Origin of the sequence: Vreelandella subterranea (genome assembly GCF_900111305.1) — a bacterium.
Lineage (GTDB): Bacteria > Pseudomonadota > Gammaproteobacteria > Pseudomonadales > Halomonadaceae > Vreelandella > Vreelandella subterranea.
In genome coordinates, this window is the sequence record NZ_FOGS01000005.1 from 1 (window position 1) to 57,501 (window position 57,501).

General features: G+C 59.4%; 53 protein-coding genes, 2 tRNA genes and 1 other RNA gene (1 of these 56 only partly in view). 23 read left to right on the forward strand and 33 right to left on the reverse strand.

Annotation, left to right across the window (positions count from 1 at the left end; all coding sequences use genetic code 11):
- A partial coding sequence (locus BMX75_RS18145; RefSeq protein WP_217639870.1) for a hypothetical protein occupies positions 1-226 on the forward strand: 226 nt, incomplete at its 5' end.
- Positions 227-493: 267 nt separating this feature from the next.
- Here the strand turns inward: BMX75_RS18145 and tyrS are convergent.
- Positions 494-1,693, reverse strand: a complete 1,200-nt coding sequence (gene tyrS / locus BMX75_RS08325; protein WP_092827050.1) for a tyrosine--tRNA ligase — start codon at positions 1,691-1,693, stop codon at positions 494-496.
- A 114-nt stretch (positions 1,694-1,807) separates the two neighbouring features.
- On the opposite strand from tyrS, the gene BMX75_RS08330 reads away from it, so the two are divergent.
- Positions 1,808-2,938, forward strand: a complete 1,131-nt coding sequence (locus tag BMX75_RS08330; RefSeq protein WP_092827426.1) for an anhydro-N-acetylmuramic acid kinase — start codon at positions 1,808-1,810, stop codon at positions 2,936-2,938.
- Positions 2,939-2,946: 8 nt separating this feature from the next.
- Here the strand turns inward: BMX75_RS08330 and BMX75_RS08335 are convergent, their stop codons facing one another.
- Positions 2,947-4,116, reverse strand: a complete 1,170-nt coding sequence (locus BMX75_RS08335) for a PilT/PilU family type 4a pilus ATPase (RefSeq protein WP_092827065.1) — start codon at positions 4,114-4,116, stop codon at positions 2,947-2,949.
- Positions 4,117-4,119: 3 nt separating this feature from the next.
- Complete coding sequence (locus BMX75_RS08340; RefSeq protein ID WP_092827068.1) at positions 4,120-5,163, reverse strand: type IV pilus twitching motility protein PilT; 1,044 nt, start codon at positions 5,161-5,163, stop codon at positions 4,120-4,122.
- A 33-nt stretch (positions 5,164-5,196) separates the two neighbouring features.
- Here BMX75_RS08340 and BMX75_RS08345 point away from each other — a divergent pair, with 33 nt between their 5' ends.
- The 5 genes from BMX75_RS08345 (at position 5,197) to metW (ending at position 9,281) form a co-directional block, all read left to right on the forward strand.
- Positions 5,197-5,901, forward strand: a complete 705-nt coding sequence (locus tag BMX75_RS08345; RefSeq protein WP_092827070.1) for a YggS family pyridoxal phosphate-dependent enzyme — start codon at positions 5,197-5,199, stop codon at positions 5,899-5,901.
- Between the two features lie 89 nt (positions 5,902-5,990).
- Complete coding sequence (gene proC, locus BMX75_RS08350; protein ID WP_092827072.1) at positions 5,991-6,815, forward strand: pyrroline-5-carboxylate reductase; 825 nt, start codon at positions 5,991-5,993, stop codon at positions 6,813-6,815.
- A gap of 29 nt (positions 6,816-6,844) precedes the next feature.
- Positions 6,845-7,438, forward strand: a complete 594-nt coding sequence (locus BMX75_RS08355) for a YggT family protein (protein WP_066316083.1) — start codon at positions 6,845-6,847, stop codon at positions 7,436-7,438.
- A 53-nt stretch (positions 7,439-7,491) separates the two neighbouring features.
- Entirely contained in the window at positions 7,492-8,688 is a 1,197-nt protein-coding gene (metX, locus tag BMX75_RS08360; protein ID WP_092827074.1) for a homoserine O-succinyltransferase MetX, read from the forward strand.
- Positions 8,688-9,281, forward strand: a complete 594-nt coding sequence (gene metW, locus BMX75_RS08365) for a methionine biosynthesis protein MetW (protein WP_066316286.1) — start codon at positions 8,688-8,690, stop codon at positions 9,279-9,281. Before metX ends, metW begins: the two co-directional genes overlap by 1 nt.
- On the opposite strand, the gene sfsA is transcribed toward metW, so the two are convergent.
- Both sfsA and BMX75_RS08375 read right to left on the reverse strand, forming a co-directional pair.
- Positions 9,228-10,019 (reverse strand): DNA/RNA nuclease SfsA, encoded by a 792-nt coding sequence (sfsA, locus tag BMX75_RS08370; RefSeq protein WP_092827076.1) that lies wholly within the window; start codon positions 10,017-10,019, stop codon positions 9,228-9,230. The two genes, metW and sfsA, sit on opposite strands and share 54 nt — an antisense overlap.
- Positions 10,016-11,176 (reverse strand): aminotransferase class I/II-fold pyridoxal phosphate-dependent enzyme, encoded by a 1,161-nt coding sequence (locus tag BMX75_RS08375; protein WP_092827078.1) that lies wholly within the window; start codon positions 11,174-11,176, stop codon positions 10,016-10,018. Before BMX75_RS08375 ends, sfsA begins: the two co-directional genes overlap by 4 nt.
- A 185-nt stretch (positions 11,177-11,361) precedes the next feature.
- Between BMX75_RS08375 and dksA the strand changes: the two genes are divergently transcribed.
- From dksA to BMX75_RS08425, 11 genes are all read left to right on the forward strand, one after another.
- Positions 11,362-11,799, forward strand: coding sequence for an RNA polymerase-binding protein DksA (gene dksA, locus BMX75_RS08380; RefSeq protein WP_066316091.1), 438 nt, complete (start codon positions 11,362-11,364; stop codon positions 11,797-11,799).
- Positions 11,800-11,877: 78 nt separating this feature from the next.
- Complete coding sequence (gene gluQRS, locus BMX75_RS08385) at positions 11,878-12,777, forward strand: tRNA glutamyl-Q(34) synthetase GluQRS (protein WP_092827080.1); 900 nt, start codon at positions 11,878-11,880, stop codon at positions 12,775-12,777.
- 1 nt (position 12,778) lies between these two features.
- Positions 12,779-12,955, forward strand: a complete 177-nt coding sequence (locus BMX75_RS18050) for a hypothetical protein (RefSeq protein ID WP_175474715.1) — start codon at positions 12,779-12,781, stop codon at positions 12,953-12,955.
- Positions 12,945-15,878: an ATP-binding protein gene (locus tag BMX75_RS08390; RefSeq protein ID WP_092827082.1), complete on the forward strand. Its 2,934-nt coding sequence runs from the start codon at positions 12,945-12,947 to the stop codon at positions 15,876-15,878. Before BMX75_RS18050 ends, BMX75_RS08390 begins: the two co-directional genes overlap by 11 nt.
- Positions 15,871-17,259, forward strand: coding sequence for a sigma-54-dependent transcriptional regulator (locus BMX75_RS08395; protein WP_092827084.1), 1,389 nt, complete (start codon positions 15,871-15,873; stop codon positions 17,257-17,259). The genes BMX75_RS08390 and BMX75_RS08395 overlap by 8 nt, the downstream gene beginning before the upstream one ends.
- An 820-nt stretch (positions 17,260-18,079) precedes the next feature.
- Positions 18,080-19,465: a polynucleotide adenylyltransferase PcnB gene (gene pcnB / locus BMX75_RS08400; protein WP_092827086.1), complete on the forward strand. Its 1,386-nt coding sequence runs from the start codon at positions 18,080-18,082 to the stop codon at positions 19,463-19,465.
- An 8-nt stretch (positions 19,466-19,473) separates the two neighbouring features.
- A complete protein-coding gene (folK, locus tag BMX75_RS08405) occupies positions 19,474-19,980 on the forward strand; it encodes a 2-amino-4-hydroxy-6-hydroxymethyldihydropteridine diphosphokinase (RefSeq protein WP_092827088.1) in 507 nt (168 codons plus the stop codon).
- Between the two features lie 134 nt (positions 19,981-20,114).
- Positions 20,115-20,906: a 3-methyl-2-oxobutanoate hydroxymethyltransferase gene (panB, locus tag BMX75_RS08410; RefSeq protein WP_092827090.1), complete on the forward strand. Its 792-nt coding sequence runs from the start codon at positions 20,115-20,117 to the stop codon at positions 20,904-20,906.
- A gap of 57 nt (positions 20,907-20,963) precedes the next feature.
- Positions 20,964-21,836 (forward strand): pantoate--beta-alanine ligase, encoded by an 873-nt coding sequence (gene panC, locus BMX75_RS08415; RefSeq protein ID WP_092827428.1) that lies wholly within the window; start codon positions 20,964-20,966, stop codon positions 21,834-21,836.
- A gap of 21 nt (positions 21,837-21,857) precedes the next feature.
- Entirely contained in the window at positions 21,858-22,238 is a 381-nt protein-coding gene (gene panD / locus BMX75_RS08420; RefSeq protein ID WP_066316103.1) for an aspartate 1-decarboxylase, read from the forward strand.
- Between the two features lie 185 nt (positions 22,239-22,423).
- A complete protein-coding gene (locus BMX75_RS08425; RefSeq protein ID WP_092827092.1) occupies positions 22,424-23,602 on the forward strand; it encodes an acetyl-CoA C-acetyltransferase in 1,179 nt (392 codons plus the stop codon).
- A 71-nt stretch (positions 23,603-23,673) separates the two neighbouring features.
- Here BMX75_RS08425 and BMX75_RS08430 read toward each other — a convergent pair whose 3' ends face one another.
- The 16 genes from BMX75_RS08430 to rlmE form a co-directional block, all read right to left on the reverse strand.
- Entirely contained in the window at positions 23,674-24,843 is a 1,170-nt protein-coding gene (locus tag BMX75_RS08430; RefSeq protein ID WP_092827094.1) for an MFS transporter, read from the reverse strand.
- A gap of 93 nt (positions 24,844-24,936) precedes the next feature.
- Entirely contained in the window at positions 24,937-27,099 is a 2,163-nt protein-coding gene (gene pnp, locus BMX75_RS08435) for a polyribonucleotide nucleotidyltransferase (RefSeq protein ID WP_092827096.1), read from the reverse strand.
- A gap of 139 nt (positions 27,100-27,238) precedes the next feature.
- Positions 27,239-27,508, reverse strand: coding sequence for a 30S ribosomal protein S15 (gene rpsO, locus BMX75_RS08440; RefSeq protein ID WP_066316110.1), 270 nt, complete (start codon positions 27,506-27,508; stop codon positions 27,239-27,241).
- Between the two features lie 119 nt (positions 27,509-27,627).
- Positions 27,628-28,551: a tRNA pseudouridine(55) synthase TruB gene (truB, locus tag BMX75_RS08445; protein ID WP_092827098.1), complete on the reverse strand. Its 924-nt coding sequence runs from the start codon at positions 28,549-28,551 to the stop codon at positions 27,628-27,630.
- On the reverse strand, positions 28,551-28,964 hold the full coding sequence (gene rbfA / locus BMX75_RS08450) for a 30S ribosome-binding factor RbfA (RefSeq protein WP_066316112.1): 414 nt from the start codon (positions 28,962-28,964) through the stop codon (positions 28,551-28,553). The genes truB and rbfA overlap by 1 nt, the downstream gene beginning before the upstream one ends.
- A gap of 15 nt (positions 28,965-28,979) precedes the next feature.
- On the reverse strand, positions 28,980-31,535 hold the full coding sequence (infB, locus tag BMX75_RS08455) for a translation initiation factor IF-2 (RefSeq protein WP_092827100.1): 2,556 nt from the start codon (positions 31,533-31,535) through the stop codon (positions 28,980-28,982).
- 27 nt (positions 31,536-31,562) lie between these two features.
- Entirely contained in the window at positions 31,563-33,077 is a 1,515-nt protein-coding gene (gene nusA / locus BMX75_RS08460; RefSeq protein ID WP_092827102.1) for a transcription termination factor NusA, read from the reverse strand.
- A 72-nt stretch (positions 33,078-33,149) separates the two neighbouring features.
- Positions 33,150-33,611, reverse strand: coding sequence for a ribosome maturation factor RimP (gene rimP, locus BMX75_RS08465; protein WP_066316117.1), 462 nt, complete (start codon positions 33,609-33,611; stop codon positions 33,150-33,152).
- Positions 33,612-33,901: 290 nt separating this feature from the next.
- Positions 33,902-33,978 (reverse strand) — tRNA-Met (locus BMX75_RS08470).
- A 122-nt stretch (positions 33,979-34,100) separates the two neighbouring features.
- A tRNA-Leu gene (locus BMX75_RS08475) sits at positions 34,101-34,187 on the reverse strand.
- A gap of 34 nt (positions 34,188-34,221) precedes the next feature.
- Positions 34,222-34,581, reverse strand: a complete 360-nt coding sequence (gene secG / locus BMX75_RS08480) for a preprotein translocase subunit SecG (RefSeq protein ID WP_092827104.1) — start codon at positions 34,579-34,581, stop codon at positions 34,222-34,224.
- A 4-nt stretch (positions 34,582-34,585) separates the two neighbouring features.
- A complete protein-coding gene (gene tpiA / locus BMX75_RS08485) occupies positions 34,586-35,335 on the reverse strand; it encodes a triose-phosphate isomerase (protein WP_092827106.1) in 750 nt (249 codons plus the stop codon).
- 78 nt (positions 35,336-35,413) lie between these two features.
- Positions 35,414-36,763, reverse strand: a complete 1,350-nt coding sequence (gene glmM, locus BMX75_RS08490; protein ID WP_092827108.1) for a phosphoglucosamine mutase — start codon at positions 36,761-36,763, stop codon at positions 35,414-35,416.
- Positions 36,760-37,677 carry a dihydropteroate synthase gene (gene folP / locus BMX75_RS08495; protein WP_422822066.1) on the reverse strand — a complete coding sequence of 306 codons (918 nt, stop codon included), beginning with the start codon at positions 37,675-37,677 and terminating at the stop codon, positions 36,760-36,762. Before folP ends, glmM begins: the two co-directional genes overlap by 4 nt.
- Positions 37,678-37,788: 111 nt before the next feature.
- Positions 37,789-39,792 (reverse strand): ATP-dependent zinc metalloprotease FtsH, encoded by a 2,004-nt coding sequence (gene ftsH, locus BMX75_RS08500; protein WP_092827110.1) that lies wholly within the window; start codon positions 39,790-39,792, stop codon positions 37,789-37,791.
- 202 nt (positions 39,793-39,994) lie between these two features.
- Positions 39,995-40,645 (reverse strand): 23S rRNA (uridine(2552)-2'-O)-methyltransferase RlmE, encoded by a 651-nt coding sequence (gene rlmE / locus BMX75_RS08505; RefSeq protein ID WP_092827112.1) that lies wholly within the window; start codon positions 40,643-40,645, stop codon positions 39,995-39,997.
- Between the two features lie 115 nt (positions 40,646-40,760).
- Between rlmE and yhbY the strand changes: the two genes are divergently transcribed.
- Positions 40,761-41,087 (forward strand): ribosome assembly RNA-binding protein YhbY, encoded by a 327-nt coding sequence (gene yhbY, locus BMX75_RS08510; RefSeq protein WP_092827114.1) that lies wholly within the window; start codon positions 40,761-40,763, stop codon positions 41,085-41,087.
- Positions 41,088-41,189: 102 nt separating this feature from the next.
- Here yhbY and greA read toward each other — a convergent pair whose 3' ends face one another.
- The 9 genes from greA to grpE form a co-directional block, all read right to left on the reverse strand.
- Positions 41,190-41,666 carry a transcription elongation factor GreA gene (gene greA / locus BMX75_RS08515; protein WP_066316139.1) on the reverse strand — a complete coding sequence of 159 codons (477 nt, stop codon included), beginning with the start codon at positions 41,664-41,666 and terminating at the stop codon, positions 41,190-41,192.
- Positions 41,663-44,893 carry a carbamoyl-phosphate synthase large subunit gene (gene carB, locus BMX75_RS08520; RefSeq protein ID WP_092827116.1) on the reverse strand — a complete coding sequence of 1,077 codons (3,231 nt, stop codon included), beginning with the start codon at positions 44,891-44,893 and terminating at the stop codon, positions 41,663-41,665. The genes greA and carB overlap by 4 nt, the downstream gene beginning before the upstream one ends.
- A 72-nt stretch (positions 44,894-44,965) precedes the next feature.
- Positions 44,966-46,111, reverse strand: a complete 1,146-nt coding sequence (gene carA, locus BMX75_RS08525) for a glutamine-hydrolyzing carbamoyl-phosphate synthase small subunit (RefSeq protein ID WP_175474720.1) — start codon at positions 46,109-46,111, stop codon at positions 44,966-44,968.
- Positions 46,112-46,502: 391 nt separating this feature from the next.
- On the reverse strand, positions 46,503-47,309 hold the full coding sequence (dapB, locus tag BMX75_RS08530; RefSeq protein WP_092827120.1) for a 4-hydroxy-tetrahydrodipicolinate reductase: 807 nt from the start codon (positions 47,307-47,309) through the stop codon (positions 46,503-46,505).
- Between the two features lie 98 nt (positions 47,310-47,407).
- Positions 47,408-47,689, reverse strand: coding sequence for a DUF2218 domain-containing protein (locus BMX75_RS08535; protein ID WP_092827122.1), 282 nt, complete (start codon positions 47,687-47,689; stop codon positions 47,408-47,410).
- A 217-nt stretch (positions 47,690-47,906) separates the two neighbouring features.
- A complete protein-coding gene (locus BMX75_RS08540) occupies positions 47,907-48,806 on the reverse strand; it encodes a DMT family transporter (protein ID WP_092827124.1) in 900 nt (299 codons plus the stop codon).
- 86 nt (positions 48,807-48,892) lie between these two features.
- Entirely contained in the window at positions 48,893-50,044 is a 1,152-nt protein-coding gene (gene dnaJ, locus BMX75_RS08545) for a molecular chaperone DnaJ (protein WP_066316155.1), read from the reverse strand.
- 191 nt (positions 50,045-50,235) lie between these two features.
- A complete protein-coding gene (gene dnaK / locus BMX75_RS08550) occupies positions 50,236-52,170 on the reverse strand; it encodes a molecular chaperone DnaK (protein ID WP_092827126.1) in 1,935 nt (644 codons plus the stop codon).
- A gap of 123 nt (positions 52,171-52,293) precedes the next feature.
- Entirely contained in the window at positions 52,294-52,932 is a 639-nt protein-coding gene (gene grpE, locus BMX75_RS08555) for a nucleotide exchange factor GrpE (protein ID WP_092827128.1), read from the reverse strand.
- Positions 52,933-53,129: 197 nt separating this feature from the next.
- Here grpE and recN point away from each other — a divergent pair, with 197 nt between their 5' ends.
- On the forward strand, positions 53,130-54,803 hold the full coding sequence (gene recN, locus BMX75_RS08560; protein ID WP_092827130.1) for a DNA repair protein RecN: 1,674 nt from the start codon (positions 53,130-53,132) through the stop codon (positions 54,801-54,803).
- A gap of 134 nt (positions 54,804-54,937) precedes the next feature.
- Here recN and fur read toward each other — a convergent pair whose 3' ends face one another.
- Positions 54,938-55,390 (reverse strand): ferric iron uptake transcriptional regulator, encoded by a 453-nt coding sequence (gene fur, locus BMX75_RS08565; protein ID WP_066316169.1) that lies wholly within the window; start codon positions 55,388-55,390, stop codon positions 54,938-54,940.
- Positions 55,391-55,462: 72 nt separating this feature from the next.
- Between fur and BMX75_RS08570 the strand changes: the two genes are divergently transcribed.
- Complete coding sequence (locus BMX75_RS08570; protein ID WP_092827132.1) at positions 55,463-55,906, forward strand: outer membrane protein assembly factor BamE; 444 nt, start codon at positions 55,463-55,465, stop codon at positions 55,904-55,906.
- Positions 55,907-55,914: 8 nt separating this feature from the next.
- Here the strand turns inward: BMX75_RS08570 and BMX75_RS08575 are convergent, their stop codons facing one another.
- Together BMX75_RS08575 and BMX75_RS08580 are read right to left on the reverse strand one after the other, a co-directional pair.
- Positions 55,915-56,241 (reverse strand): RnfH family protein, encoded by a 327-nt coding sequence (locus tag BMX75_RS08575; protein ID WP_092827133.1) that lies wholly within the window; start codon positions 56,239-56,241, stop codon positions 55,915-55,917.
- Positions 56,231-56,665: a type II toxin-antitoxin system RatA family toxin gene (locus BMX75_RS08580; protein ID WP_092827135.1), complete on the reverse strand. Its 435-nt coding sequence runs from the start codon at positions 56,663-56,665 to the stop codon at positions 56,231-56,233. The genes BMX75_RS08575 and BMX75_RS08580 overlap by 11 nt, the downstream gene beginning before the upstream one ends.
- 125 nt (positions 56,666-56,790) lie before the next feature.
- On the opposite strand from BMX75_RS08580, the gene smpB reads away from it, so the two are divergent.
- Positions 56,791-57,282: an SsrA-binding protein SmpB gene (smpB, locus tag BMX75_RS08585; protein WP_066316179.1), complete on the forward strand. Its 492-nt coding sequence runs from the start codon at positions 56,791-56,793 to the stop codon at positions 57,280-57,282.
- 44 nt (positions 57,283-57,326) lie between these two features.
- Positions 57,327-57,501, forward strand: a transfer-messenger RNA (tmRNA) gene (ssrA, locus tag BMX75_RS08590) (it continues 203 nt past the right edge of the window).

The window sequence follows — 57,501 nt, forward strand, 5'->3', positions numbered from 1 at the left end:
AAACTCTTCAGTTTACAATCATTGCGGTTCTTACCTGCCACCCGAAAGCGACAGAAGCGAACCAAACTTGGCTCAAGGTTTTCAAACGTTCTCTCAAGATCCGAAGACCTTGGACGAGTCGCTTGCCTTGATATTTGGTGATTTATCACCCTCATCGGCAAGCGCCCACATGAATTACCTGATCACATTATTAAAGAGCGTTTCGCTGTGCTGCTTGACTGACTAAAAAGTCAGTGAAAGGCTCGACCAACCGTTGAACTGCTTGGCCTCAGCGAGGAAGACGTATTCTACGCACTTCCGAAGGATTGTCAATGACTGATTGGCAAAAATCGCGGCGGCGTGACATGACACATGAACCACGCTCGCTTGCCTAACCTGCTGACAAACCTGAGGTTTTACACCTCATCCACCGCTGGCAACGCTGGGCGTCCCCGGCAGCGGATGCGTACTTTACGGCTTTGCTGGCGGGGACGCAAGGGGCGTGCGAAAAAAATTAGCGCAGTGTCACACGGGCGTAACGTTTCTTGCCTGCCTGGATAACGTAAGCCTTGCCGGTTGTCAGCATGGTGTCTTGCGCCACAGCCTCGCCATCCACTTTGACACTGCCATTTTTGAGCATGTCTTTCGCCTGGGCGCTGTTCTTGGTCAACCCCGAACGGTTGAGAACCGCTGCGATCGGCGCTTCACTCCCCCCTTCAAAGTCGACCTCCACTTCGGGCAGGTCTTCTGGCAGTTCGCCGTCAGCCAACTGATTACCCGCTGATCGATGGGCGTTGGCGGCAGCTTCGTCGCCGTGGTAGCGCGCTATCAGCTCACGCGCCAGCTCCATCTTGACATCGCGCGGGTTTGCGCCCTGCTCAACGCTCTGCTTGAGCGCTTCGATTTCTTCGTTCGACTTCAGCGAAAGTAAATCAAAATAGCGCCAGATCAGGGTATCCGGCATGGAAACCAGCTTGTTGAACATGGAACCGGGCGTTTCATCGACACCCACATAGTTACCCAGCGACTTGGACATCTTCTGCACGCCGTCCAAACCCTCAAGCAGCGGCATGGTGATGACCACCTGCGGTTGCTGACCGAAATGCTTTTGAATCTCCCGGCCCATCAGCAGGTTGAACTTCTGATCGGTACCGCCTAATTCGACATCCGCGTCTAACGCGACCGAGTCGTAGCCCTGTACCAGCGGGTAGAGAAATTCGTGGATGGCGATCGACTGATTGGCCTTGTAGCGTTTTTCAAAGTCATCACGCTCGAGCATACGCGCAACGGTACTCTGCGCAGCCAGCTCGATCATCTTGGCGGCGGTCAGGTCGCTAAACCATTCAGCGTTAAAGCGCACCTCGGTTTTATCGGGATCAAGGATTTTAAATACCTGTTCCCTATAGGTATCGGCATTGGCCTTAACGTCGGCTTCGGTCAGCGGTTTGCGAGTCACGCTTTTACCCGTGGGGTCACCAATACGGCCGGTGAAATCGCCGATGAGGAAGATAACGGTGTGGCCCAGGTCCTGGAACTGGCGCATCTTGGTCAGCAGGACACTGTGCCCTAAATGTAGATCGGGGGCCGTGGGATCGAAACCTGCCTTGATACGCAGCGTACGGCCAGAGGCCAGCTTTTCGCGCAGTTCATCCTCCACCAGGATTTCATGGGTCCCCCGCGACAGCAACGCTAGCGCCTGCTCCACCTCACTCATTGCTTTTCTCCACGTAAGCATCGCCTTGTTGGCGTTCGGATAATAAATTGTGGGCGATGTTACCATGCTCACGGGTATTGGTTGAGCCTTAACGCGCTTCGTATGGGTCGTCTTATGAAATCTGCACCACATTATTATATTGGCCTGATGTCAGGCACCAGCCTTGACGGCATTGACGCCGCCCTGGTGGCGATTGGCCGCGATACGCCGCCAGAACTGCTGGGGACGACTGCCGTCGCAATGCCAGACGCACTGCATAAGCAGCTGCTGCAACTTTGCCATGCACAAGAAGTGAGCTTTGCCGAATTGGCTGCCGCCGAAGACGCCTTTTGCCGACTGCAAGCCAAGGCAGTGAACGCCCTGCTGACCGCACAGCAACTTTCGCCTGAACAGGTCCAGGCGGTAGGCAGCCACGGGCAGACCGTTGAGCACGCCCCAGGCGGCCATACTGGCGGCCCGGCTTACACACTGCAGTTGGATAATCCCAGCCTGCTGGCGGAGTTGACCGGCTGCACCGTTGTGGCTGATTTTCGCCGCCGCGACCTGGCAGCAGGCGGGCAGGCGGCGCCGCTGGCACCCGCCTTTCATCAGGCGCTGTTTGGACGCCAGCAAGGCGAACAGCTCATCTTGAACCTGGGCGGTTTTGCCAACCTGACGTGGCTGCCCAGCAACGCGGAAACGCCCGTGACGGGCTTCGATACGGGGCCTGCAAATGTGTTGCTGGATGCCTGGTTCTCAAAACACAAGGGCGGCCGTTTCGATCAGAACGGGGCATGGGCAGCCAGCGGAAGGGTGGACCCAGGTTTGCTGGAACGTCTGCTGGAAGCCCCCTTCTTTCAACAGGCACCCCCACGTAGTACGGGGCGTGAGCTATTTCATCTGCCATGGCTGGAGCATCACCTGGCCGGTAACGAAGCACCTTGTGACGTTCAGGCAACGCTTGCCGAACTCACGGCGATCAGCGTTGCACGGGGCATCCAGCAGTTGCCTCTCACGCACCAAGGCATCACGGTAATTACCTGCGGGGGTGGCGCGCATAACGCTGACCTGATGGCAAGGCTGGCCGCTCATCTACCCCTTGCCGACTTTGCGTCACCGTCAACCTACGGCTGGCCGGAAGACTGGATCGAGGCAGGTGCCTTTGCCTGGCTGGCCCACCAGCGCCTGCACCAGCTTCCCGGCAATGTCCCTACGGTGACCGGCGCCAGAGGGCCACGCGTCCTTGGCGGCATTTACGCACCCTAGCATCAACGTCACCAGGCATCATCGCGATCGCGCAGGGCCCACTGGTCCGGAACACGCTCGTCCAATGAACGCGGGGTCGCCTGCCCACCCTGAAGCTTCAGCATGAGGCGCAAGTCATTGGCGGAGTCCGCGTGGGCAAGCGCCACCTCCTGGCTGATCTGCGAGGCCTGGCAAAGATCGAAGAGCGCTTGGTCGAAGGTCTGCATGCCGTCATCCCGGGACGCCGCCATGGCTGCTTTAATCTCGTCGACCCTGCCTTTACGAATCAGATCGGCAAGGCGTGACGACTGCAGCATGACCTCAACCGCCGCGCAACGCCCACCGTTAAGGCTGGGCAACAGCTGTTGAGCCACCACCGCACGGAGATTAAGGGAAAGATCCATCCATATCTGCTCATGGCGTTCATGCGGGAAGAAGTGAATGATTCGCTCCAAGGCCTGATTGGCATTGTTGGCGTGCAAGGTGGCCAGACAGAGATGGCCTGTCTCAGCGAACGTCAACGCGTGTTCCATGGTTTCACGGCTGCGTATCTCACCGATCAGGATCACATCAGGGGCTTGGCGCAGGGTGTTCTGGAGCGCTACTTCGAACGACTCGGTATCAATGCCCACTTCACGCTGGTTAACGATGGCGCGCTTGTGCGGGTGCAGGTACTCGATCGGATCTTCAATGCTGATGATGTGCCCACCGACCGTTTCATTACGCTCCTGCACCATCGCCGCCAGAGTGGTGGATTTTCCGGTCCCCGTGCCCCCCACCACCAATACCAGCCCCCGTTTGGCATGGGCGAGCGAGGCAAGCGCCGTGGGCACCCCCAGGGTTTCCAGGGTGGGAATGTGCTGCTCGATACGGCGTATCACCATGGCAGGCTGGTTTCGCTGCTGGAAGGCACTAACGCGAAAGCGCCCCTTGTCTTCAAACCCCAGCGCAAAGTTCGCCTCGCGCTGTTGCCTGAAACGCTCGCGCAACCCGTCGGGCACGGTGTGAGTTACCAACTCGCTTACCTGATGTTCACTCAACGGCTTTTGGCCCAGGGGAACCAGCCCGTTGGGCATCTTGAGGCTGGGCGGCGCACCCGTTGAAATGAGCAGGTCTGAGGCTTGCTGCGTCACCATGATGTCCAGCAACTGGTGCAGCCACTGGCCAGGCGTCAGCGTTGAGGCGTCGTTATTCGCCATCGGTTACGTCTCCCGGGAAGCCAGGGTGCCCTTGGCCAGCGCCTGGGCGGCTTCCATGCCGACATGGCCATCGTTGACCAGTTGCGACAGGGCGGCGTCCAGCGTTTGCATACCCAGGTTGCCGCCGGTTTGAATCGCCGAGAAGATCTGCGCCACCTTGTCTTCACGAATCAGATTGCGCACCGCTGAGGTCGCGATCAGAATTTCATGGGCCGCCACGCGGCCGCCTCCCTGGCGCTTCAAGAGTACCTGGGCGACCACCGCCTGCAGCGACTCAGACAGCATCGAACGCACCATGGCCTTCTCTTCGCCGGGGAAGACATCAATAATCCGGTCAATGGTCTTGGCCGCTGACGTGGTATGCAGCGTCCCGAGCACCAGGTGGCCGGTCTCTGCCGCCGTTAATGCCAGGCGGATGGTTTCCTGGTCGCGCAGCTCTCCCACCAGGATCACATCCGGGTCTTCGCGCAGCGCACTGCGCAACGCCTCCGCAAAGCCGTGTGTGTCACGATGGACTTCCCGCTGATTAATCAGGCAGCGCTTGCTGGCATGCACAAACTCAACCGGGTCTTCGATGGTGAGAATGTGCTCATAGCGATGATCGTTGATGTAATCGATCATCGCCGCAAGGGTGGTACTTTTCCCCGAACCGGTTGGCCCGGTCACCAACACCAGGCCGCGCGGCAGCATGGAGAGGCGCTCGAACACTTCGCCCAACCCCAGGGCCTGCATCGATAGCACCTGATTGGGAATGGTGCGGAATACCGCGCCGGCCCCGCGGGCCTGATTAAAGGCGTTGACTCGAAAACGCGCCACGCCCGGCACTTCGAAAGAGAAGTCGACTTCGAGATGTTCTTCGTAGTCGCGGCGCTGACGATCGTTCATGATGTCGTGAATCAACCGGCGCACGGCACTGTTATCCATGGCAGGCACATTCAGCCGACGGATATCGCCATCAACCCGTATCATGGGTGGCAAGCCAGCGGATAAGTGCAGGTCGGATGCATTCTGCTTTGCCGAGAATGCCAGCAGTTCGGTAATATCCATCTTTCTTCCCCAGCTGCGGTAAGGTGCCTGAGTATGACAGATAACGCGCTTCCAGCGTCACTAGCCAGCGCGCGCCAGCGCCTAGAGCACGCCCTCATCGACGCTGGCCGCCCGGTTAATGATGCCTCGCTGCTGGCCGTAAGCAAAACCAAGCCGGCCTCGATGATTCGCCAGGCAAGCGCGCTTGGTCAGCGTGAGTTTGGTGAAAACTATCTGCAGGAAGCGTTGGACAAGCAGGCAGAGCTGGCCGACCTGGACGATCTTGTGTGGCATTTCATTGGCCCTCTTCAATCGAATAAAACGCGCGCCGTTGCCGAAAATTTCGCCTGGCTGCACACCATTGACCGCCTGAAAATTGCCAAGCGGCTTAGCGAGCAGCGCCCTCCCCATTTGGCCCCACTCAACGTTTGCTTACAGGTCAATATCAGCCGTGAGCCCTCAAAATCAGGCGTCATGCCAGAAGACGTGGAAGCCCTTGCCCAGGAGGTTGCTGCGCTACCTGGCCTCAAGCTGCGAGGCCTGATGGCGATCCCCGCCCCGGCAGAAAGCCTGGCGGCCCAGCGTCAGCCTCTGGCCGAGATGCGCAAGCTTTTGTCAGCGTTACAGAAGGCACTGCCCGATACGCCGCTTGATACGCTTTCCATGGGCATGAGCGACGACCTGGAAGCGGCTGTGCTGGAAGGTGCCACACTGGTACGTTTAGGGACGGCGATTTTTGGTGCGCGGAATACCACCTGAACGAACCATCGAGCCAACCGGGAACGCATGTACCCAGGCGAATGAAATCACGCGGCTCAACGCCGCCTTTTTCAACAGAGGATACCCCCATGACGAACAAGATCACCTTCATTGGCGCAGGCAATATGGCAAGCGCCATCATTGGCGGCCTGATCGACAGCGGTGTCACGCCTGACGACATCACGGCCACTGCGCCTCAGGAAAGCGAACTCGAGGCGTTACGTACACGCCTGAACATCCAGACGCAAACCGATAACAACGCCGCCGCGAGCCAGACCGACGTCCTGGTGCTGGCTGTTAAGCCACAGATCATGCGCGACGTATGCGAAGCGCTCAGCGACACCGTTCAACAGCGCAGCCCTCTGATCATTTCCATCGCCGCTGGCCTTGACGCGGCCACCATTGACCAATGGCTGGGCGGGGGTAACGCTGTGGTTCGCTGCATGCCGAATACACCGTCTCTGGTAGGCCGCGGTGCCAGTGGCCTGTATGCTAATGCGCGGGTCAGCGATGCCCAACGCGATATAGCGACTCAGCTCATGGAAGCAGTGGGCATCGTCGAATGGGTCGAGGAAGAAGCCTTGCTGGACGCGGTGACAGCGGTCTCAGGCAGCGCACCGGCGTATTTCTTCCTGATGCTGGAAGCCATGGAAGACGCCGCCGTCGAGCTCGGCCTTCCCGCCGATACGGCGCGCCGCCTGGCGATTCAAACCGCCTTGGGTGCCGCCACCATGGCACAACAAAGCGATAAAGACCCGGCAACACTCAAACAGAATGTCATGTCGCCCGGCGGCACCACCGAGCAGGCGATTCAGCACATGGAAGATGCAAAGCTCAGGACGACAATCGCTGATGCGATGCAGGCCTGCGCCAAGCGTGCCCAAGCCATGTCCAAGGAACTGAGCGGCCACTAATCAACGCGGATTTTATAGGAGAAATAGCCATGGGCAACGAATTGGGCAGCGCCGGGTTAATGCTGGTTAACTCGCTGATCAATATTTATCTGTTTTTACTCATGCTGCGATTTTTATTGCAGGCGTCAAGGGCCGACTATTACAACCCCATGAGCCAGACAGTCGTCAAGATTACCCAGCCAGCCGTGGGGCTTTTCCAGGGTTTCTTGGGGCCGGTCGCCGGTCGCTTCGATCTTGCCACCCTGGCGGCCGGGTTTGTCCTCAAGGTCATCAGCATTATTGCGATTTTCATGGTGATTGGCGTGGGCATGCCCCCTGTAACAGGGCTACTGATCGCCGGTATCGCCGCCCTGGCCAACGCCATCCTGAAGATTTACTTCTTCGCCTTGATCGTGATGATCATTCTGAGCTGGGTCGCCCCCAATGCCAGCCACCCAGGCGCGCTGTTAATCATGCAGCTGGTCGAGCCCATCATGGCCCCGGTACGCAAGGTCATCCCGCCGCTGGGCATGATTGATCTATCCCCCATTGTGGTATTTATCGCCATTAACCTGGTGGACGGGCTACTGGTGGGCTCACTGATTCGAGCGGCCGGCATTTCCGGCGCCCTGGTCGGCCTGTAATCACTGGCACTGGCTTATTTACGACGACTGACTCAGCAGGACTAACGCTTTCGATGCCCGATTCAGACACGCTTGCTTTTGAGGACCGGCCGACGAATTCCGTCGGGCTGGTCACTCCGAATGTCGCCAAATTCGACACGCCCCTTCCGCTCGCCTGCGGCAAGGTATTGCCCGAGTACGAGTTGATTTACGAGACCTACGGCACTCTTAACGCCGAGCGTAGCAACGCGATACTGATCTGCCATGCGCTCTCAGGCCACCACCACGCGGCCGGTTACCACAGTCAGGAAGACCGCAAGCCCGGCTGGTGGGACGCCCATATCGGCCCCGGCAAAGCTATCGACACCAACCGCTTTTTCGTCGTGTCCCTGAACAACCTGGGCGGCTGCCACGGCAGCACCGGCCCGGTGAGCCACAACCCCGACACCGGGCGCCAGTGGGGCCCCGACTTCCCCATGGTCACGGTGAGTGACTGGGTGGCCAGCCAGGCTCGCCTGGCCGACCAGTTGGGGATCGAGCGCTGGGCGGCAGCGGTGGGTGGCAGCCTTGGGGGCATGCAGGTGCTGGAGTGGACAATGACCTACCCTGACCGGGTGTCCAATGCGGTGGTCATCGCCGCAACGCCACGCCTGTCGGCGCAGAACATTGCCTTCAATGAAGTCGCGCGTCAGGCGATTCGCTCCGACCCGGATTTTTTTGACGGCTGGTACGCCGAACATGATACCGTGCCCAAGCGTGGGCTGAAGCTGGCCCGTATGGTGGGCCATATCACCTACCTTTCCGAAGACGCCATGGGCAGCAAGTTCGGCCGTGACCTGCGCAGCAACGACCTGAACTTCGGCTTCGGGGTCGAGTTCCAGGTGGAATCCTACCTGCGCTATCAGGGTGATACGTTTTCCACCGCCTTTGACGCCAACACCTACCTACTGATGACCAAGGCGCTGGATTACTTCGACCCGGCGTCCACCCAGGGCGGGGATCTCGCCAACGCCCTCGCCCCGGCACAGTGCCCGTTCCTGATCGTCAGCTTCACCACCGACTGGCGCTTTCCGCCGCCGCGCTCTCGGGAGTTGGTCGACGCCCTCACGCGTGCGGGCAAACCGGTGAGCTACGCCAATATCGACTCGCCCCATGGCCACGACGCGTTCTTGTTACCCGAGCCCCGCTACGAAGCGGTATTCGGTGCTTTCATGAATCGCGCGGCCCGCGAGCTTAACCTTGCTCATCCGGATGCAGAGGAGACACCATGATGCGCGCTGATCTGGAACTGATCTACGACTGGGTCCCCGAGGGCGCGCATGTTCTGGACCTGGCCTGCGGTGATGGTGTACTGCTCGAAGCGCTGGCCCAGCACAAAGGCGTGACCGGTTACGGCCTTGAAATCGATCACGACGGCATTACCGGCTGTGTGGCCCGCGGCGTCAATGTCATCGAGCATAACCTCGACGATGGCCTGGGCAGCTTCTGCGACAACAGCTACGATCAAGTGATCATGACCCAGGCCCTGCAGGCCCTGCGTCGCCCCGATAAAATGCTCGATGAAATGCTGCGCGTTGCCGAAGAGGGCATCATCACGTTTCCCAACTTTGCCTACTGGCGTCACCGTATTCACCTGGGCCTGCGCGGCTACATGCCGGTTTCCAAGTCGCTGCCCCACGCCTGGTACGACACCCCCAACATTCATCTCTCCACCTTCAACGACTTTGAGCACCTGTGCCGTGAAAAAGGCATGGTGATTGTGGATCGCGCCGTGGGCGTGGGTGACCACCGCGGGCACTGGACGTCTAGGCTATGGCCCAACCTGTTCGGTGAAATCGCCATTTTCCGCGTGCGTCGCCGCTGAGGTCACCGACCAGCGTATCGGCAAGGCCCGCGTCAGGCGCACTGACGCGGGCTTGGCGGCCGCCCACTGCACGTCTATCCCGTATGCCAACACCTCGACGCCTGCCCTGGCCGCTTCCGCCATTGCAGCCGCGTAAGCCGGGTCGATATGCGCGGCAGGGGCCACATCGCCAATGCCCTCATGGGCCACGCAAAACAGCAGCACCGCCCGTTCACCCTGCTCGGCTAACGCCTGCAGCGAGCGCAGATGCTTGGCGCCGCGCACGCTGACCGAATCGGGAAAGTAACCATGGCCGTCGGTTTCTTTTAGCGTCACCTGCTTCACTTCGATGTAGACGGCGCCACGGTCAGGGTCGTCCAGGCGAAAGTCCAACCGCGCGTCGGCCACTTTCACCTCGCGCCTGAGCGTTGGATACCCCGCCAGCGGCGCGATATCACCGGCCTCGATGGCCGCCTCCACAATGCGATTGGCGCGCCCGGTGTGCACCGAGGCCAGCGCCGCCGTGCCATCCGGCTGCGGCAGTTCGATCCATTCCCAGGTCCAGGCCAGCTTGCGTTTCGGATTATCGCTTGGCGACAGCCATACCCGGCAGCCAGGCACATTGACCGCCTTCATCGAGCCGGTATTGGGGCAGTGAGCGACGACGTCCCGACCGTCGTCCAGGCGCACATCGGCCAGAAAGCGCTTGTAGCGGCGCAGCAAGGTACCCGGCACCAGGCCCTGGTAGGTAAGGCTCATAGACGGCTCACAAAGCGGTTAATGCGCACCACGGCGTCTTCCAGCCGCTCGACGTCGTTGGTGAAGGCAATACGCACATGATGCTCGCCGCCCTGTACGGCAAAATCGATGCCCGGCGTGATCGCCACGTTCTCCTCACGCAGCAGCCGTTCGCAAAAATCCTGGCTGTCACGACTATAGCGGGAAATGTCCAGCCACAGATAGAACGCCCCCTGGGGCGGCAGATCCGGCGCCAGCCCTAACTGCGCCAAGCCCTCAAGCAATACCCGACGACGCTGCTTGAGCGTCGCCCGCTGAGTCTCGAGAATGTCGCGACACTCGGGGGTAAAGGCGGCCAATGCAGCGTGCTGGGAAGGCGTCGGGGCGGCAAGAAACACGTTCTGGGCAAGCCTGGTGAGCGGCTCGATCGCACGCTCGGGGGCCACCAGCCAGCCCAGGCGCCAGCCGGTCATGCCGAAGTATTTGGAAAAGCTGTTGACCACAAAGGCGTCGTCAGACAGCGACGTTGCCGAAAGAGGCGCGTCGTCGTAATTCAGCCCCTGATAGATCTCATCCACCAGCACCTCGCCGCCACGCTCGGCCACCGCCTTGAACACCGCTTTCAACGCATCGGCACTCAACGTATGACCGGTCGGGTTGGAAGGCGATGCCAGCATCGCCAGCCGCGTATGGGGTTGCCAGTGCCGCTCGACCAGCGCAGCGTCCAACTGCCAGCCGCTGTCACGACCGACCGGGATAGCATCGACGTCGGCACCGGCCAGGGCCATGAAATGGCGATTACACGGGTAGTTGGGATCGGCCATCATGACCCGGTCGCCCGTCTCGACCAGTAGCTGGCTGGCCAGCAACAGCGCCCCCGAAGCGCCGGGTGTGACCAGAATCCGCGCGGGGTCTACCGAGGCATTGAAGTGCTCCGCGTAGTGACCGGCAATCGCCTCGCGCAATGCGGGCAGACCAGCGGCAGGCGTGTAGCGGGTTTTGCCTGTCGCCAATGCGTGCTGCCCCGCGGCCACAACCGGCGCGGGAGTCGCGAAATCCGGCTCCCCGACTTCGAGGTGAATCACATCATGGCCCGCTGCCTCACGCGCCTGAGCCATTTCCAGTAGATGCATCACACGAAAAGGTGCGACATGATTCACCCGTGAATTCCAGGCCATAACGGCTCCTTACCTAGCGGTAGTAAAAACATGAGCTTGGCCGCACTGGAGGCAAGTTCATGATAGAAAGCATTCTATTATGCTTGCAACACAGCCAATTTTCAGCTAAACAAGCATCCCTTTGGCGTGAGATCGTGACACACGCTCATGGTCGATCAGTAGTCACATACGTAGGGGGCACTCCCATGCCAGTAGCGGAAAAAAAACCGGAAGCGTCCAAGCCCTTCACACCGTATGAGCCGGCAACGGGTGAAGAATATATGAATGACCAACAGCTGGCGCACTTCCGCCAGCTGCTGTTGGATTGGAAACAGGACCTCATGGAAGAGGTGGACCGTACCGTACGCCACCTGCAGGAAGATGCTAACAACTACGCCGATCCGGCCGATCGGGCGACCCAGGAAGAAGGTTTCAGCCTTGAGCTGCGCACCCGGGACCGCGAGCGTAAGCTGCTCAAGAAAATTAACGAAACCATAGAGAAGATCGACGAAGACGATTACGGCTTCTGCGAAGCCTGCGGGGTCGAGATTGGTATTCGCCGTCTTGAAGCGCGCCCGACCGCCACGCTATGCGTCGACTGCAAGACCCTGGCCGAGCTCAAGGAGAAGCAACTCGGCGGCTAAGCCAGGAAGAATCGACCTGTATGCTATTGTGGAATGCGGGCACCCTGTGGTGCCCGTTTTGGTTTCTGGAAGGCTTCGATGACGCAACCAACTCGCTATCGTGGGCGGTTCGCCCCCACGCCGTCAGGGCCTCTGCATTTTGGCTCGCTGGTGGCAGCCCTGGGCAGTTACCTGGACGCCCGCGCGGCGGGCGGCGATTGGCTGGTACGCATTGAAGATATCGACCCGCCACGCTGCCCGTCAGGCACCGACAGCATCATTTTGCGCCAGCTGGAAGCGTTTGGCCTTCACTGGGACGAGGCCGTTCGCTGGCAGCATGACCGCCACGCTGCCTATCAGCAGGCGCTCGATACCCTCGCCGACCAGGGGCTGGCCTACCCTTGCAGCTGTTCGCGCAAACAGTGGCAGGCATATCCGGTCTATCCTGGCTGGTGTCGCACGGGGCTGAGTGACCCCACCCAGCCGGTCGCCTGGCGGCTGCGCAGCGACCTGGGAAAGCGCCCGGTGCAATGGCACGACCGCCTGTTTGGCTGGCAACAGTTCGACCCTGAAACACTGGGGGATGTCGTCCTCAAACGCAAAGATGCTCTCTGGGCATATCAGCTGGCGGTGGTTGTCGACGACGCCGAGCAGGGCATAACGGACGTTGTCAGAGGATTTGACCTGCTCGACAACACGCCCTGGCAGCGCCAGCTGCAAGTGGCACTGGCAGTTCCCGAGCCCCGTTACCTGCATTTACCCTTGGTGGTGACATCCCAGGGCCAAAAGCTTTCCAAGCAGAACCTTGCACCGGCGTTGGCCGAGGCGCCGAGCGCCATACGCCACCAGCTGTTTCGGGCGCTGCAGGCGCTTGACCAGGCGCCGCCCGATGACCTTGCCCAAGCGCCGGTGACCACTCAGTTAGACTGGGCGGTGACACATTGGTCGGTCGAGCGACTGTCACCGTCAGCGCAGCGCGAATTGCCACAGGAGCCCTGACATGTACGTTTACCGCATCATGCTGTTTCTGGTCTTCGGCGGCTACCTGCTCTCCCCCCTGCTGATGGATGGCTGGAGCGACCCGAGCGTGGCCTGGTATCGGCCCTTTGTTATCTGGGGCGGGCTGATCGCCCTGACATTGTGGCTTGAACAGAAGAGGAAACTGGATGAGCGTTGAGGTCCTTGGCGCGCTGCTTCTCGGCCTGGGCTATCTTGCCCTTCTGCTGGGCTGCGCCCTGGCGGTGGAAAGGGGCTGGATACCGCTGCGCATCAGCCGTCATCCTGCCGTCTACACCCTGGCATTGGGTGTTTATGCCAGCGCCTGGGCGATTTATGGCAGCGTCGAATTGGCGGCTAATGTCGGCTTTGGCTATCTCGCCTACTACCTGGGGGCCGCCGGTGCCTTTCTGCTTGCCCCGGTGCTGCTGGTCCCCATTCAGCGGATCACCCGTACCTACCAACTCGCCTCACTGGCGGATCTGTTCGCCTTTCGTTTTCGCTCCCGCTGGGCGGGCACTCTGGTAACCCTGGTCAGCCTGCTCGCGGTGTTGCCATTGCTGGGCATTCAGGTCAAAACCATGAGCGAGGCCGTCAATCTTTTCACCCGGAGCCAGGCCGGGCCTGTCGTGGCGCTTACATTTTGCGCGGCCATCGCCGCCTTGGCGGTGATGCTCGGGGCGCGACACAGTCATGTGCATAGCCGTCACAACAGCCTGTTGAGCACCATGGCGATCGAATCAGTGGTCAAACTGCTGGCCATGCTGGGGCTGGGCGCCGTGGCATTGTGGTTTGTATTCAGTGGCCCTGGCGACCTGCAGGCATGGCTCGAAGGCCCCGGCTACCTTGCCCAGGCGCGCACCGCCCGTTTTGATCCCGCCCAATGGCGCACCCTGCTGCTATTGTTTTTTGCCGCCGCCTTCATGATGCCGCATTTGTTTCATATCACCTTTGCGGAAAGCCTGTCGCCGCAGACGCTGCTGCAGGCAAGCTGGACCTTGCCGCTATTTTTACTGCTGATGGCCTTACCCGTCCCGCTTATCTGGTGGGCTGCGCAGTCGGTCAACGAGACGCTCCCCTTCACCGCCTACGCCGCCTATGCATTGAGCGAGCACTGGTGGGTCGGGGCGCTGGCGTTTATCGGCGGCCTGGCGGCCGCCAGCGGCACCATGATGCTGATCGCACTGGCGCTCTCGGGGATGGTGCTCAACCACATCGTGTTGGTGGCCAGGCCCCCCGAAGCGCGTAGCGACCTCTACGGCTGGCTGCTATGGCTGCGCCGCGGGCTGGTGATCGGGGTTATTTTAAGCGGTTGGCTGTTTTATCAGTGGGTTGGCCGTCATCACCCGCTGACCAGCCTGGGGCTCGCCGCCTTCATCGGCATGGCCCAGTGTTTGCCAGGCATGCTGGCGCTGCTCTATTGGCCGGGTGCCAACCGCAAGGGCATGGTGGCTGGCCTGATCGGGGGCGTTGGCGTCTGGCTCTGGGGGCTATGGCTGCCCCTGGTGGCGGGCTATACCCCGCCCACCCTGCCATTGACACCGCTGACACCCACGGATGCGCCCATCTGGTATAGCGTCACCTTGCTGTCTCAATCGCTCAACATCCTGCTGCTGATCGTCGTGTCGCTGTTCACCCGTACCTCGGAAGGTGAAAAATCGGCGGCCGAGGCCTGCTCGGTGGATGCGGTCATTCGCTCGAAACGCCTGCCGCTGGAAGCCGCTACGGCGAGTGACTTCTCTACCCACCTGGCCCAGGCACTGGGCGATGAAGCGGCTCACCGTGAAGTCGGCCGTGCGCTCAAGGCACTCAACCTGACTCATCAGGAGCGCCGCCCCTACGCACTGCGCCGCCTGCGCGACCGTATCCAGGCAAACCTTTCCGGCTTGATGGGCCCTTCTGTGGCGCGGGATATCGTCGACCGTTACCTGCCCTACCGCCACGACGATGCGCCGATTACCGATGACATCCATTTCGTGGAAAGCCGCCTGGAAGCCTATCGCTCGCGGCTCACGGGGCTTGCCAGGGAGCTCGATGGGCTGCGCCGCCACCATCGCCAAACGCTGGCTTACCTGCCCGTCGGGCTTTGCGTCCTCGGCGACGACGAAGAGCTGGTGATGTGGAATCAGGCGCTTTCGCAGCTTTCCGGCATCAGTGGGGAAAGCGTGATCGGCTCGCGCCGGGACAGCCTGCCTGCCCCCTGGCCATGGCTGCTGGGTAGCGTACTCAACGAAGGGCCGTCACCGCTGTACAAACAAGCCGTGAGGCTCCACGACAAAGACTACTTCCTGACGCTGCACAAGGCCGACCTGAGCGGCAACGACAGTCGCGGTGGCAGCGTCATTCTGGTGGAAGACCACACCGAGATGAAGTGGCTGGAGGACGAGCTGGTTCACGCCGCTCGCCTCGCTTCCATCGGCCAACTGGCGGCGGGCGTGGCCCATGAAATAGGCAACCCGATTACCGGCATCTCGTCGCTGGCGCAAAACCTGCGTTATGACACCCAGGATCCCGCCTTGCTGGAAACCGCCGATCATATTCAACAGTTGACCGAGCGGGTCACCAAGATCGTCAATTCGCTGGTCGGCTTTGCCCATGCCGGGCGCGATTCGCCCGGGCTGCCTCGCTCGCCCGTCGTGCTAAGAACGATCACCGACGATGCCTTGCACTTGATCCACCTGGCCCGCTCGGGCGAGGATGTCATCTTTACCAATGAGTGTACGGACGCGTTGGTGGTGCAAGGGGACGCCCAGCGCCTGACCCAGGTGATGGTAAATCTACTGGGCAACGCGCGGGATGCCTGCAGCCCCGAGGGCAGCGTGCACATCACGGCAGGCAAGCAGGCTGATCAGGCATGGTGGTGTGTGACCGACGACGGTCAGGGTATTGACCCCAAGGTACGTGACCACCTGTTCGAGCCCTTCACCACCACCAAAGCAGCCGGGGAAGGCACTGGGCTCGGGTTATCACTGGCCTACCAGATTATCAATGAGCATCACGGCAGAATTGAGGTGGCATCGCCACCGCCCGGAACATCTCGCGGTACAGCCATAACCCTGTGGCTACCGCTTTTCCAACAGGATGATCAGCTGCCCCATGTCTAGGATTCTGATTGTTGAAGATGAAGCCATTATTCGCAGTGCACTCAGACGTCTGCTCGAGCGCCATGACTATGAGGTCAGCGAAGCGGGCAGTGCCGAAGAGGCCGAGACACTCGATCTGGCCGACTTTGATCTGATTATCAGCGACCTGCGCCTGCCCGGCGAGCCGGGAACCCACCTGATCCAGGCCGCCGCGCCAGCGCCGGTTCTGATCATGACCAGCTATGCCAGCATGCGCTCGGCGGTCGACTCCCTCAAACAGGGCGCGGTGGACTACGTTGCCAAACCGTTTGACCACGCAGAGCTCCTGGAAACCGTTGCGCGGATTCTTCACCAGCAGTCGATGCAGCACAGCCCGCCGCCCGACATCACCGATGACGGGGGCGGCCGACAAACCATGATCGGCAACTGCGTGGCCATGCAGCAGGTCTACACCCGCATTCGCAAAACCGCGCCCGCCGATGTCACGGTGCTCATCCTTGGGGAGTCCGGCACCGGCAAGGAACTCGTCGCCCGCGCCCTGCATCAACAGAGCAAACGGGCCAAGGCCCCGCTGATATGCGTCAACTGCGCGGCCATCCCGGAAACACTGATCGAGTCAGAGCTGTTTGGCCATGAAAAAGGCGCCTTCACCGGCGCCAGCGCCGCGCGCACCGGGCTGGTCGAAGCCGCCGATGGCGGCACGCTATTTCTGGACGAAATTGGCGAGCTCCCCCTCGACGCTCAAGCACGGCTGCTGCGCGTGCTCCAGGAAGGCGAAATTCGCAAAATCGGCTCGGTGGAAACCCGCCATGTGGATGTCCGCCTGATCGCCGCGACCCACCGCGACCTGCGCGCGCTCTCCAAGAGCGGCGAATTTCGCCTGGACCTGTACTACCGGCTGAATGTCATGCAGATCGAGCTGCCGCCGTTGCGTGAGCGCGAAGACGACGTGCTGGAAATCGCCGACATCCTGCTCGACAAGGCCTGCAAGCGACATGATCGCCAAGGGCTGCGCCTATCCCGGGCGGCACGCCATGAGCTGCGTGACTACCCCTGGCCCGGCAACGTGCGTGAGCTGGAAAATGCCCTGGAACGCGGCGTCATTCTGGCCGAAGGCCATTTGATCCACCCCGACGACCTGGGGCTTGCCCCCGTTTCCCATCGCCCGACACCAGCGGCCAGCCCCCCTCCTTCAGCCGCCAGCGCCGACACGCTTCAACCCGGCGCCGAAGACGATGACCTGTCATTGGAAGACTATTTCCAACACTTTGTACTCGAGCACCAGGACCAGATGAGCGAGACCGAGCTGGCACAGAAGCTGGGGATCAGCCGCAAAAACCTATGGGAGCGGCGCCAGCGGCTGGGCATACCGCGCAAGAAGACGGCACGCCGCCCTAGCTGAACAGCGCCATCGCGCCTACAACTAACGTCTAATACACTGATTTATCAAAGAAATATCCACGAAATTCGTTACCCGCATACTGTTACCTTCCCACACGAAAGACGGCTCAAAGCGGGTAACACTTCATTCTCACAATCCTTTCCTGGCATAGCAGAAAAACCCAACCACCTGAATTCCATGCGTTATCTTGCGAGTGGCACGGCGAGTGCAATATATCTGGGTAAGAAAAACAAACTGGGCAGCGCGGTAAGTCGTCAACAAAAACAACATGACACCGCCCAGACCTGAGCCACAACAAGAACAACAGGGCCAGGCAGAGATAACGGTACTAACAACAACAACAGGCTTGTATCTCGTTACTTGCTTGCGCTAAGAAAAATAAGCGCTACATACAACAATAAAACTCGGCAAGTGCCCAAAAATGGACGCGACGTACGCCGGAAAGACTGCGCCCCAACAAGAACAACAGCAGTCAGTGTGTACACCCCGGATCCAATAACAAATCGCCGGAGGATGAAAGATTCGCGGTTGGATTATTGTTTTGAATACGAGGCGGTCGGAATCCACGTGATTGCCACGCCTACCGACTGCGGTGCGTATTCAGGGCGATGTGCCATCATGAAGAAAAACAGCAGCAACGGACGCTGATTGTCGCTTTTACAGGGGAGGCCTTATTGGCCTCCCCTTTCTGCGTTTAGCGGCCTTGCTCGTGCCACAACCCTGCCAACGCTTTGCAAGCCTCCAGCGGTCGGCTACACTCAGCGACTCGTCGCTTACATTAGGGCCATTTTTTCGATATCCTGCGAGTCGATTCCGCCGCATGCTTAAAGGATTTACCCGTTTACTACACAGTCCGGGAGAGCAATTGAAATCTCTGCTCGAACCCCAACAGGGCGCATCAGGCGCGCTTAGCCCCCGCATCATACCTCGCTCCGAGCACCCCGTTTCTCGTCAGCAGATCAGCGATGCTGCCTTGAAGGTGCTTTATCGCCTGAATGGCGCCGGGTTTGACGCCTATCTGGTAGGCGGCTGCATTCGCGACGCCCTGCTTGGCAAAATGCCCAAGGATTTTGACGTTGCGACCAACGCAACCCCCGAGCAGGTGCGCGATCTTTTCCGCAATTCGCGCCTGATCGGGCGCCGTTTCCGTATTGTGCATGTGCGCTTTGGCCGCGAGGTCATCGAGGTCACGACCTTCCGCGGCAAGCCCCAGGACGAACACGGCGATCACATTGCTCAACAGTCGGATGACGGCCTTTTGCTGCGCGACAACGTATGGGGCAATATCGAAGAGGATGCTCTGCGGCGCGACTTCACGGTGAATGCGCTGTACTACAACATCGCCGATTTCACTATCCATGACTTTGCCAACGGGGCGCAGGATATCGAGGCGCGGACGCTGCGCTTGATTGGCGACCCCGCCACCCGCTACCGCGAGGACCCGGTTCGCATGCTGCGGGCAGTGCGTTTTGCCGCCAAGCTGGACTTCACGATTGACGCCGACACCGAAGCGCCCATGTACGACCTGGCGCCGCTGCTGTTGAGTATTCCCCCGGCGAGGCTTTTCGATGAAGTACTCAAGCTGTTCATGTCGGGTCATGGCCTGGTGACCTTCAGGATGCTAAGCCATTACGGACTGTTTGGCATGTTGTTCCCCGAAGCCGAAGAGGCCATGGCGGATGCGGCATGGGCGGAAGATTTGATTGAAAAGGCGCTTGCCAACACCGACAAGCGTATCGCCGAAGACCGCCCCGTCACCCCTGCGTTCTTGCTGGCGGCGTTCTTGTGGCCCCCGGTTGCCCACCGCCAGGCAGCGCTTGAAAGCGAGGGCATGCCGTCCATTCCCGCGCTACAAGCGGCCGCTCAGCAGGTAGTGACTCGACAGCTTCAGCATGTATCCATCCCCAAACGCTTTGGCATGCCGATGCGCGACATTTGGGAGCTTCAGGGGCGTTTACCCCTGCGCCGCGGCAAAAAGGCGTTCCAGACCCGCGAACACCCGCGCTTCCGGGCCGCTTATGACCTGCTGCTGCTGCGCGAACAGTCAGGAGAAATCCCGGGCGGGCTGGGTGAATGGTGGAACGCCTTCCAGACAGGCGATGAACACGATCAACGCCGCCTGCTGCAAAAGGTGGGCGGCGACCCTGCAGGCCAGGGCGACCGCCGCCGTAAACGGCGCCGCAAACCGCGCAAGAGCGAAGGTTAACCGCGCACATGTCGCTTGCCTATATCGGCCTGGGGAGCAACCTGGACAACCCCATGGCCCAGGTCCGTCAGGCGCTTGACGAGCTTGCCCGTCTACCGCTGAGCGACGTGGTCGGTACCTCTTCACTGTATGCCACCCCGCCGTTGGGGCCCCAGGATCAGCCCGATTTTATCAATGCGGTTGCCGCGCTTGAAACGCGACTCTCGCCTCTTGCGCTGCTCGACCAACTGCAGGCGCTGGAACAGCGACATCGCCGACAAAGGCAACGCCGGTGGGGGCCACGGACACTCGACCTGGACATGCTACTTTACGGCCAGGAAACGATCCGATTGCCCCGCCTTCGGGTTCCTCATTTGCATATGCACACACGCGCCTTTGTCCTTGTCCCCTTGTACGAGCTGGCCCCGGACTTAAGCCTCCACCATCGCCCACTGGGTGACTGGCGGGCCGAACTCGATAGCGCGCCGATACGTCGGCTAACGGATGCCGATGTTACCCCGACGGCTACCATCTGACACACATCTCGACACCAAGCCTGCATTCAGGTAACAATTACCGGTTACGCCACTCAGCGCCCGCCACAAGGCGGCGTTAACACTGGCCGCACGCCGATGCCGCGTCGGCCTCACGTAGAACATGAGAGCACGCCATGAAAACCGTCACCCTGAGCACGCTACAGGCGCACAAGCGCGCTGGCGAAACGTTCAGTTGCCTGACCGCCTATGATGCTTCCTTTGCCCACGCCGCCAGCCACGCAGGGATCGATGTGTTGTTGGTGGGCGACTCGCTGGGCATGGTCCTGCAGGGCCACAACAGTACCCTGCCCGTGACCATTGACGACATCTGTTACCACACCCGCTGCACGGCCCGTGGCAAAGGCCATAGCCTGCTGATGGTCGACCTGCCCTTCATGAGCAATGCCACCACCGAACGCATGCTGGACGACGCCGCCGCTCTCATGCGCGCCGGTGCCGAGCTCGTCAAGGTCGAAGGCGAAGCCTGGATGGCCGATGGCATCCGCGAGATGACCCGTCGTGGCGTCCCTGTCTGCGCACACCTGGGGCTGACCCCGCAGACGGTCTATCAACTTGGCGGTTATAAGGTACAAGGCCGAGAGGCCGCCCAGGCAGAGCAGATCATTAACGATGCCAAAACCCTCGTTGCGGCGGGCGCATCGGTCATCTTACTGGAGTGCGTGCCCGCGAGCCTGGGCAAGGCGGTCACGGAAGCGCTGGAAGTGCCGGTGATCGGTATCGGCGCGGGTCCGGATACCGACGGCCAGATCCTGGTGATGCACGATGTTCTCGGGGTGACCCACGGTCGTACGCCGCGCTTTGTGAAAAACTTCATGGCTGACGCCGACAGCATTCAGTCGGCGTTTCAGCACTATCACGAGGCGGTCAAAACCCGGACCTTCCCCGCGCCGGAACACTGCTTTTAAACGATGTTCCCATGGGAACGTATTAGCGCAATGCCCGTGAACGACGACAAGACTGCTATGCATACTTTGCGAGACATCTCCGAGCTACGCCATACGCTGCGCGAGCACCGATTACGCGGCCAGCGGATTGCCCTGGTACCCACCATGGGCAACCTTCACGCCGGGCACCTTGCGCTGGTTGCCCGCGCCCGGCAGAGCGCAGACGTGGTCGTCGCCAGCCTGTTCGTCAATCCCATGCAATTTGGCCCCGGCGAAGACCTGGACGCCTATCCTCGTACCTTCGAGGCGGACCAGACACAGCTAACCGAAGCAGGCTGCGATATCCTGTTCAGCCCGACCGTCAGCGCGCTGTACCCTAATGGTTTAGACGCCCAGACCTTGGTGCACGTGCCCGAGATGGGGGAAGGCCTGTGTGGCGGCTCCCGGCCTGGGCACTTTGACGGCGTTTCCACCGTGGTCAGCATGCTGTTTAATCTGGTGCAGCCCGACGTAGCCTTTTTTGGCCAAAAGGACTACCAGCAGCTTGCGGTGATTCGCAAGATGGTCAGCGACCTGCACTTGCCCATCGAGATTATCGGCGTCCCCATTGTGCGCGCCGAGGATGGCCTTGCGCTGTCTTCACGTAACGGCTATCTGAGCCAGCAGGAACGGGCAGTGGCCCCTGCGCTCTACCAAACCCTGTGCAGCTTGCGCGATGCATTAGAGCATGGCGAATCCGTCGAACAGGTACTACACCGGGGCCACACGGCCCTGTATGATGCGGGCTTTACGCCGGACTACCTGGAGCTGCGTGACACCATGCTCGGCCCAGTGACCCCCTCGACGCGCCACGCCGTTCTGCTAGCCGCCGCCCATCTCGGCCCTGCCCGGCTTATCGACAACCTCAGCGTGCAGCTACCGGCTGCGACGAATGCTAGCCACCAACGCTAGCGTTGCTATCTAGGAGTTTCCATGCACACGATTATGCTCAAAGCCAAGTTGCATATGGCCCGCGTGACCCACGCAGTACTCAACTACGAAGGCTCCTGCGCCATCGACGGCGACCTGCTGGACATGGCCGGCATCCGCGAGAACGAACAGATCCAGATCTATAACGTGGAAAATGGCGAACGCTTCACCACCTATGCCATCCGCGGTGAAGAAGGCTCACGCCTGATCTCGATCAACGGTGCTGCCGCCCATCTGGCGTCACCGGGGCATCGCATCATCATCTGCAGCTATGCCCACTACTCGGAAGCCGAGCTGGATAACCATCAGCCCGCGCTGGTGTATCTTCAGGAAGGCAACCACGTCAGCCACACCAGTAATGCGATCCCTGTCCAGCTTGCCTAGCAGAAACGATGATCGACGGGCCACACGCTGGCCCGTTTTCATTTGGGCCAAAAAGCATATTGCCGCCAACCACACCCTTCCCCTATGCTGATACAAGACCTATGCTGAGACAATAACGGTTACAACAACGCTCAACACAAACGCTGGCGTTTTCCCACCGGCGTTACTTAGACCAGGAGTCTGTTATGCAAGAAGTAGTCATTGTGGCGGCACGCCGCACCGCTGTAGGCGCTTTTGGAGGATCTCTTGCCGGTATTCCCGCAAGTGACCTGGGCGCACTCGTCATCAAGGACATTCTTTCATCAACGGGCGTTGCTGCCGACCAGGTCGATGAAGTGCTGCTGGGCCAGGTACTGACCGCCGGTGTCGGCCAGAACCCAGCTCGCCAGGCGTCGATCAAGGCCGGTCTTCCCGAGGCCGTACCGGCCATGACGATCAACAAGGTGTGTGGCTCGGGCCTTAAAGCCCTGCATCTCGCGACTCAGGCCATTCGCTGCGGCGATGCCGAGCTGATTCTGGCCGGTGGCCAGGAAAACATGTCGGCATCTCCCCACGTACTGCCCAACTCACGCAACGGGCAGCGCATGGGCGACTGGAAGGCTATCGACTCCATGGTGCACGACGGTCTGTGGGATGCCTTCAATAATTACCACATGGGCATCACCGCGGAGAACCTGGCCGAAAAGTACGGCATTACCCGTGAAGCGATGGATGAATTCGCTGCTGCGTCGCAACAGAAAGCTGCGGCCGCCATTAAAGAGGGCAGGTTCAAAAGCCAGATCGTGCCGGTGGAAGTTCCCCAGCGCAAAGGCGACCCGCTGGTGTTTGATACCGACGAGAACCCACGCGAAGTCACCGCCGAGAAACTGGGCAGCATGCGCCCGGCGTTCAAGAAAGACGGCACCGTGACCGCCGGTAACGCCTCGGCGCTCAACGATGGCGCCGCGGTGGTGATGATCTGCTCGGCGGAAAAAGCCAAACAGCTTGGCCTGGAGCCGCTCGCCCGGATTGCCGGCTATGCCAACGCGGGCGTCGACCCGGCGATCATGGGCATTGGCCCCGCACCGGCCACTCGCCGCTGCCTGGAAAAAGCCGGCTGGAGCCTCGACGATCTGGACCTGGTGGAAGCCAACGAAGCCTTTGCGGCCCAGGCGCTTTCGGTCAACAAGGAACTCGGCTGGGACACCAACAAAGTCAACGTCAACGGCGGGGCAATCGCCCTGGGCCACCCCATCGGCGCCTCCGGCTGCCGCGTGTTCGTGACCCTGCTGCATGAAATGATTGCCCGCGATTCGAAAAAAGGCCTGGCGACGCTGTGTATCGGCGGCGGCCAGGGGGTCGCACTGGCGATTGAGCGAAGCTAGCCTGTACGGCCGAAGCGGCTGATGTATCACCGCTATGCCCCCGCCTCGACGGGGGCCTTTTTTTGCCTGGCTCAGCGGTGCCTCTCCCCCACGACGCGCGACGGCGTTCGCAACACCAGCAGTGTACCCAGCAAAAACAGCCCCGACGCGGCCCACATCGCCACCGGCAGGCTGGTGCCGTCGACAATCCGCCCGCCGACCATCGCCCCAAACCCGATTGACAGGTTGAAGGTAAACGCCATCAGCGCGGTAGCCGCCTCGGTGTTCGGGGCGGTGCGCAGAATCCAGGTTTGAATGCTCACCGACACGCTGCCGAACACCGCGCCCCACACCATCAACAACGCCACACCGCTGGTCGGCGTCACGCCCAGCCAGGGAAAGGCCGCAACGACCAGCAGTAACACGCAGGGGATCGCCAGCACGGCGCGGTAAGGGTGACGCCCGGCGAACATGCCTGCCGCGATATTGCCCAGGATTCCCGCCGCTCCGTAGAGCAGCAGCAAACTGCCCACGTGACGCTGCGCAATACCGCTGATGTCCTGCAGTACAGGGCTGATAAAGGTATAGGCCGCAAAGTGCCCCACCACCACAAAGCCGGTGGTCAGCACCGCCACCCGCACCCCGCGGTTGCTGAACTGCTGCGCCAGTATCCGCAGTCGAACCGGCTCACGGGGTGGCAATGGCGGCAGCCAACACCACAGCGCCATGGCCGTTAACAGGCTTAACCCGCCCAGCGCGCCAAAGGCAACCCGCCAGCTGCTGAACTCGCCCAGCAGGGTTCCTAGCGGCACCCCCAGTACCGACGCCGCTGCAACCCCACCAAAGATCACCGTCATCGCCTTGGAAACCTGGGCCTCGGGCACCAGACGCGGCGCAATGCTCCCGGCGACCGCCCAGAAACCGCCAATACTGAGCCCGACCAACACACGCGAGGCCAACAGTAGCGCCAAATTGCTGGCCAGCGACGTCAGCACGCTACCCAGCACCATGACGCCCATGAGTAGCGTTAGCATGATGCGGCGATCAAGACGCCCCACCGCGACCGGCAGAAGCGGCGCCGAGAAGGCAGCCACCACCCCAGGCACCGTGACCATCAAGCCTGCCATGCCTGGCGTAACGCCCATGGAGGACGCTACCTGCGACAGCAGACCAATCGGTAGCTGCTCGGCCGTCACCAGCAGGAAAATCCCCATCATCACCGCGAACACTGCCCACCAACGCGGTGCTTGTTGCTGCTCCATCGCTCCTTCCTCCCTGTCCCCGGACGATCCCCCAAACAATACCGCCCTCGCAACGAGACGCTGCGAGGGCGGTGATATCGACGGGGCCGCTGGTTAGTCAGCGACTTCCACGTCGGCGGCTTCAAAGGCCGCTTTCTCTTCTTCGGTGATCTCCTTGATCGAGAGCTTCACCCGGTTGCGGTTATCGATATCGAGCACCTTCACGAGCACGTCGTCGCCTTCGTTCAGGAAGTCGCGGACGTTGTTAACCCGCTCTTGCACAATCTGCGAGATATGCACCAGCCCATCCGTGCCCGGCATGATATTCACAAAAGCGCCGAAGTCGGCAATGCGTACCACCTTGCCCATGTACAGCTTGCCGATTTCCGCTTCCGCCGTAATGGCCAGTACGGTGTCGATGGCTTTTTTCGCGGCGGCTTTGTCTTCCGCGTAGATACGCACGGTACCGTCGTCGTCAAGATCGACCGACGCGCCGGTATCTTCGCAAATCTTGCGGATCGTGGCGCCACCCTTACCGATAACATCACGAATCTTGTCCGGATCGATCTTGATGGTCGCCATGGACGGGGCATTTTCAGACACTTCCGTACGGCTCTGGGCGATCACGGCATTCATTTGCTCGAGGATTCCCAGACGTGCGGTATGGGCCTGCTGTAGCGCCGTTTCCATGATCTCTTCGTTGATGCCTTCGATCTTGATGTCCATCTGCAGGGCGGTCACGCCCTCTTGGGAACCGGCCACCTTGAAGTCCATGTCGCCAAGGTGATCTTCGTCCCCCAGGATATCGGTCAATACGGCATAGCCGTCTTCATCCTTGACCAGGCCCATGGCAATACCGGCCACCGGTGCCTTCAGCGGCACACCGGCGTCCATCAGGGCCAGCGACGAACCGCACACCGACGCCATTGAGCTTGAGCCGTTGGACTCGGTAATTTCCGATACGACCCGAATAGTGTAAGGAAACGCATCTTCAGCTGGCAGCATGGCCTGAACACCGCGACGCGCCAGACGGCCATGGCCGATTTCGCGACGCTTGGGCCCGCCCATGAAGCCCGCCTCACCGACGCTGTAGGGAGGGAAGTTATAGTGCAGCATAAAGCGGTCTTTACGCTCGCCTTCCAGCGACTCGATGAGCTGCGAATCACGTAGCGTGCCCAGGGTGGCAATGGCAATCGCCTGGGTTTCACCACGCGTAAACACTGCCGAACCGTGCGTTTTGGGCAGCGTACCGACTTCGATATCCAGCGGACGCACCGTGGTGTTGTCACGGCCGTCAATGCGCGGCTCGCCCTTGACGACACGAGAGCGGACGACGCGCTTTTCAAGCCCCGCAAAGGCGGCTTTGACGTCATCCTTGCTGAATTTGCCTTCCGCCTCTTCGCCTTCGGGAGCCGCAAGCTGGGCAACGGCGTCGTCTTTCAGGGCAGACAGCGCGTCCTGACGGGCCATCTTGTCGGTAATCCGATAGGCTTCCCCAACTTTGGCTTCAAAGGCGTCCGCCATGGCTGCTTTCAGCGCTGTATTTTCTTCGGGCGGCTGCCAATCCCAGCGCGGCTTACCGGCTTCGGCAACCAGCTCATTGATCGCCCGGATCGCGACCTGCATTTCTTCGTGCCCGAACAGCACAGCCCCCAGCATTTCGTCTTCAAGCAGCTCTTTGGCTTCCGACTCGACCATCAGCACGGCCTTCTCGGTACCCGCGACGACCATATCCAGTTCAGAGCTCGCAAGCTCTTCAACGGTGGGGTTCAGGAAGTAGCCCTGCTCTTCATTAAAGCCAACCCGGGCACAGCCAATCGGGCCACTAAAGGGAACGCCCGAAATCGAAAGCGCCGCTGAGGTGCCCAGCATCGCCGCGATGTCTGGATCATGATTGCGATCGGTCGACAGAACAGTACAGATCACCTGCACTTCGTTCATGAACCCCTTGGGGAACAGCGGACGGATCGGACGATCGATCAAGCGCGACGTGAGCGTCTCTTTCTCGGTGGGACGGCCTTCACGTTTGAAGAACCCGCCAGGAATCTTGCCGACTGCGTAGGTCTTCTCCTGGTAATGCACCGAGAGCGGGAAAAAGGGTTGGTTGGGATTCGCTTCTTTCTTGGCCACCACGGTACACAGGACAACGGTATCGTCCATGGTCACCATAACGGCGCCGGTGGCTTGGCGAGCGATACGCCCGGTTTCTAGGGTGACGGTGCTACGACCGTATTGGAACGTTTTTTTTACCGGATTCACTGCGACTTCCTTTAACATTAATAGCTACTTGTCTTTTCGTATGGGTCGTTTGGACTCGCCACCATTCTAGGCGTTGCCGCGCGATAGGGCTACCAGAAACAAAAAAACGGGCAGCCCCCGAGGGGCTGCCCGTTTCTCGACCATCGCCAACAATAACTTAGCGGCGGATGCCTAAGCTCTGAATCAGAGACTGATAGCGTTCGAAATCTTTACGCTTCAGGTAATCCAGCAGCTTACGACGCTGGTTTACCATGCGGATCAGACCACGACGCGAGTGGTGATCCTGCTTGTTGGTTTTGAAGTGGTCCTGCAGGCCGTTGATATTGGCGCTCAGCAGGGCAACCTGCACTTCAGGTGATCCGGTGTCGTTCTCGCCGCGGCCGTATTCGTTGACGATCTCGGCCTTCTTTTCAGCGGTTAATGCCATCTGTCTCTCCAGTAAGCAATATGCCTAACAATGAATGGGTGAGACCACGCATATTTGCAGTCTCAATCTACTATTTTCATGTGCAATTTTCTCGCAAACCGCCGCATTGATGCAACGCCTTACGAGATAGCGACCGTACTTAACAGCCGCTTGGGTGCCACTTCCTGGCCTTCTTTTACAACGCCGAGACCTATGAACGACTCCGCGTAATAAAGTCTTGCCAACGCTTCGGGGGGCAATGATTCGCCAGACACCACATTGGCGGACTGGCCGTGAGCCAAGCGCCCATAAGCCGGTTCATCCAATGTAAGCGATGGCAAATGATCCACCAGCACGTCAACCGGCATCAGCTCGGCTTCGCGGGCCGCTTGATCGGCTAACGCCTCAAGCGCTTCCAGCGTCCACATGGCATCGCCGTTGAAAGGGCCGGTCTTGAGCCTTCTCAACTGACTGATGTGGCCGCCACAGCCCAGTGCCTTGCCAATGTCTTCAGCCAGGGTACGGATGTAGGTCCCCTTGCTGCAGCTGACTTCCAGCTCGAAGGCCGTGCCTTCAAAGGACAGCAGGCGGGCATCATACACGCTTACCCGCCGCGCTGCACGCTCAACCTGCTTTCCCTCGCGGGCGAGCTCATAGAGTTTTTTACCTTCGTGCTTCAGCGCCGAGTACATCGGCGGCACCTGGTCGATCTCGCCGCGAAAGCCGGATAACGCCGTTTCAACTGCATCGACCGTCAGGCTTGGCACGGCGTGCTGCTCGATGACCGCGCCTTCTGCATCCCCCGTGTCGGTCATCGTGCCCAGTTCTACCCGGGTACGATATACCTTGTCAGCTTCCAACAGGTGCGATGAGAACTTGGTGGCCTCACCCAGGCAGATAGGCAGCAAGCCCGTCGCCATAGGATCCAGGGTGCCGGTATGGCCGGCTTTTTGCGCCTCGAAAAGACGCCGCACCCGCTGCAGGGCATGGTTGCTGGAAAGTCCTTTCGGCTTATCCAGCAGGACAATGCCATTCACCGGCAGCCCCCGACGGCGACGCGCCATTAACGCGGCTCCTCGCCTGATTCATCCGCACTTGCATCGTCCTGTTCCTGACGGGCACGGTCGGTTGAAACCGCTTCGTCAATCAGCGACGACAGCTGCTGGCCACGCACCACGCTTTCATCGAAATGAAAACGCAGCTCGGGAACGTGGCGCAGTTTAATACGCTTGGCTATCTGGCTTCTCAGAAAACCTGCCGCCCGCTTCAGCACCTGCAGGTTTTCCTTGATACGCTCGGCATCCTGTTCACCCAACAGGGTGACGTAGATATCCGCATAACCCAGGTCACGGCTCACGGTGACACCGCTGACCGTGACCATGCCGAGGCGCGGGTCTTTCACTTCGCGCTGGATCAGCACCGCCAGCTCCTTCTGGAGCTGGTCGGCTACCCGGTCGGTACGCTTGAATTCGCGCATGCTTGCTCCTCAGCCCTACAGGCTGCGCTCGACCTTCACTTGGTCAAAGACTTCGATCTTGTCGCCGACCTGGACATCGTTGTAGTTCTTCACGCCGATGCCGCACTCAACGCCGCTACGCACTTCCTGTACGTCGTCTTTATAGCGGCGCAGCGATTCGAGCTCACCTTCGTAGATCACCACGTCATCGCGCAGCACGCGAATCTTCTTGTTACGGTGCACGCTGCCTTCAACGACCATACAGCCTGCGATCGCACCAATCTTCGGCGCACGGAAGACGTCGCGAACTTCAGCCACACCGACGATTTCTTCTTTCCACTCCGGTGCGAGCATACCGCTCATCGCCTGCTTGACCTCGTCGATCAGCTGGTAGATGACGCTGTAGTAGCGCAGATCCAGCCCTTCGCGTTCGATGATCTCACGGGCAGCGGCGTCAGCACGGACGTTAAAGCCGACGACGATGGCTTCAGAGGCCAGCGCCAGGTTGGCATCGGTACCGGTGATACCGCCAACGCCGGAGGACACAACCGCCACCTCGACTTCGCTGGTCGAGAGTTCTTCCAACGCCCCTTTGATGGCTTCCAGCGAGCCCTGAACGTCGGCTTTCAGCACGATGTTGACCTTGGCCACTTCGTCCTGGCCCATCTGGCTGAACATGTTCTCCAGCTTGGCCTTCTGCTGACGCGCCAGACGGACTTCGCGGTATTTACCCTGACGGAAGTTAGCCACTTCGCGGGCCTTCTTCTCATCCGCGACGACCATGAAGTCATCACCGGCATCCGGGGTACCGTCCAGGCCCTGGATCTCAACCGGCATGGCCGGACCAACCTCGTCAACCTGCTGGGCGAGTTCGTTGGTCAGCGCACGCACACGGCCGTAGTGCAGCCCGGCAAGCACGATATCGCCCTTCTTGAGGGTACCGTTCTGCACCAGTACGGTCGCGACCGGGCCACGCCCTTTATCGAGGCGCGATTCCACCACGACGCCTTTACCGGGCGCCTCAGGCACGGCTTTAAGCTCCAGTACTTCAGAGACCAACTGGATCGCTTCCAGCAGTTCCTCAATGCCGTCACCGGTCTTGGCAGATACGTGGACGAACTGGGTATCGCCGCCCCACTCTTCTGAAATCACGCCATGCTGCGATAGCTCGTTACGAATGCGGTCGAAGTCAGCACCCTCTTTGTCGGTCTTGTTGACCGCCACTACCATCGGCACGCCCGCCGCTTTGGAGTGCTCGATCGCCTCAACCGTCTGGGGCATCACACCGTCATCCGCCGCCACGACCAGGATGACAACGTCGGTCGCCTGGGCGCCGCGGGCACGCATGGCGGTGAACGCCGCGTGGCCTGGCGTGTCCAGGAATGTCACACCGCCATGTTCGTCTTCCACATGGTAGGCACCGATATGCTGGGTAATACCACCCGCTTCGCCGGTCGCTACCTTGGCCTTACGGATATAATCGAGAAGCGACGTCTTGCCATGGTCGACGTGGCCCATTACGGTCACGACCGGTGAACGGGTGATTTCGTCGCCTTCGTAGGAAATGCCTTCGAGCATTTCCGTTTCCAGCGCGTCATCCTTCACCAGCTTGACCTTGTGGCCCATCTCCTCGACAACGATGGCTGCCGTATCCTGATCGATGGTCTGGTTGATGGTGACCGCCGCGCCCATGTTGAACATCGCCTTGATGACTTCATTGGCTTTGATCGACATCTTGTCGGCCAGATCCGCCACGCTGATGGACTCGGGAATCGAGACCTCGCGCACGATCGGTTGGGTCGGCTTCTGGAAGCCATGCTTGCCATTACCACCGCTGGCACCACCGCCACGACGACCGCCGCGACGCTCGGCACGCTTGGCTTTCTTGCCGCCAGCACCGCGCTTGCGTTCTTCGCGATCACCGCGATCTTCCTCGTCATCACGACGGCCTTTCTTCTTGGCCGCTGATTTCTTGGGCGGTGCGGTACGACGGTCGGTGCGGCCTTCTTTCGGCGGCGCCGGCGGCATGTCTTCGGATGCCGGGGTATCGTCGATCTGCAGCTCGGGCACCGGAACGTCAGGTGTCTTCTGAGCCTCGACCTGGGCGGCCTGTTCGGCTTCTTTACGCGCTGCTTCTTCAGCCGCCTTGGCTTTTTCTGCAGCGGCCTTTTCTTCAGCTTCGCGTGCATCACGCGCTTTGCTTTCAGCCTCAGCTTCGGCCATGTCACCGACGAGTTGACGCGGACCCGAATGCTTGGGCTCAGGCGCTTTCGGCTTGTCCTCTTCTTCAGAGCGCTTGACGTACGTCTTCTTCTTGCGCACCTGAACTTCGATGGTTTTACCGCGCTCGCCTGTCTTGATACGGCTGCGGGTTTTGCGCGTCAACGTAATACGGCTCTTGCCGCTATCGCTTTCATCGCCGTCGCCGCCGTGACTTTTCTTCAGAAAGTTAAGCAAGGTGCGCTTATCTTCTTCCGATACCGCATCGGTTTCCGAAGCGTGCTGTAAACCCGCCTCTTTCATCTGCTCTAGCAGGCGGGGCACATCACGGCCCACCTTTACTGCAAAATCTTTAACTGTCATATCTGACATATTGACCCTCCTCAGCCCGTGACCTGTTTACTGTGTGTTCGAATCCGACGCGTCATCGTCTTCAAACCAGGGCGCACGGGCAGTCATGATCAGTGCCGCTGCGCGCGCTTCGTCCAACTCCTCGATATCGACCAGATCATCAACAGACTGCTCGGCGAGATCCTCCATGGTAACAATGCCGCGGCTGGCAAAAATGAAGGCCAGGTGGCGCTCCATGCCGTCCATCGCCAGCAGGTCGTCCGCTGGTTGGGCACCGTCTAGCGCTTCTTCCGAGGCAATCGCCATCGTCAGCAGCTCGTCTTTTGCCCGTGCACGCAGCTCTTCAACCAGATCCTCGTCGAACTCTTCGATCTCGAGCATCTCTTCAAGCGGCACGTAGGCGACTTCTTCAAGGGTCGTGAACCCTTCGTCCACTAACAGGCGGGCAACATCTTCATCGACCTGGAGATGGCTGACAAAAGAATCCACCAGACTATCAATTTCCTGGTCGCGCTTGGCTTCCGCTTCGTCTTCGGTCATGACGTTGATCCGCCAACCGGTCAGATCAGAGGCCAGACGCACGTTCTGGCCGCTACGACCAATGGCCTGGGCCAGATTATCCTGAGCGACGGCGACATCCATCGCATGGGCATCCTCGTCAACAAGGATAGACGCCACATCGGCGGGTGCCATGGCGTTTATCACCAGCTGTGCCGGATTGTCATCCCACAGCACGATGTCGACACGCTCGTTCTGCAGCTCGGTCGATACCGCCTGCACGCGAGAGCCGCGCATGCCGACACAGGCACCGACGGGATCAATGCGTCGGTCGTTGGTCTTCACGGCAATCTTGGCGCGTGAACCGGGATCCCTTGCCGCGCCCTTTATTTCGATGAGCTGCTCGGCTATTTCCGGCACTTCAATCTTGAACAGCTCGATAATCAGCTCGGGGCAGGTCCGCGACAGCTGCAGCTGGGCGCCACGCGCGTCCGGGTCGACCTTGACCAGCAGCGCGCGAACACGCTCGTTCATGCGGTAGCGCTCACCGTGGATCATTTCGTTGCGCGGCAGAAACGCTTCCGCGTTATCACCCAAGTCAATGATCAAGCCGTCGCGCGTGGTCTTTTTGACAATACCGGCGACCAGCTCTCCTTCGCGATCGGTATATTGACGCACGACTTCGGCACGCTCGGCCTCGCGCACTTTCTGCACGATGACCTGCTTGGCCGTTTGTGCCGCGATGCGACCAAAGACGGCATTTTCGATTTTCTGTTCGACGACATCGCCCAGTTTCAGCGGCGGATCGCGCTGTTCAGCGATGCTTTGCTTGATTTCGTAATCTGGCGTTTCGAATTCGTCGTCTTCGACGACCGTCCAGTAGCGAAACGTCTCGTAATCCCCCGTGCGACGGTCAATGTGTACCCGCACGTTGGCTTCTTCATTGTCAAAACGCTTGCGTGACGCGCTCGCAAGAGCAGATTCCACCGCTTCAAAAATAACGTCGCGGGGAACACCTTTTTCGTTAGAGATCGCGTCAACGACCATTAATATTTCTTTACTCATGCGTTTGCCTCGCCAGAAAACCTGTCCTTATGTGCATCGCGCCAACTGCCTGCCGGCCACCACGCCACCTGGTTAATCGTCGAACTGCGGTACAACGTGCGCAGAATCAATGCCTTCAATCGGAAAACAATACTCTTCGCCATCCATTTGCAGCAGTATTTCGTCGCCCTCGACACCTGCCAGCAACCCCTGAAACTTGCGCCGCCCGTCAAAGGGTGCGCGCAGTTTTAATGCGACATGGTGTCCTTGAAAACGGGAAAAATGATCCAGGGTATACAGCGGGCGTGCCATGCCCGGCGAAGACACTTCGAGTCGGTACTCCCCCGGAATAGGATCTTCGACGTCCAATATCGCGCTGACTTGACGACTGATATCGGCGCAGTCTTCAACATTGACGCCGCTTTCACGTTCGATATAAATCACCAAACGCGAATGCTTACCCTGCGAAAGATGGTCGATGCCCCATAGCTCAAAGCCCATGGCAGCAACAACAGGTTCTATCAGCGCGTGCAGCGCCGCATGTTTTGTGGCCACAGACGTTGCTCCTATAGCCGTTGCATCAGGCACCTGGCCAGGAGACATATGAAAAGCTAGGTGGCTGATTGGCGTTACCCGGAAATGTGCCTCCGGCAAGCCGATGGGCATCCGCCCTTGAGACACGCTTGTTAACGAAAAGCTGCTAACAAAAAGCCCCTTCACAGGAAGGGGCTTTTCGAAAGAAACCTGTTACACCAACATGACGGTAAGCATTGGGAAACCCCTTGATGATGGCGTCGCCTCTCATGACATGAAACGCTCGCACATGCTTGCTTATCGCCAGAAAGTGGTAGCGGGGACCGGATTTGAACCGATGACCTTCGGGTTATGAGCCCGACGAGCTACCAGACTGCTCCACCCCGCATCAATCTAGGTCGCAGATAATAGACGCTTGTGCTTATTCCGTCAAGCTGTCTTTTATCCTTTAGACGCTTCAACCAAGGAGCGTTTATTACGTCTGGGGAACTGGCGAACCAGCGCATCAGATGGTGCCGAAGGCGGGACTTGAACCCGCACGACCGTAAGGTCACTACCCCCTCAAGATAGCGTGTCTACCAATTCCACCACTTCGGCATCAGGGGAGGCTCGAGGAAGCAAGATCAATCAGTTACTCGCTGCTTTCCTCTAGCACTGGCGCGGCATTATCCGCACTTTCGTTACCTTCGTCAAGCATTGGTGCACTTTGCTGTTGCTCAATCAGGTTGGCGTCAGGAATACCCGCTTCCGGCGCCTGTCCTGCCTGGGTGGCAAAGTAGGCCAGCGCCATCGACGTGACGAAAAAGCCTGCGGCAAGGATGGCCGTGAAACGGGACAGAAAATTACCGCTACCGCGTGAACCAAATACCGTTTGCGACGCACCGCCACCGAAGGCGGCACCTGCTTCGGCACCTTTACCCTGCTGAAGCAGGATGAGCACAACCAGGGCGATCGCAATCACCACGTGGACCATAAGAATTGCAACTTGCATGGCGTTATCCTGCTGACTGACAAATGGCGTGAAAATCGTCGGTTTTGAGCGAAGCACCGCCCACCAAACCGCCGTCGATATCCGGCTGAGCAAGCAGCTCAGCCGCATTGTTTGCGTTCATGCTGCCGCCGTACAACAGCTTGAGCTGCTCGGCAAGTACCGCATCGAACGAGGCCTGATAAGACCGAATACCGGCCATGACCTCTTGAGCCTGCTCAGGCGTTGCCGTTCGCCCTGTGCCAATCGCCCATACCGGCTCATAGGCGATGACCACCTCAGAACGCTGGGCGGGCTCCAGGCGAGACATTACGTACTCTACCTGACCCAGCACGACATCCATGGTGTGCCCGGCATCGCGTTCCTCCAGGGTTTCCCCGACACAGAGAATCGGCGTAAGCCCTGACGCCAGGGCCGCCATCAGGCGGTCAAATACCTGCTCGTCAGTTTCCTGATAAAGCTGCCGCCGCTCTGAATGACCGACCAGTACATAAGCGACATCAAACTCTTGCAGCATACTGCCACTGACTTCACCGGTATGCGCGCCCGAGGGCTGAGGATTGAGCGTCTGCGCCCCGAGTTTTAGCGACGTATTCCTGAAGGCTTGCCGCGCCGTTTCCAGGTAGGGAAAAGGCGGAATCACGACCACATCAACGCCAGCGGGCAACCTGGCGGCTGCAAACGCATCGCCAAACGCTTTCACCAGAGCCGTCGAACCGTTCATTTTCCAGTTACCGGCAATTAATGGCCTACGCATGAAGCCTCCTCACACTCAAGGTGGAGCGAAATGGTATAGGAGCGGACTTGTCAAGACAACCGCTGTTGTCAGCAGACGCTATTTAAGCAGCGCCTGCACCTGTTCGGCCAGGCGATTTGCCAACTTGTCGACGTCCAGATGTGCGCGGCCTTCCACCATGACACGAATTAACGGCTCAGTGCCTGACGCCCTGAGCAAGACACGACCTTCATCGCCCAACTCCTGTTCGAGCGCGGCCACTGCCTTCTCTAGCGGCTCCGAAGCCATCACGCTCTTGGCATTGGTCCCTGCTGGCAACCTGACGTTCACCAGCGCCTGCGGGACTTTTTCCAAACCTCTTAACAAGGCGGGAAGCGTCTGCTGTTCACGCATCATCAGCGCCAGGACCTGCAGCGCGGCGACGATGCCGTCTCCGGTCGTCTGAACATGGCTGCACAGGATATGGCCCGACGATTCGCCACCCAGCTCCCACTGATTGGCTGCCATACGCTCCATCACGAAACGGTCACCGACCTTGGCGCGCTCAAATGGAATACCCATTTTTTCAAACGCCATCGCCAGGCCAAAGTTGCTCATGAGCGTCCCCACCACACCGCCATCCAGCAAACCACGCGCGTGACGATCCCGGGCAATCAGGTAAAGAATGTCGTCCCCGTCGACTTCACGGCCATCGGAATCGACCAGTAATACACGGTCGCCGTCGCCGTCGAAGGCAATCCCCAGGTCGGCGCCTTGCTGGATCACCGCCGCACGCAGCGCTGCCGGGTGCGTCGAGCCAACGTCCTGGTTGATATTCAGGCCATCCGGCATGCCACCAATGACGCTGACCTCGGCCCCCAGCTCACGAAACACACTCGGGGCGATGTGATAGGTGGCACCATGTGCGCAGTCGAGCACAATGGTCAAGCCATGCAGACTGAGGCGATCGGGCAGGGTCGATTTGCAAAACTCGATATAGCGGCCGGCCGCATCGTCAATACGCATGGCTTTGCCCAGTTGGGCGGCCCCGGCGGTGGTTAACGGCGAATCCAGCATGGTCTCGATTCGGTCTTCAATTGCATCCGGGAGCTTTTTACCCTCTGCCGAAAAAAACTTGATGCCATTATCATCGAAGGGGTTGTGCGAGGCTGAAATCACGATCCCGGCATCGGCACGAAAAGTGCGCGTCAAATAGGCAATACCAGGGGTCGGCATTGGCCCCAGTAGTGCCACGTCGGCCCCCGCAGCAGACAGCCCTGACTCAAGCGCAGACTCGAACATGTAACCCGAAATACGCGTGTCCTTGCCGATCAACACCCGGGTACGACCTTTCTCCCGGCGCAATACCTGACCCGCCGCCCAGCCCAGCTTGAGCATAAAATCGGCGGTAATCGGTGACTGACCGACCCTTCCGCGAATACCGTCCGTACCAAAATAGCGTCTTGTCATGCGTTACTCTCCTTTCTGGTAGAGGCCTCGCAGCCTTCCTGCCACACGGCCCACGCCATATTGACGGCGTCGACCGTCGGCCCCACATCGTGGACGCGTACAATACTCGCCCCGCGCTCAACCGCCATGGCCGCCAGCGCAAGCCCGCCTGGCAGCCGCTCGTCGATAGGGCGACCCAGCACTTTACCGATCATGCTCTTGCGCGACATGCCCGCGAGTACCGGCAGGCCCAGGGACTGTAGGATATCCATGCGATTCAGCAAGCGCAGATTGTGCTCGACCGTTTTACCAAAACCAAAGCCTGGATCCACGAGCAGGCGATGACGGCGAAGACCTGCGGCCTCGCACTCGGCGACTCGGGCCGCCAGGTAGTCCACAACCACCTCTTCGATGGGCTTATCGTAAGCGGGCGCCTGCTGCATGTTCTGGGGCTCGCCCTGGCGATGCATCAGGCACACCGGCAAGCCGCTCCCCATGGCGGCCGCCAGGGCCCCATCCCGCTCGAGTGCCCGCACGTCGTTGATCATGCCTGCCCCCAGCGCACTCGCCTCGTGCATGACGGCGGGACAGCTGGTATCCACCGACACAAGCGCATCCAGCTCGCGTACAAGCGCCTCTACGACGGGCGCGACACGGTCAAGCTCTTGCTGCTCAGCAACGGGCGAGGCGCCGGGTCGGGTCGACTCACCGCCCACATCAATCATGGCGGCGCCTTCCGCCAGCATTTGCTCGGCGCGCCGCAACGCATCGTCCAATGCCACGTGCTGGCCACCGTCAGAGAATGAGTCCGGTGTGACGTTCAAAACGCCCATGACACGAGGAAAGGACAGATCAAGTAAATGTCGGCCGCAACGCAGTTGCGAAGGAAACTGCGCCAGCGGCGCCGACGGGGTGGGACGTGCCGTAAAAGTCATGCTGTCGCCTGGTCGGAAAAACATATCGGTATTATAGGTGCGTATACAGCATAACAAAAAGGCGTCCCGTTTGGGGACGCCTTGACGTTAGCGCAACAGCCGGACGTTAGACTAAGGGCCGGCAGGGCCACCTAGCGGGTCGGAGGGCCGACGACTCGGCTCTTCATCATCTGAATCGCCATCGCCACCTGCCTCATCACCATGACGCGTATCATCGCTGGGCGACGCGCTGGGCTGATCGCTTGCAGCAGGCGTGCCACCACCGGGGGAATCGCCGTCATTCCAGCCTTCCGGTGGGCGCGGGTCGCGGCCGTCCATGATATCTTTCAGCTGGTCGGCATCGATGGTTTCGTACTTCATCAGCGCTTCCGCCATCGCATCGAGCTTATCGCGATTTTCGGTCAGAATGCGGCGTGCCTCCTCGTAGCAATCATCGATGATCTTGCGGACTTCCTTATCAAGCCGCGTGGTGGTTTCACCCGACTTCATCTTGGAGCCGCCCTGACCAGGGCCACCGAGGAACTGGTGGGACTCGTCCTCGTCGTACATGATCGGGCCCATTTCATCCGACAGTCCCCACTTGGCAACCATGTTATGGGCAAGCTCAGTGGCGCGCTTGATGTCGTTGGACGCCCCTGTGGTAACACCGTTAGGCCCAAGCGTCATCTCTTCGGCAATACGACCACCGAACAGCGAGCAGATCTGACTCAGGATTTGCTGACGCGACAGGCTGTAACGATCCTCTTCAGGCAGGAACATGGTGACACCCAATGCCCGCCCCCGAGGAATGATCGTTACCTTGTAAACCGGGTCGTGGGCCGGTGCCACCAGGCCGATAATCGCGTGGCCTGACTCATGGTAAGCCGTATTGAGCTTTTCCTTGTCGGTCATGACCATGGATTTGCGCTCAGCACCCATCATGATCTTGTCCTTGGCCAGATCGAGCTCCTCCATGCTGACCAGCCGCTTGTTACGACGGGCCGCAAAGAGGGCAGCTTCATTGACCAGGTTGGCCAGGTCGGCACCCGAAAAGCCGGGCGTGCCGCGTGCAATCAGCTGCGGCTTGACGTCGTCGGCCAGCGGCACCTTGCGCAGGTGCACGCCAAGGATATGCTCACGCCCGCGGATATCGGGCAAGGCAACGGTTACCTGACGGTCAAAACGGCCAGGACGCAGCAATGCGGGGTCAAGCACGTCAGGACGGTTGGTAGCCGCAATCACGATGACGCCTTCGTTGGCCTCGAAACCGTCCATCTCGACCAATAGCTGGTTGAGGGTCTGTTCACGCTCGTCGTTACCGCCACCCATGCCAGCACCGCGCGAGCGGCCTACCGCATCAATTTCATCGATAAAGATGATGCACGGCGCCTGCTTCTTGGCCTGCTCAAACATATCGCGAACGCGGGACGCACCGACACCGACAAACATTTCCACGAAGTCAGAGCCGGAGATGGAGAAGAACGGCACCTTGGCTTCGCCGGCAATCGACTTTGCCAGCAGCGTTTTACCGGTACCCGGTGGACCCACCATCAGAACGCCTCGCGGAATGGTGCCGCCCAGACGCTGGAACTTGGTCGGGTCGCGCAGGAAGTCGACGAGTTCTTCGACCTCTTCCTTGGCTTCATCGCAACCGGCAACGTCCGAGAACGTCGTCTTGACCTGGTCATGGGAAAGCAGCTTGGCCTTGGACTTGCCAAAGCTCATCGGGCCGCCTTTGCCTCCACCGGCACCGCCCTGCATCTGACGCATGAAGAACATGAAAATGGCCAGGATCAGCAGAATCGGGAAGCTGGCAATCAGTAGACGCGTCCAGATGCTTTGCTGCTCCGGTTCCTTACCGATCACCGTCACGTTGTTGCTCAGCAGGTCATCCATCAGCTTGGGATCTTCTGCCGCAGGACGAATCGTCTGGAACTGTGACCCGTCAGAGCGCTCACCGGTGATGGTATAGCCATCAATGGTAACGCTGCGCACCTGCTGTTCCTGCACCTGCTCGACGAACTGAGTGTAGTTCATCGTCTGAGGCGCGCTTTCAGTACTGAAGTTATTGAACACTGTCAGTAGCACGGCCGCGATGACCAACCACAGAATCAGGTTCTTTGCCATATCGTTCAAGGGGCTACCCTCATTACAAGAATCCGTCAGTTAAACCTACAGGTGAGACCTTACACTAGCCTCGAGGGTTCAACCATTGCCAAGGCGTCTAATGCCTTGGGCCATCTGTGCCACGCTCGCCTTCATGGCGTAATGTGACACACTTTGCAACTGTCTGTCTGGCTATCGCGGTGATAAATCCTGTCGATAGGCCTTGTGCTGATCATGCCCCCCGAAAGCCCTCCGCCAGCAGATAGACTTCACGGGACCGCGCCCGAGACGCACCGGGTTTGCGCGTCACCACCCGCTTGAAGCTTCCGCGAAGCTCTTTCAGATAAACGTCAAGACCCTCGCCCTGGAAGACCTTTACCAGCAACTGCCCCCCCGGAGAAAGCGTTTCACGCGCCAGCTCAAGCGCCAGCTCCACCAGATACATGGCTTGCGGCTGATCAATCGCCGCCATACCACTCATATTGGGGGCCATGTCCGACATCACAAGGTCTACCGGACGATTCTCCAACTGCTCAAGAATCGCGTTGAGCACTGACTCCTCGGTAAAGTCCCCCTGAACAAAGGACACATCGGCCAGCCCATCCATGTCGAGAATATCGGAGGCGATGACCCTGCCCTGCGGGCCTACTTTCTCGGCGGCAATTTGACTCCACCCCCCTGGCGCAGCGCCAAGGTCAATGACGGTCATGCCAGGCCGCAGCAGCCTGTCTTTTTCGTCGATCTCAAGCAGTTTATAGCTCGCCCGGGAGCGATAGCCATCCTGCCAGCTTTGCTTGACGTAAGGATCGTCAAAATGCTCTTTCATCCAGCTTGCGCTGGTTTTGCTCGTTGGCCGCTTACGGCCCGGGGGCGTTTGCTGCATGACAGAATCTAACACTGGAAGAGGCGATGGCGCGCTTTTACACCATGTCTTTCACTTGGTGGCGTTTCACCGTAAGATGGAACGTTAAGCGCAAACTGGGATACCGCAAGATACCATGAGCTTGTCACAGGCACAAAAGAAAGCATTTCGCAGCATTGGTCACCATTTGAATCCGGTCGTCACCGTTTCAGAGAACGGCGTCTCGGACAATTTACTGGCTGAACTCGACCGTGCGCTCAAAGACCACGAACTGATCAAGGTAAAGCTGGCATTGCCGGAACGCGATGATCGCGCCGCCATGCTCGAGGAACTGATCAACCACAGCCAATCAGAACCGGTTCAGACCATCGGCAAGATGGCGCTGCTTTATCGCCGCAATCCGCAAGTGAACCCGAAGCTCTCGAACATCAAACGCTTCGAAAATCACCACGGCCGCCACTGAATCTCGCCTGAGCTAGACGCCAGTATGCCCCACTCGCCGTCATACAAAACACCCCCGCAGCCATGGTTGCGGGGGTGTTTTTCTTCATGCTTCCAGCTTGAGTCAGAGGTGCTCAACGCTCTCGATCTCGTACTCGACGTCGCCACCCGGGGTCGTCACCACGACCGCATCGCCTTCCTCTTTACCGATAAGCGCACGGGCAATCGGTGATGTCACCGAGATGAGCCCTGACTTAATATTGGCTTCATCTTCACCCACAATCCGGTACGTCACCTGAGCGTCGGTGTCCAGATTGAGCAGCGATACCGTCACGCCAAAAATCACCTTCCCGGTCTTGGGCAGCTTGGTAACATCGATCACCTGGGCGCCTGACAGCTTGCTTTCAATTTCCTGGATACGCCCTTCGATAAACCCCTGCTGCTCCCGTGCGGCATGATACTCGGCGTTTTCCTTAAGGTCGCCGTGCTCACGCGCTTCAGCAATAGCCGCAATCACCTGGGGGCGCGCCTCGCTCTTGAGGTGATTGAGTTCATCACGAAGACTTTTCTCGCCCGCTACCGTCATCGGGACCTTATTCATTGACTTGCTCCTGCATGCAGATCCTGAAGGCGCCGCACCGTAATCTCCCTACCGTACTCTAGCGCCATGCAAACGGCATTAGCGCCCGCCAAGGTGGTCGCATAGGGCACCTTGCGCGCGAGAGCAGTACGGCGAATGACCGAAGAGTCGTTAATGGCTTGGCGACCTTCGGTAGTGTTCACGATGTAGGCGATTTCGTCGTTCTTCAACAGATCGACGATATGGGGACGACCTTCGTAGACTTTATTGACGTGCTCCACTGACAGACCAGCCGCTTCCAGGGCAGCTGCCGTGCCACGCGTTGCACAAAGAGTAAAACCCAATGTTAGCAGAGAACGGGCCACTTCGATAATCCCCTGCTTGTCCGGCTCGCGTACGGACAGAAATGCCTTGCGCTCGCCGGTGAGCGCTGGAATCGCTTCTCCCGCGCCCAACTGGGCTTTAAAGAAGGCTTCAGCAAAGGTATCGCCTGACCCCATCACCTCGCCGGTGGATTTCATTTCCGGCGACAGGATCGGGTCAACGCCCGGAAACTTGTTGAACGGGAATACCGCTTCCTTGACGCTGTAGAAGTGCGGCACGATTTCACGTTCAAACCCCTGCTCGGCAAGGGTTTTACCGGCCATACAGCGGGCCGCGACCTGGGCAAGCGACGTACCGATGCACTTGGAGACAAAGGGCACGGTACGCGACGCACGCGGATTGACCTCGATCACGTAGATCTCGCCGTCCTGCCAGGCAAGCTGCACGTTCATCAGCCCCTTGACCCCCAGCTCCACGGCCATCTTCTTGACCTGGTCGCGCATCTCGTCCTGAACGTCGGCAGGCAAGGAGTAAGGCGGCAGCGAGCAGGCCGAGTCACCGGAGTGCACGCCCGCCTGCTCGACGTGCTGCATGATGCCACCGATGACCACCTGCTGGCCGTCGGAGACCGCGTCGATATCGATCTCCACCGCGGCGCTGAGGAAGTGGTCCAGCAGTACCGGCGAATCGTTGGACACCTTCACCGCGTTGGTCATGTAATTTTCGAGCTCGGAGGCGTCGTAGACGATTTCCATGGCCCGACCGCCGAGCACGTAGCTGGGCCGCACCACCAAGGGGTAGCCGATGGCTTCGGCCTTGGCAAAGGCGTCGTCGAAACTGCGCGCCGTGGCATTGGGCGGCTGCTTCAGACCGAGCTTGCCGATCATCTGCTGGAAGCGCTCTCGGTCTTCGGCGCGGTCGATGGCGTCCGGCGTAGTACCGATAATCGGCACGCCCGCCGCTTCGAGCTCGCGGGCGAGCTTCAGTGGCGTCTGGCCGCCAAACTGGACGATCACGCCCACCGGCTTTTCTTTGTCGGCGATTTCGAGCACGTCTTCCAGGGTCACTGGCTCGAAATAGAGCCGGTCAGAGGTGTCGTAGTCGGTCGAAACGGTTTCCGGGTTGCAGTTGACCATGATGGTTTCATAGCCATCGTCGTGCATGGCAAACGCCGCGTGCACACAGCAGTAGTCGAACTCGATGCCCTGACCAATCCGGTTGGGGCCGCCGCCCAGCACCATGATCTTCTGGCGATCGGACACGTCCGCCTCACACTCCTCTTCGTAGGTGGAGTACATGTAAGCGGTATCCGAGGCAAACTCTGCGGCACAGGTATCCACGCGCTTGTAGACCGGGCGGATACCCGCCGCCTGGCGCGTTTTACGAAACTCTTTTTCCGCGACGCCGAGCAGCCGGGCAAGGCGGGCGTCGGAGAAGCCCTTGCGCTTAAGCTGGAAAAGCTCACGGGCAGAGAACTCACTCAAGGAGCGTTTAGCCACCGCGGCCTCGGTCGCAATCAGGTCTTCCAGTTGGACCAGGAACCAGCGATCGATATTGGTCAGCGTAAACACTTCCTCGACGCTCATCCCGGCACGCAGGGCATCCGCCACAAAGAAGATACGCTCGGCACCGGCGGCCTGGAGCTCGCCCTGGATAATTGCCATGTTGTCCGGCGTGAAATCGGTAATCACCGGGTCAAGGCCGTCGTTGCCGGTTTCCATGCTGCGCAGGGCTTTCTGCAGCGACTCCTGGAAGGTACGGCCGATTGCCATCACTTCGCCCACCGACTTCATCTGGGTGGTCAGGCGGTCGTTGGCCTGGGGGAATTTCTCGAAGGTGAAACGCGGAATCTTGGTGACCACGTAGTCGATGGACGGCTCGAACGACGCCGGTGTACGCCCACCGGTAATATCGTTCTGCAACTCATCCAGGGTATAGCCCACCGCCAGCTTGGCGGCGATCTTGGCGATCGGGAAACCGGTGGCCTTGGAGGCCAGCGCCGACGAACGCGACACCCGCGGGTTCATCTCGATCACCACCAGGCGGCCGGTTTTCGGGTCCATGCCGAACTGGACGTTGGAGCCACCGGTCTCTACACCAATCTCGCGCAGCACCGCGAGGCTGGCATCACGCATGATCTGATACTCTTTATCGGTCAGCGTTTGCGCCGGGGCCACGGTGATGGAGTCGCCGGTATGCACGCCCATGGGGTCGAAGTTCTCGATCGCGCAGACAATGATGCAGTTGTCGTTCTTGTCGCGCACGACCTCCATCTCGTACTCTTTCCAGCCCAGCAGCGACTCGTCGATGAGCAGTTCGTGGTTGTTGGAGAGCTCGAAGCCACGGATACAGATTTCCTCGAACTCTTCCTTGTTGTACGCCACGCCGCCGCCGGAGCCGCCCATGGTGTAGGACGGGCGAATAATCGTCGGGAAGCCAAGCTCCGCCTGGATATCCCAGGCTTCTTCCATGGTATGGGCGACTTTGGCTTTCGGGCATTCCAGGCCAATCCGCTTCATGGCCTGGTCGAACAAGTCACGGTCTTCGGCCATGTTGATCGCATCGGCATTGGCACCGATCATTTCGACGCCGTGCTTGGCCAGCACACCATATTTTTCCAGATCGAGGGCACAGTTCAGCGCCGTCTGGCCGCCCATGGTGGGCAGGATGGCGTCGGGCTTTTCGGCTTCGATGATTTTCTCGACCGCCTGCCAGGTGATTGGCTCGATGTAGGTGGCATCGGCCATGACCGGGTCGGTCATGATGGTCGCCGGGTTCGAGTTGACCAGAATCACCCGAAAGCCTTCCTCACGTAGCGCCTTGCACGCCTGGGCGCCGGAGTAATCGAATTCGCAGGCCTGGCCGATCACGATCGGGCCAGCGCCAATGATAAGAATGCTGTTGATATCGGTACGCTTAGGCATAACGGTTCCCGCAAAAAATGGTGGCGATGAGCGACAAAAGACGACGATGGATGGCGGCAGCCAAGGGTTGCGTTAGCGCCGCGCCTGCATCATGGCGATAAAGCGATCGAATAGCGGTGCCACATCGCGCGGACCGGGGCTGGCTTCCGGGTGCCCCTGGAAGCTGAAGGCCGGACGGTCAGTACGCTCGACCCCCTGCAAGGTGCCATCGAACAGCGAACGGTGCGTGGCACGCAGGTTATCCGGCAAGCTCGCTTCGTCTGCCGCAAAGCCGTGGTTCTGGCTGGTGATCATCACCGCGCCGCTATCCAGGTCCTGCACCGGGTGGTTGGCACCGTGATGGCCGTGGCCCATCTTGACGGTTTTCGCCCCCGAGGCCAGCGCCAGCAGTTGGTGGCCCAGGCAAATACCGAACACCGGCGTGTCGGTTTCCAGCACGTCCTGAATGGCTTTGATGGCGTAGTCGCAGGGCTCCGGGTCGCCCGGGCCGTTGGCCAGGAAGACGCCATCCGGGTTCAGCGCCATGACCTCGGCGGCAGGCGTTTGCGCGGGCACCACCGTCAGACGGCAGCCGCGTGACGCCAGCATGCGCAGGATGTTGAATTTCACACCGTAGTCGTACGCCACTACATGGTAGGGGCGGTCACCTTGCGTCGCATCCGCATAACCTTCACCCAGCGCCCACTCGCCCTCCGACCACTCATAGATCGCTTTGCAAGACACTTCCTTGGCAAGGTCCATACCCTTCAGGCCCGGAAACGCGCGGGCGGCTTCCAGCGCTCGCGCTACCGCATCATCGCCCTCGGCATCAGCGCCCGCCAGAATTGCCCCGTTCTGAGCGCCCTTATCGCGCAAGATGCGCGTCAGTCGGCGGGTGTCGATATCGGCAATGCCCAGGACGTTCTGGCTTTTCAGATAGTCTGAAAGCGTTTGCTCGGAGCGGAAACTGCTGGCCAGCAGCGGGAGGTCGCGAATCACCAGACCTGCAGCGGCAATCGAGGCGGATTCCACATCTTCACTGTTAGTGCCGGTATTGCCGATATGCGGGTAGGTGAGCGTAACGATTTGGCGGGTATAGGATGGGTCGGTGAGGATTTCCTGGTAGCCGGTCATGGCTGTATTGAACACCACCTCACCGCTTGTGACGCCATCCGCGCCAATGGCGGTCCCGTGGAAGACACTGCCATCTTCCAGAGCCAGTATTGCGGGTTTGCTCAATGCGGGGCTATTCAAAACAAGATCCTCCCAGACTGGTGGGAGCCTGTGGGCGCAGGCTCAGCAATTTCTTCATTATCCACGACGCTCATTCTTTAAAACTATCGTCATTGAAGCTGTCGCCATTAAAACAACGGCCGTAAAAAAGCGGGATGACGCCGATAAAAATCGGTTTCATCCCGCTTGTTGTTCTCATCCATGGCTAACCGTCATGGTGCAGCGATTAGCTATCTCTCTAATCTGGGGCCAGTGCAACAAGCGCGGTGCTTTCGCTGCAGACATTTTGCTGCCTGAAGGCAGCCACTAGGCCAAAATTTTTGGAATGTTACAGGAATTTCTGGCCCAAGACTACCCCTCAGTGACCGGACGGCCCTATCGCAGGCGCGTGGCTTATCTAGTTCAACGCCAGCACATCCTGCATATCGTAGCGGCCGTTCTCTTGACCCGCGACCCAACGCGCCGCGCGCACCGCACCTTTGGCAAAGGTCATGCGGCTGGAGGCCTTATGGGTAATTTCGATACGCTCGCCTTCAGTGGCAAACATCACCGTATGCTCGCCGACGATATCGCCTGCGCGAACGGTGGCGAAACCAATCTCTTTATCGGTGCGCGGGCCGCACTGCCCCACCCGCTCAAACACGCCGTGCTCTTTTAGCGTGCGGTCCAGGCTTTGCGCAACCACTTCGCCCATCTTGATGGCGGTGCCCGACGGTGAATCCACTTTATGGCGATGGTGGGACTCGATAACTTCAATATCGTAGCCTTCATCGCCCAGCGCCTTGGCGGCGGTCTCCAACAACTTCAGGGTGAGGTTGACGCCCACGCTCATATTGGGCGCAAATACCATTGCAACGTCATCACGGTAGCTATCCAGCTGAGCCAGCTGATCATCATTCATACCCGTGGTACCAATCACGATGCGCTTGCCATGCTTGGCGCAGAACGCCAGGTTGGCCAGCGTCACCTGCGGCGCAGTGAAATCGATCAGTACATCGAAATCGTCCACGATGGCCTCCAGCGAATCCACCGCCGTAACGCCCCGCTTGCCAAGCCCTGCCAGCTCGCCAATATCGGCACCCGCCAGGGAGCTGCCTGGCTCGACGATACCACCGGCCAGCGTGGCGTCAGCCTCTTGTTCAACAGCGTTTACCAGTGTGCGGCCCATCCGGCCAGCGACGCCAACAATGGCAACTCGAGTCATGGAAACTCCTGCGCTAAGTGATCTAGTGCATCAATATAAAGGGAATATAGGCAGGCGATTATAACAGACCCACCGCCCTATTCGACGCCGGGCCTCGCTCAGTTTTCCCAAATGATGACCAGGTTTTCATCACCGGCCATACGTACCAGGTGCCGCTCCACGATACCTTCCAGTTCATCCAGGTGGCCTTCCTCCAGTGTTTCGATTGCCACCGTCAAGGTTTCGACATCGGCTCGCATCAGGCAAGTACCGGAAGCAAAGTGGACTTTAACCTCTTGCTCGAGATGCTCGACCTCAAACTCGTGCGCCCAGTGCCTGCACAAGCGATTCATCAAGCGCTCACCAGAGGACGTCGCGATTTCAGCACGGGATAGCGGCATGCTGCATTCTCCCAAAGAAGTGGCAAGTGAGTACCTACTAGCCTAATGCGCGTAACAACAAGTGCCAAGCAGCGTTTGCCCCCCGGACGTGAACCGGCGTTAATGGGTTACCCTGCGACAGCCAACACCACTTCCACGATAATTATCTTTTTTGTAAATTTGAATCAATCCCATATCATGATTTGTTAATTCATTATTTTCTAAGGCAGCCCACAGTTTATCGTCGAAGAGGCCATTTAAGCCGCCGCCCTTCCATGGCGGCCAGCGCCACCCCGCTCAGCATCAGCGGGAGTGCCAGCAGAAAAGCACTCGAGACAGGTATCCCGAACAGCACCCAATCCGCCAACACGGGCCAAACCAGGGCAATATACTCAAAGGGCGCCAGGCGGGACGCCTCCGCGTAGCGTAACGCCAGCGTCATCGCGATATGCGCCGCCCCGCCAAACAGGCCCGAGAGCACCAGCAACCCAAACTCGCTCGGGCTAAGCGCCGCCCAGCCAAGAGGCAGGGTTGCAAGTCCCGCCAGCGACGACACCAGAATAAAGTAGAACGCGATGGAAGCCGCCGTTTCCGTGCGTGAAATCCGCCGAACGGTCAACAGCGCCCCTGCCGTTAACAGGGCGCTGAGCGCGCCTAGCGCATAGCCCGCCAACTGCCCATCCGCCCCGTCCGCACTCAGCCCTGGCAACACCAACACCGCCATCCCGCCAAGGGCCAGCACAATAGCCCCCGCCCGATAGAGCGAAAACCGTTCACCCAGCAGTAATATCCCGCCCACCGCCATGAACACAGGCGTCAACTGGGCGAGCAGCGTGGCTTCGGCAACCGGCAACAACGCAACCGTCGCAAAGGACGCAAACATCGCCGCCGCCCCCAGCCCCGATCGCAGGGCATGGCCCAGTGGGCGACGCGTTGCCAGGCCACGGGGAAATTCATGGCGCAGGACGAGAAACACCATGATCGGCAACAACGCAAACAGCGAGCGGAAAAACACCGACTGACCGACCGGCACGGCGTCGCTGACCGCCTTGATGCTGACCAGCATGCCGGTAAACAACAGACCTGACAGAACCCTGAGCAAAATCCCTTTGGCAGGCCTATCCTGGAGGTTATTCATGATGCGCAGCACTCCCCATACAGCAAAAACCCCCGGCGAACCGAGGGTTTTGAGCTTAACCGGCGACTAATGCCATTAGTCCGGCATTACGGCTTCATCTCTTCAAAAAACTTCTTCACGCTGTCGAAGAAGCCGGTTTTCTTGGGTGAGTGATGGCTATTGCTGCCTTCCAGGCTTTCCTGGAACTGGCGCAGCAGACGCTTCTGCTCCTCGCTGAGCTTGACGGGCGTTTCCACCACGACTTTGCACAGCAGATCGCCAGGGACACCACCGCGAACCGGTTTGACGCCCTTGCCCTTGAGCCGGAACATCTTGCCGGTTTGGGTTTCCGGCGGAATCTTCAGCTTCACTCGGCCATCGAGCGTCGGCACTTCCAGCTCACCGCCCAAGGCCGCATCGACGAAGTTGATCGGCACGTCACATTGCAGGTGCTTGCCGTCACGCTGGAAGATATGGTGCGGCTTGATGGCCACCTGGACGTACAGGTCGCCGGGCGGGCCGCCATTGATACCACTTTCGCCTTCCGCGTTCAGGCGGATACGGTCGCCGGTATCCACACCCGGTGGGATTTTCACCGACAGTGTCCGGGTCTCGCGCACGCGCCCTTCGCCGTTACACTTGTGACACGGCACCTTGATGTGCTGGCCTGAGCCATGGCAGGTCGGGCAGGTTTGCTGAACCGCAAAAAAGCCCTGCTGCATACGCACCTGGCCGTGACCATGGCAGGTGGGGCAGGTGTCCTTGCTTGACCCCGGCTCGGCGCCACCGCCGTCACAGCGGTCGCATTCGATATGCCGTGGCACACGGATATCAACCGTGGTGCCGGCAACGGCATTTTCCAGATCCAGTTCCAGGTTGTAGCGCAGGTCAGAACCGCGCGCCGGAGCATTGGGACCACGACGACGACCGCCGCCACCGCCGAAAATATCGCCAAACACATCGCCGAAGATGTCGCTGAAATCGCCAGCGCCACCGCCGCCGAAACCACCGCCACCAAAGCCTCCGCCTTGGCCGTCTACGCCGGCATGACCAAACTGGTCGTAGGCCGCACGTTTTTCGCTGTCGGTCAGGACTTCGTAGGCTTCCGACACTTCGCGGAATTTTTCCGCCGCGGTATCGTCTTCCGGGTTGCGGTCAGGGTGATATTTTTGCGCAAGGCGACGGTAGGCTTTCTTGATCTCTTTCTGATCAGCCCCTTTGTCGACACCCAGGATTTCGTAATAATCGCGTTGGGACATGGGTCCTACGCCTCTTGGTTAGCTACGCATTCAACTGCACATTTAACTATGTGTTAACGACATAGTGTTAACGTCAGAGTATTTAAGACACAGTATTTAACGACACATCAAAGCCTTGTGCGTCTTGGACGTGGAAACAGCAACGCGGGAGTTGCCCCCCGCGTCGCCGCCTACCTCGTCAGAAAGAGCACTTACTGCTTTTTCTGATCGTCGTTGACTTCTTCATACTCGGCGTCGACCACGTCTTCATCGGGCTTGGCGTTAGCCTGGTCAGCACCTTCCTGACCCGGCTGCTCAGCGCCCTCTGCCTGTTCGGCGTACATCTTCTGCGCCAGTTGGCCGGAGGCTTCCGTGAGCGCGTCAAGCTTCTGCTGGATCAACTCCTGGTCGTCGCCCTTGGTGGTTTCTTCCAGTTCGCTGATCGCCGTCTCGATGGACTGTTTCTCGTCATCGGTTGCCTTGTCACCGGCTTCTTCCAACGTTTTGCGGGTGGCATGGATCATGCCGTCCGCCTGGTTACGCAACTGCACCAGCGCCTCGAACTTCTTGTCTTCGTCAGCGTGAGCTTCGGCGTCGCGTACCATCTGCTCGATCTCGTCTTCGGTCAAGCCGCTGGAGGCCTTGATGACGATCGACTGCTCCTTGCCGGTCGCCTTGTCCTTCGCGGAGACGTTCAGGATACCGTTGGCATCCAGGTCGAAGGCCACCTCGATCTGCGGCACACCGCGCGGCGCCGGTGGAATATCGGCAAGGTCGAAACGACCCAGCGACTTGTTCTGCGACACTTGCTTGCGCTCACCCTGGACGGCGTGGATGGTGACCGCCGTCTGGTTGTCATCCGCCGTGGAGAAGGTCTGCGTCTTCTTGGTCGGAATGGTGGTGTTCTTCTCGATCAGCGGTGTCATCACGCCACCCAGGGTTTCGATACCCAGGGTCAGCGGCGTCACGTCGAGGAGCAGCACGTCTTTCACGTCGCCACCCAGAACACCGCCTTGAATAGCGGCACCTACGGCCACGGCTTCATCCGGGTTGACGTCTTTACGTGCGTCCTTGCCGAAGAACTCAGCGGCTTTCTGCTGAACCAGCGGCATGCGCGTCTGACCGCCAACCAGAATGACGTCGTCAATTTCAGATGCGGATAGGCCAGCATCTTTCAGAGCCATCTTGCATGGCTCCATGGAACGCTGTACCAGGTCGTCCACCAGCGACTCGAGCTTGGCGCGGGTCACTTTCACGTTCAGGTGCTTCGGACCGGTGTTATCCGCCGTGATGTACGGCAGGTTAACGTCGGTCTGCTGAGCGCTGGAAAGCTCGATCTTCGCTTTCTCGGCCGCTTCTTTCAGACGCTGCATGGCCAGGTTGTCGCCGGACAGGTCGATGCCGCTGTCGGACTTGAACTGGTCAACCAGATAGTTGATCAGCGCCAGATCGAAGTCTTCGCCGCCCAGGAAGGTGTCACCGTTGGTGGCCAGCACTTCGAACTGGGTTTCACCGTCGACATCGGCCACTTCGATGATGGAAATATCAAAGGTACCGCCGCCCAGGTCGTATACCGCGATGGTCTTGTCACCGCGTGACTTGTCCATGCCATAGGCAAGCGCCGCTGCGGTCGGCTCGTTGATGATGCGCTTGACGTCCAGACCGGCGATGCGGCCCGCATCCTTGGTGGCCTGGCGCTGGCTGTCGTTAAAGTAGGCCGGTACGGTGATAACCGCTTCGGTGACGGTTTCGCCGAGGTAGTCCTCTGCCGTCTTCTTCATCTTCTTGAGCACTTCCGCACTTACCTGCGGCGGCGCCATCTTCTGGCCTTTCACTTCTACCCAGGCATCACCGTTATCGGCTTCGGTGATCTTGTAGGGCACCATCTTGATGTCTTTCTGGACAACGTCGTCTTTAAAACGACGACCGATCAGACGCTTGATGGCATAAAGCGTATTTTCGGGGTTGGTGACCGCCTGGCGCTTGGCGGCCTGACCAACGAGCGTCTCACCGTCTTCGGTGTACGCAATGATGGACGGGGTGGTACGGCCACCTTCTGCGTTTTCAATGACTTTTGCACTGTCGCCATCGAGCACCGATACACAAGAGTTTGTGGTGCCCAAATCAATACCAATAATGCGTCCCATAATAAGAACCTCGTATTCGGTTGTTTCAATACATCAAACTGGTAGCGGGATTTCCCGCGGGGTTGCCCCTTTATCTGGGGGCCACCTGAGACTTTTCAAGGCCCTTTTTAAGCCTTTACTGCGCTATGACTCATTCGCTTTCTGACTGACCACGACCATGGCCGGGCGGACCAGACGTCCGTTCAGCAGGTAGCCTTTCTGCATGACTTCCATGACCGTATTCGGCTCCTGCTCGGGGTTCGGTACCATCGCCATGGCTTCGTGAACCTGGGGGTCAAACGGCTCGCCTTGGGGGTCGATGCTTTCAACGCCAAATTTGCCCAGCACATCGAGCTGCATCTTCAGGGTCATCGAGACCCCTTCGCGGTGCACCTCGGAGGCATCTTCCTGCATCGACTCGAGCGCTTTTTCCAGGCTGTCGATGACCGGCAGAAGCTCTTTCACAAACTTTTCCAGGGCGAATTTGCGCGCCTTTTCAGCTTCCAGCTCCGCCCGGCGGCGCACATTTTGCGCTTCGGCAGCTTCTCTTAGCGACTGATCCTTGGCTTCTGCCAGACGCTGCTCCAGGTCCTGCACCTTGGCGGCCAGAACATCAACTTCCGCCTCATCGTCGACACGATCAACAACAGCCTCGTCGTCATTAATGAGGCCTTCCAGCTCACCTTCAACCAGGCGATCTTCAGATTCCTGTTCCGGCGTCTCTGATTCCTGCTCTTGGCGAGCCAGCTCGTCATCCATCGGGGTTTGCGGTTCTTTTGCCATGCCTTGCTCCTGCAACGTTCGAGAGGCGTGCGGTACGCCCAAATAATAAGTAGCAACGTGAATTGGCTCTGCATCGTATATGGGGACCATAAAAGCCATCTCAAGTGGGCATTGAAGCGCGTTTTCGACTACTGTATAAAACAACAATATTCAGACGCATTGACTACGCTCGTTCCGCTGCGCCTCAGGAGGCCCTCATGCTGACTCAGCTTGCCATTCGAGATTACGCGATCGTTGAGCACCTGGAACTCGACCTGACCCATGGCATGACCGCCATCACCGGCGAGACAGGGGCAGGCAAATCGATTCTGCTGGGCGCACTGGGCCTTTGCCTGGGCGAGCGCGCCGACGCAGGCAGCGTCCGCCACGGCAGCGAACGCACTGATCTATCGGCGCGTTTTGATATTCAGCATTTACCCGCGGCCAGCGAGTGGCTTGGCAGCCGCGAACTGCCCAACGATGAATGCCTGTTAAGGCGGGTGGTAACGGCAAGCGGGCGCTCCAAGGCATGGATCAATGGACAACCGGCCACGATCAGCGACCTCAAATCGCTTGGGGAACATCTGGTGCAGATTCACGGCCAGCACGCCCACCAGGCGCTGATGCGCGAAGAAACCCATCTCGCACTGCTGGACGATTATGCGGGCCTTCGCGACATCGCCCAGCAGCTGGCCGAAACGTACCGTGACTGGCGCAGCGCCAACCGTCGCCTCAAGCAGCGCAAGGAAGCAGGTAGTGAAGTAGAAGCCAAACGGCAGCTGCTGCGCTATCAGGTGGAGGAACTCGATCAGTTGGGCCTTGCTGAAGGCGAACTGCAAACCCTTGAAGAAGAACAACACTCCCTTGCCCACGCCGATGAAACACTCCGCGAAACGCAGTTTGCCGCTGACTGCTGCGCCAGCGATGAAGGCGGGGCACTGTCGCTGCTCAACCAGGCGTATACACATTTAAGCGCCCTGCCGGGCAGCGACAAGGGCACGCTGGCCAACACCCTGGCGATGCTCAGTGACGCGCGCATTCAGGTCGAGGAGGCCGCCAGCGAACTCAACCGCCTCGCCAGCACCACCGAACTCGACCCCGAGCGCCTGGCGTGGGTGGAAGAGCGTTTAGCGGACGTGCACCGTATTGCCCGCAAGCACCATGTGGCACCGGAAGAAGTCTGCGCACTGCATGCGGAGCTGAGCCGGGAAGTCGCCGAGCTGGATAACAGCGAGAACGACATCGAAGCCCTGGGCGCCCAGGTGGCGGAACTTCGCGAGCGCTATCGACGTGACGCCAAGCACCTCAGCGAGGGTCGCCAGCAAGCCGCCGTCCGTTTGGGGAAGGAGGTCCAGCAGCAGCTAAGCTTCCTGGCCATGGGCAAGGCGCGCTTTGAAGTGGAGGTCACGCCCCGAGACACCCCGGCGGCAGAAGGCCTCGATCAGGTTCACTTTTTAATCAGCGCCAACCCCGGGCAGCCCGCCAGACCGCTCACCAAGGTGGCGTCCGGCGGTGAGCTTTCGCGCATCAGCCTGGCGATTCAGGTCGTCGCCGCGTCCCACTCCACCATTCCAAGCCTGGTGTTTGATGAAGTGGACGTCGGGGTTTCCGGTGCTACCGCCGAGATTGTCGGCCAGCTGCTCCGCAAGCTGGGTGAAAACGGCCAGGTAATGACGGTCACCCACCTGCCTCAGGTGGCCGCCCAGGCTCACCAGCACCTGCACATTGAGAAACATGCCCGGCGCGATACCACCCTGACGCACATGGCCCTGCTGGATGAACAGGGCAGAGTCAGCGAACTGGCTCGCATGCTGGGCGGCGTCAAACTCTCGGACCAAACCCTGGCCCATGCCCGTGAAATGCTCAATGCCAGCCAGCGCCAACCCCACTGACGATGGCGGGCTGAGGGCTACTGGGCAACCGTGTATTCAAGCGCGCAATAAAACGCCTCTAGGCCGCCTGGTATTCAAGCCAGGCAGCCTAGAGGCATTGGGGCGTGCATCAAAGCCCGAGCTAGGGTTAACCCCTATTTCTTATTAGTTGGACCGCTGTCCTGGCGTGTTACGTCCGATCCTCGGGGGCGCACGTATAACACCAACGCATGGTCAACTAATTCATAGCCATGCTCTTCCGCGATTTCTTGCTGGCGTCGCTCAATGATCTCGTCAACGAACTCGACGATTTCACCGCTTTCCAGACACACCATGTGGTCATGGTGGTCTTCTTGCGTCATCTCGAATACCGCGTGGCCGCCATCGAAATTATGACGAATCACGAGGCCCGCCGACTCGAACTGAGTCAGCACACGGTAGACGGTTGCCAGCCCCACATCTTCGCCCGCATCTATCAGTGTTTTATACACTTCTTCTGCGCTAAGGTGGTGCTGACCCGATGCAGTTTCGAGAATCTGCAGGATTTTGACGCGCGGCAGGGTCACTTTCAGCCCGGCTTTACGTAATTCATGGTTCTTATCGGCCATGGTTGCTCTTCGCAGTAACAGGTTAGGTCGGGTATGATCGACCGAAACCACGATAGTGAAGAATAGGCTCAAATGCAAAAATTGACTCGAATCATTACGCTTTCCGTCTCCATTGCCGTGATCAGCGGCTGTAGCTACGTTGGCGTGTATAAACGCGACATCCCGCAAGGCAACCTGGTCACCGAGGAAATGGTCGACCAACTGCAACCGGGGATGACCCAGGAGCAGGTGACCTATGTGATGGGCCGCCCACTGCTTGAAGCCCCCTTTGATGCCCGCGAGTGGGATTACGTGTTCCGGCTCGACAAAGCTTACGCGGGGGTTGAGCAGCGGCGTGTCACGCTGACGTTTGATAACCAGGGGCGGCTTGCCAATATCGAGCAGGAAGGCGATTTCTCCCAGGACATCCCTCTGGAGGCCGACAGCACTGGCGGTCCGGCGACGGACACAACCGACCCCACTGAGGCGATTCCTAACCAGCCGAGGCAAAACACGACGCCCAGCACCACCAATTGATCGTGCGGCTACTCGCCTTTATCGGCACTCCCGCTCGCCTGACGTTTTGCACGTTCGCGGCGAGCGGCCTTGGGATCGATGAGCAGTGGCCGATAAACCTCCACCCGATCGCCGGGCGCCACCTGATACTGGGATGGGTCGCGTAGCGCCTGACCAAAAATGCCCAGTGGTGCGTTTTCAAACGTTTCCGGGGCCAGCTCGGGGAAAAGATGGGGCAGGTCCGCCAGGGCGACGGCTTCACGTGCCGTCGTCCCCGGCGGCACGCTCAGTGCGATCAGGCGTTGTTTGTGCGGGAGACCAAACGCCACCTCGATGGCAAGGGTATCATCGACCATGGATCTCGTCGGCGCGGCGGGTAAAGGCATCCACTAACTGTCCGGCAATCTGCTGGAACAACCTGCCGAATGCCATGCCCAACAGCCGATTGGCAAATTCAAACTCCATGTCCAGGCTCACCTTGCAGGCACCATCCCCCATCGGAATGAATTGCCAGCGCCCTTTCAAGCGCTTGAAAGGGCCGCTAACCAAGGACATTTCAATACGCTCGGGGGAGAACAGGTCGTTGCGTGTGGTAACCGACTGCTCGACGCCGGCGCGTCCCAGGGTCATTTCGCCGATCAAATGATCGTCGTCGTGCTCCAGCAAACGCGCACGCCGACAGCCCGGCAAGAACTCTGGATAGCGTTCGAAGTCGTTGACCAGATCGAACATTTGTTTCGGGGTGTGCCGCACCAAGGCGGAACGATTGACGGTTGGCATTGACCTCTCCGCTGACTTCACAGTGCCCAAGGCGTATCATGGGAATCATAGTTAAGACCTTGAATGGTATCATGCCTCCCCACATAACGAAGGGGGTGTCACAGACAGATCGAATATGAGGTTTCATGGCCACGAAAAAAGGTAAGAGCAAAGGCCCTACCAGCAGCGTTATCGCGCAAAACAAGAAGGCACGCTTTGAGTATCATATCAATGAAACCTTCGAAGCGGGTCTATCGCTGGCAGGCTGGGAAGTCAAAAGCCTTCGCGCAGGCAAAGGGCAGTTAACGGACACCTATATTTTAGTTCGCAACGGCGAAGCATGGCTGCTGGGTAGCCATATCATGCCGCTGAACACCGCGAGCACCCATGAGATCGCCGACCCCACGCGGACGCGAAAATTGCTCCTGCATCGCAAAGAAATCGCCAAGATCTTCTCGGTGACTCAGGACAAAGGCCATACCTGCGTTCCCCTGAAGCTTTACTGGAAGCGCAACAAGGTGAAGTGCGAACTGGCCCTGGTGACCGGCAAGAAAATCCACGATAAGCGGGCCACCGAGAAGGACCGCGACTGGAATCGTCAAAAAGGTAGAATCATGCGGGAACATAACAAGGCATAGCTGGTCAATTCCGGGTGAGCACGTTAGAATGCTCAGGTAACTAAGGGGGCGACATGGTTTCGACGCCGGTGACAACCCCTGCGGTGCATGCCGAGAGTGTGATGTATCTCGTAAATACCACATCACGAAAAATAGTCGCAAACGACGAAAACTATGCTCAGGGCGCGCTAGCAGCGTAAGCTGGTAGCTTCTTGTCCGGCCCCAAGGCGATGTGCCTAT

Excerpts from the sequence above, each read along its gene's own strand:
- BMX75_RS08540 (WP_092827124.1), bottom strand. The coding sequence starts at position 48,806 with ATGAATAACCTCCAGGATAGGCCTGCCAAAGGGATTTTGCTCAGGGTT.
- folP (WP_422822066.1), bottom strand. The coding sequence starts at position 37,677 with ATGACTTTTACGGCACGTCCCACCCCGTCGGCGCCGCTGGCGCAGTTT.
- glmM (WP_092827108.1), bottom strand. The coding sequence starts at position 36,763 with ATGACAAGACGCTATTTTGGTACGGACGGTATTCGCGGAAGGGTCGGT.
- rlmE (WP_092827112.1), bottom strand. The coding sequence starts at position 40,645 with ATGCAGCAAACGCCCCCGGGCCGTAAGCGGCCAACGAGCAAAACCAGC.
- grpE (WP_092827128.1), bottom strand. The coding sequence starts at position 52,932 with ATGGCAAAAGAACCGCAAACCCCGATGGATGACGAGCTGGCTCGCCAA.
- dnaJ (WP_066316155.1), bottom strand. The coding sequence starts at position 50,044 with ATGTCCCAACGCGATTATTACGAAATCCTGGGTGTCGACAAAGGGGCT.
- BMX75_RS08430 (WP_092827094.1), bottom strand. The coding sequence starts at position 24,843 with ATGGAGCAGCAACAAGCACCGCGTTGGTGGGCAGTGTTCGCGGTGATG.
- panB (WP_092827090.1), top strand. The coding sequence starts at position 20,115 with ATGAAAACCGTCACCCTGAGCACGCTACAGGCGCACAAGCGCGCTGGC.
- proC (WP_092827072.1), top strand. The coding sequence starts at position 5,991 with ATGACGAACAAGATCACCTTCATTGGCGCAGGCAATATGGCAAGCGCC.
- BMX75_RS08575 (WP_092827133.1), bottom strand. The coding sequence starts at position 56,241 with ATGGTCGATGATACCCTTGCCATCGAGGTGGCGTTTGGTCTCCCGCAC.
- infB (WP_092827100.1), bottom strand. The coding sequence starts at position 31,535 with ATGTCAGATATGACAGTTAAAGATTTTGCAGTAAAGGTGGGCCGTGAT.
- BMX75_RS08535 (WP_092827122.1), bottom strand. The coding sequence starts at position 47,689 with ATGCCGCTATCCCGTGCTGAAATCGCGACGTCCTCTGGTGAGCGCTTG.
- nusA (WP_092827102.1), bottom strand. The coding sequence starts at position 33,077 with ATGAGTAAAGAAATATTAATGGTCGTTGACGCGATCTCTAACGAAAAA.
- metW (WP_066316286.1), top strand. The coding sequence starts at position 8,688 with ATGCGCGCTGATCTGGAACTGATCTACGACTGGGTCCCCGAGGGCGCG.
- gluQRS (WP_092827080.1), top strand. The coding sequence starts at position 11,878 with ATGACGCAACCAACTCGCTATCGTGGGCGGTTCGCCCCCACGCCGTCA.
- secG (WP_092827104.1), bottom strand. The coding sequence starts at position 34,581 with ATGCAAGTTGCAATTCTTATGGTCCACGTGGTGATTGCGATCGCCCTG.
- BMX75_RS08335 (WP_092827065.1), bottom strand. The coding sequence starts at position 4,116 with ATGGCGAATAACGACGCCTCAACGCTGACGCCTGGCCAGTGGCTGCAC.
- smpB (WP_066316179.1), top strand. The coding sequence starts at position 56,791 with ATGGCCACGAAAAAAGGTAAGAGCAAAGGCCCTACCAGCAGCGTTATC.
- recN (WP_092827130.1), top strand. The coding sequence starts at position 53,130 with ATGCTGACTCAGCTTGCCATTCGAGATTACGCGATCGTTGAGCACCTG.
- carB (WP_092827116.1), bottom strand. The coding sequence starts at position 44,893 with ATGCCTAAGCGTACCGATATCAACAGCATTCTTATCATTGGCGCTGGC.
- BMX75_RS08580 (WP_092827135.1), bottom strand. The coding sequence starts at position 56,665 with ATGCCAACCGTCAATCGTTCCGCCTTGGTGCGGCACACCCCGAAACAA.
- greA (WP_066316139.1), bottom strand. The coding sequence starts at position 41,666 with ATGAATAAGGTCCCGATGACGGTAGCGGGCGAGAAAAGTCTTCGTGAT.
- BMX75_RS18050 (WP_175474715.1), top strand. The coding sequence starts at position 12,779 with ATGTACGTTTACCGCATCATGCTGTTTCTGGTCTTCGGCGGCTACCTG.
- dapB (WP_092827120.1), bottom strand. The coding sequence starts at position 47,309 with ATGACTCGAGTTGCCATTGTTGGCGTCGCTGGCCGGATGGGCCGCACA.
- truB (WP_092827098.1), bottom strand. The coding sequence starts at position 28,551 with ATGGCGCGTCGCCGTCGGGGGCTGCCGGTGAATGGCATTGTCCTGCTG.
- pcnB (WP_092827086.1), top strand. The coding sequence starts at position 18,080 with ATGCTTAAAGGATTTACCCGTTTACTACACAGTCCGGGAGAGCAATTG.
- fur (WP_066316169.1), bottom strand. The coding sequence starts at position 55,390 with ATGGCCGATAAGAACCATGAATTACGTAAAGCCGGGCTGAAAGTGACC.
- BMX75_RS08330 (WP_092827426.1), top strand. The coding sequence starts at position 1,808 with ATGAAATCTGCACCACATTATTATATTGGCCTGATGTCAGGCACCAGC.
- panC (WP_092827428.1), top strand. The coding sequence starts at position 20,964 with ATGCATACTTTGCGAGACATCTCCGAGCTACGCCATACGCTGCGCGAG.
- yhbY (WP_092827114.1), top strand. The coding sequence starts at position 40,761 with ATGAGCTTGTCACAGGCACAAAAGAAAGCATTTCGCAGCATTGGTCAC.
- BMX75_RS08355 (WP_066316083.1), top strand. The coding sequence starts at position 6,845 with ATGGGCAACGAATTGGGCAGCGCCGGGTTAATGCTGGTTAACTCGCTG.
- BMX75_RS08375 (WP_092827078.1), bottom strand. The coding sequence starts at position 11,176 with ATGGCCTGGAATTCACGGGTGAATCATGTCGCACCTTTTCGTGTGATG.
- pnp (WP_092827096.1), bottom strand. The coding sequence starts at position 27,099 with ATGTTAAAGGAAGTCGCAGTGAATCCGGTAAAAAAAACGTTCCAATAC.
- metX (WP_092827074.1), top strand. The coding sequence starts at position 7,492 with ATGCCCGATTCAGACACGCTTGCTTTTGAGGACCGGCCGACGAATTCC.
- folK (WP_092827088.1), top strand. The coding sequence starts at position 19,474 with ATGTCGCTTGCCTATATCGGCCTGGGGAGCAACCTGGACAACCCCATG.
- tpiA (WP_092827106.1), bottom strand. The coding sequence starts at position 35,335 with ATGCGTAGGCCATTAATTGCCGGTAACTGGAAAATGAACGGTTCGACG.
- BMX75_RS08570 (WP_092827132.1), top strand. The coding sequence starts at position 55,463 with ATGCAAAAATTGACTCGAATCATTACGCTTTCCGTCTCCATTGCCGTG.
- sfsA (WP_092827076.1), bottom strand. The coding sequence starts at position 10,019 with ATGAGCCTTACCTACCAGGGCCTGGTGCCGGGTACCTTGCTGCGCCGC.
- BMX75_RS08425 (WP_092827092.1), top strand. The coding sequence starts at position 22,424 with ATGCAAGAAGTAGTCATTGTGGCGGCACGCCGCACCGCTGTAGGCGCT.
- rbfA (WP_066316112.1), bottom strand. The coding sequence starts at position 28,964 with ATGCGCGAATTCAAGCGTACCGACCGGGTAGCCGACCAGCTCCAGAAG.
- panD (WP_066316103.1), top strand. The coding sequence starts at position 21,858 with ATGCACACGATTATGCTCAAAGCCAAGTTGCATATGGCCCGCGTGACC.
- dnaK (WP_092827126.1), bottom strand. The coding sequence starts at position 52,170 with ATGGGACGCATTATTGGTATTGATTTGGGCACCACAAACTCTTGTGTA.
- BMX75_RS08345 (WP_092827070.1), top strand. The coding sequence starts at position 5,197 with ATGACAGATAACGCGCTTCCAGCGTCACTAGCCAGCGCGCGCCAGCGC.
- tyrS (WP_092827050.1), bottom strand. The coding sequence starts at position 1,693 with ATGAGTGAGGTGGAGCAGGCGCTAGCGTTGCTGTCGCGGGGGACCCAT.
- BMX75_RS08390 (WP_092827082.1), top strand. The coding sequence starts at position 12,945 with ATGAGCGTTGAGGTCCTTGGCGCGCTGCTTCTCGGCCTGGGCTATCTT.
- rpsO (WP_066316110.1), bottom strand. The coding sequence starts at position 27,508 with ATGGCATTAACCGCTGAAAAGAAGGCCGAGATCGTCAACGAATACGGC.
- BMX75_RS08340 (WP_092827068.1), bottom strand. The coding sequence starts at position 5,163 with ATGGATATTACCGAACTGCTGGCATTCTCGGCAAAGCAGAATGCATCC.
- dksA (WP_066316091.1), top strand. The coding sequence starts at position 11,362 with ATGCCAGTAGCGGAAAAAAAACCGGAAGCGTCCAAGCCCTTCACACCG.
- BMX75_RS08395 (WP_092827084.1), top strand. The coding sequence starts at position 15,871 with ATGTCTAGGATTCTGATTGTTGAAGATGAAGCCATTATTCGCAGTGCA.